Origin of the sequence: Streptomyces sp. NPDC046197 (assembly GCF_040646295.1) — a bacterium.
Classification (GTDB): domain Bacteria; phylum Actinomycetota; class Actinomycetes; order Streptomycetales; family Streptomycetaceae; genus Streptomyces.
Genome location: NZ_JBEYZY010000001.1, coordinates 348,763 through 406,217, shown reverse-complemented (window position 1 = coordinate 406,217; position 57,455 = coordinate 348,763). Strand labels below are relative to the sequence as shown.

The following is a 57,455-nucleotide window of genomic DNA, read 5'->3' as shown; positions in this document are numbered from 1 at the left end:
GCCGGATCGTGGGGTCACCGTACGGGTGTCCGCCCGGGCCTTCCGGTCGCGTCGCGTGAAATTCGTGCGACGTTCAACAGGCCAGCGGATGACGGGAGTTCGTCACTGCCTGGTGTAAATCAGCTGCTCCCCGCTGCTGGTGTTCACCCGCCGGAGGCTGCCGTCCGGCAACAGGGTGACCTCCGTGGCGGCGCCCGGGGTGCACGCCGAACTCGGCGCGCCGGAGGTGACCGTGGACGGACCGATCTCCAGTGCACCGCTGCCGCCGGGCTGTTGGGTGAGCTGCGCGGAGAACACACAGTGGTAACTGCCGCCGCCGGCCGGCCCGTCGGCCACCAGGGTGAGGACGCTGTCGCCCACCTGCCCCTGGGTGATGGTGAGTCGACGGGTGTTCGCGCCGAAGGCGTTGTTGATCGTCGACGTCCAGGTGCCGAGGTACGCGGTGGGGACGACTCCGCCGGCGGGCGACGGGGACTCGGACTGCGTGGGCGGCGGGGACTGTTCGGGTGTGGCCGGCCCCGGGGTCGTGGGCGCGTTCGTGGTCCGCGAGGGGCCGGGCCCGCTGCCCTTGTCGTCGCTGCCGCCGCCCCGCATCAGGGCGTACACCGAACCGCCCGCGCCCAGGGCGACGATCAGCGCCACCGCGACCAGCGCCGCCGTGGAGCGGCCGCTTCGGCGCGGGGTTTCGGGCACCGGGAGGGTGGCCGGCCCGTAGGGCGGGGTCGAGCCGGCCGGCGGCGGGCCGTAGGGCGGGGTGGAGCCGAGGCCGCCGTACGCGTGCGGCGGCGGCGAACCGGGCGGCACGGACCAGGCGCCGGGCTGCTGCGGGTGGCCGTGGGCGGCGGGCTGCGGGTGCTGCTGCGGATAGCCGTACGCCGGGTGGGCGGGAGCGGGTCCGGGCGGGGGTGTCTGGCCCGCGACCATGGTGGGGAGGTGGTTCAGCGGGGTGTGCGCGCTGCCGCCCGGCTGCCCGGGCGGCGGTACGGCCGGGGCGGAGGCGTCGGCGGTGGGTGCGTGCTCGGGCGAGGCGTACGGAGCGGCGGGCGTCCCGGCACCCGCGACGGGCGTGCCCGATGCGGCGGGCGTGCCCGATGCGGGGGCAGGGTGCTGCCCACCGGCGACGGGAGCGGCGCCGGGCCCCTCCACGGCGGGAGCGGCCACCGGGGGCTGCCCCGGCGCACCGGGAGCTGCGGGGGCGGACGGAGCGGCCGCGGGCACACCGGAGCCAGCCGCACCCTGGGCGCCGGGAGCACCGGCACCGTGAGCCCCGGGAGCACCCGCACCATGGACCCCATGGGCACCCGCACCCTGGGCCCCGGAGGCACCCGCACCGTACGCACCGGGGACACCGGCACCATGGACCCCGGGAGTACCCGCATCGTGGACCCCATGGGCACCCGCACCCTGGGCGCCGGGAGCACCGGCATCGTGAACCCCATGGGCCCCGGGAGCACCCGCACCATAGGAACCGGCTGCCCCAGGAGTCCCTCCAGCGACTCCGAAACCGGCCCCGGCCCCCCGCGAGGCGCCCGCTGCCGCGTCCGGCGCGTCCCCGGGCCGTCCGGCCGGGCCGCCGGCCTCCGGCGCCGCGCCCTCCCCCGGCTCCTCCGGGTTCTCCGCGTCCAGCAACTGCACGGCGTGACGGCCGAGTTGGGCGACCAGCGCACTCGGCAGCCAGGGGTCGCGCGACCGCCCGCCGGCGACCGTGTCCTCGGCGCCGCTGCGCCGCAGGATGTGGTCCAGGGTCGGGCGCTTCGCCGGGTCCTTCTTCAGACAGGCGCGGACGAGGTCGGCGATCCCCTCGGGCAGCGCCTCCAGGTCGGGCTCCTCCTCGGCGATGCGGAACATCAGCGCGTGCACCCCGCTGTCGGCGCCGCCGAAGGGCAGGGCGCCGGTCGCCGCGTAGGCCAGCACGGAGCCCAGGCAGAAGACGTCGCACGCCGGGGTGACCCGGTCGCCCCGCACCTGCTCGGGCGCCATGAACCCGGGCGACCCGACGAGCGCACCGGTGCGGGTGAGGCCGCCGTCCGTGACGGTCTCCAGCGCCCGCGCGATACCGAAGTCGATGACGCGCGGCCCGTCGATCGTCACCAGGACGTTGGAGGGCTTCAGGTCGCGGTGGATGAGTCCGGCGGCGTGGATGTCCTTCAGCGCGCCGGCCAGCCCGGCCGCGAGGATCCGCACCGAGCGCTCCGGCAGCGCGCCGTGGTCGTGTCCGACGACCTGCTGCAGGGTGGGCCCGGCGACATACCCGGTGGCGACCCACGGCACGGCGGCCTCGGTGTCCGCGTCCAGCACGGGCGCCGTCCAGTGGCCACCGACCCGCCGCGCGGCCTGCACCTCCTGCCGGAACCGCGCCCGGAACTCCTCCTGCTCGGCGAGCTCCCGCCGCACCAGCTTCACGGCGACCGTGCGGCCCCGGCCCGAGCGGGCCAGATACACCTGCCCCATGCCGCCGGCCCCGAGCCGCGCCAGCAGCCGGTAGGCCCCGATACGCTGCGGATCCCCAGGCCCCAGCTTCTCCATGGCCGCGCCGCCTCCCCCCGATATCCCCCGATACGCCCCTGTGCAACAGACCGAGGATAGTGCGGGGGATCCGGGAGACGTGCGGGCCTGTGTCTACGGTTCCGTAACGGCCGAAGCCACTCCCACCGCGCCGAGCGCCTCCCCTGGGCCCGGCCGGGGCACCCGGTCTGTCGACAACCTGTCGTGGAAACCCCCGTACCGCAGACAGGACGCCGATGTCGCGTCCGCATCCCGGACATTTACGCTCCGGGACATGACCCCTCAGCCGAATCCCGAAGCCGGCGCCGCCGTCAGGGCCGCCGACCGTGCGCACGTGTTCCACTCCTGGTCCGCGCAGGAGCTCATTGACCCGCTCGCCGTGGCCGGCGCCGAAGGGTCGTACTTCTGGGGCTACGACGGCAGGCGCTACCTGGACTTCACCAGCGGACTCGTCTTCACCAACATCGGCTACCAGCACCCCAAGGTCGTCGCCGCGATCCAGGAACAGGCCGCGACCCTGTCCACCTTCGCGCCCGCGTTCGCCGTCGAGGCGCGGTCGGAGGCGGCGCGGCTGATCGCCGAGCGCACGCCGGGCGACCTGGACAAGATCTTCTTCACCAACGGCGGGGCGGACGCCGTCGAGCACGCGGTGCGGATGGCCCGGCTGCACACCGGTCGCCCGAAGGTGCTGTCGGCGTACCGGTCGTACCACGGCGGGACCCAGCAGGCCGTCAACATCACCGGTGACCCGCGGCGCTGGCCGTCGGACAACGGGTCGGCCGGGGTCGTGCACTTCTGGGCCCCCTTCCTCTACCGGTCCCGCTTCTACGCCGAGACCGAGGAGCAGGAGTGCGCGCGGGCTCTGGAGCACCTGGAGACGACGATCGCCTTCGAAGGGCCCTCGACGATCGCCGCGATCATCCTGGAGACGATCCCCGGCACGGCGGGGATCATGGTGCCGCCGGCCGGCTATCTGGCCGGGGTGCGGGAGATCTGCGACAAGTACGGGATCGTCTTCGTCCTGGACGAGGTCATGGCCGGGTTCGGGCGGACCGGTGAGTGGTTCGCGGCGGATCTCTTCGGTGTCGTGCCGGACCTGATGACCTTCGCCAAGGGCGTGAACTCCGGGTACGTGCCCCTGGGCGGTGTGGCCATCTCCGGGAAGATCGCCGAGACCTTCGGCAAGCGGGCCTACCCCGGCGGGCTGACGTACTCCGGGCACCCGCTGGCGTGCGCGGCCGCCGTCGCGACGATCAACGTGATGGCCGAGGAGGGCATCGTCGAGAACGCCAGGCGGCTCGGCGCCGAGGTCGTGGAGCCGGGGCTGCGGGAACTGGCCGAGCGGCACCCCTCGGTCGGGGACGTGCGCGGTGTCGGCATGTTCTGGGCGGTCGAGCTGGTGAGGAACCGGGAGACCCGCGAGCCGCTGGTCCCGTACAACGCGGCGGGCGAAGCCAATGCCGCCATGGCGGCCTTCGGCGCCGCCGCCAAGGCCAACGGCCTGTGGCCCTTCATCAACATGAACCGCACACACGTCGTCCCGCCCTGCAACGCGACCGAGGCCGAGCTGAAGGAAGGGCTGGTCACCCTGGACAAGGCGCTGTCCGTGGCGGACGAGTACACCGAGTAGCGAGCGGCCGGATCGGCCGGTCACCTCGGGAACCCGAACGCGTAAGGTGGCGTGCTCGTAGACATATACGTACGAGCACGCCCCCCGCACGCGCAAGGAGACGCCCCGACCATGCCCGGCATCAGCGGCACCGGCGCCGTGACGCGCAGCACCCTGCGCCAGCAGATCGCGGACGCGCTGCGGGACGAGGTGCTGGCCGGGCGACTCCAGCCCGGGCAGGAGTTCACGGTCAAGGAGATCGCCGAGCAGTACGGGGTGTCCGCGACCCCCGTCCGGGAGGCGCTCGTCGATCTGTCCGCGCAGGGCCTGCTGGAGGCCGACCAGCACCGCGGCTTCCGCGTGCACGAGTACTCCCTGGACGACTTCCGCGAGATGGTCGAGGCCCGCAGCCTGGTCACCGACGGCATGTTCCAGGCCGTCGCCGAGGGCCGCGGAGCCTTCCACGACCCTGCGGAACCGCGCACCGCGGCCACCCTCGCCGGGGTCCGCCGGCGCGGCGAGGAGGCGCAGCGCGCGGCCGCGGCCGGCGACCTGACCGTCCTGATCGGCTACGACCTGCGCTTCTGGCGGGAGCTGAGCGCTCTGTTCGGCAACCCCTACCTCTCCGACTTCCTGCACCGGCTGCGGGTGCAGTCCTGGGCGTGCGCGGTGCAGCACCTGCGCCGCCTGGGCGACCTGCGCGGTGTGCTGTGGACCGGCCACACCGAGATCGTCGACGCCCTGACGAAGAACGACACGGCTGCCGCCCGGGCGACCGTGGCCGCCTACAACGCGCGCTCCCTCGCCGTCATCGAGCGGCTGGCCGCCGGATGAGCGCAACCGTCATCCGGTTCGTGGACCTGTCCGTCGTCATACCGGCCTACAACGAGGAACAGCGGCTCGGCCCCACGCTCGACGCCGTCACCGAGTACCTGACCGACAACGAGAGCCGCTTCGGCGAGTGGGAGATCGTCGTCGCCGACGACGGCTCCACCGACGGCACCCCGGACCTCGTCACGGCCCGCCGGGACCCCCGCGTCCAGCTCGTCACCGCCCCCCGCAACCGCGGCAAGGGCCATGCCCTGCGCCTGGGCGTCGCCGCCACGCGCGGGCAGCGGGTGCTGGTCACCGACGCCGACCTCGCCGCCCCGATCGAGGAGCTGGAGCGGCTGGACAAGGCGCTCAGCGAGGGCAACGCGGGCGCGATCGGCTCCCGCTCCGTGCCCGGCGCCACGATAGAGAGCCGCCAGCACCGGGTGCGCGAGCTGCTCGGCCGCGCCGGGAACCTGCTGATACGGCGGCTCGCGGTGCCCGGCATACGCGACACCCAGTGCGGCTTCAAACTCTTCGAGGGCGACCGGGCCCGTGCGGCGTTCGCCGCCTCCCGGCTCAACGGCTGGGGCATCGACGTGGAGGTGCTTCAGTACTTCCACCGCTCCGGCTGGCCGGTCGCCGAGGTCCCGGTGCGCTGGTCCCACCAGGCCGGCTCGAAGGTCGGCCCGCTCGACTACGGCCGGGTGCTCGCCGAACTCGGCCGCCTCAAGGCACGCTCCGTCCGGCCGGCCGACCTCCTCGCCACGGTCCTCTTCCTGCTGATGGCGGTGGCGCTGTACTCGGGCCGCTTCTTCGACCCCGGACACCGCTACCTGCCGGACTCCCTCCAGGACCAGAACCAGTGGGAGTGGTTCTTCGCCGTCACCGCCGACAGCGCAGCCCACCTGCACAACCTCTTCTTCACCGACCTCCAGGGCTTTCCCGACGGCGTCAACCTCATGGCCAACACGGTCATGCTGGGGCTGTCCGTCCCCTTCGCCCCGATCACGCTGGCGTTCGGCCCGGCCCTCTCGCTGAGCCTGTGCATGACCCTGGGCCTGGCCGGCACCGCGGCGGCCTGGTACTGGCTGATCGTGAAACGGGTCGTGAGGCGGCGCGCGGCGGCCTTCGTCGGCGCCTCGCTCGCCGCCTTCGCCCCACCGATGGTCAGCCACGCCAACGCGCACCCGAACTTCGTGATCCTGTTCATGATCCCGCTGATCATCGACCGCGCCCTGCGGTTGTGCACGGGTGTCCGGGTGGCGCGGGACGGGGCCGTGCTGGGGCTGATGGCGGCGTACCAGATCTTCCTCGGCGAGGAGCCGTTACTGCTCGCCTCGATCGGCATGACGCTGTTCTGCGCCGCGTACGGGCTCGTGCGGCGGGACGTGGCGAAGGCCGCCTGGCGGCCGCTGACCAAGGGGCTGCTCGTCGGCGGGGCGGTCTGCCTGCCGATCGTCGCCTACCCCCTCTACTGGCAGTTCACGGGCCCGCAGAGCTACCAGAGCGTCCTGCACGGCGACAACGCGGGCAACAGCCCGCTGGCCCTGATCGCCTTCGCCGGGCGCTCCCTGTTCTCGGGGTTCTCGGGCAGCGCGCAGAAGGCGAGTTCGCTCTCCCTCAACCCGACGGAGCAGAACGCCTTCTACGGCTGGCCGCTGGTCGCGCTCGCCTTCGCGATCGTCGTACGGCTGTGGGAGAAGGCACTGGTCAAGGCACTGGCGGTGACCGCGGTCGGCGCGGCCCTGCTCTCCCTCGGCCCGAAGTTCCGCATCCCGCTGACCGACACCGTCTACCCCGGGCCATGGGCCCTGCTCGCCCACAAGCCGCTGTTCGAGTCGGTCATCGAGGGCCGGCTGGCGATGATCTGCGCCCCCGCGCTCGGCATGCTGCTCGCCCTCGCCCTCGACGGACTGGCGGCCACCCGCAGGATCGGCACGCTCTACGGCGGCCTGCTGGCCGTGTCCCTCGCCCTGCTCCCGGTGATCCCGGCGCCGCTGAGGGCGGTGGACCGGGCGCCGGTGCCGGAGTTCATCGCGGACGGCATGTGGAAGTCGTACGTGCGCGACGGCGAGTCCCTGGTGCCGGTGCCGCTGCCCGACCCCGGCGCGGCGGAGGCCCTGCACTGGCAGACGGTGGCCCACCTGGGCTTCAAGCTGCCCGGCGGATACTTCAACGGCCCCTGGGGCCCGGACCGCATCGGCATCTACGGCGCCGCCCCGCGCTACACCTCCGACATGCTCAGGGACGTGCGCTACACCGGTGTCGTCCCCACCATCGGCAAGAACTGGCGGGCGCAGGCCCGCCAGGACTTCGCGTACTGGCACGCGGGTGTGCTGGTGCTGGCACCCCAGCCGAACGACGACCGGCTGCGCGAGGCCGTCTCCGAGCTGGTGGGCCGTCCCGGGAAGTGGACCGGCGGGGTATGGGTATGGGACCTGCACGAGGGAGGCTGACCAGGACCGCACCGACTACGCTGCTACTCCCCCACGACCGACGACACTGTCTGCTCTGCCCTATGCGAGGAGCCTTCTTTGGCCTGTGACCTGTGGCTGGTACCGCTTGTCGACGTGTTGTGCCACACCCCCGACAACCCGTTCGCCGAGGAACTCTCGCAGTACAACAAGGTGCTCGCCGAGAACGGGCTCCCAGCGGTGCCGGTGTACCAGTACATGCCGGGGCTGTCCGGCGAGGTCGCCCCGGTGGCCGGCTTCGACTACGACGCGCTGCACTTCCTGCGCCGCGCCTACCTCCTGCAGGTGTGCGGGCTGCCGCTGACCCCGGTGGACGAACTGGGCGGGGACTACGAGCAGTTGCTGGAGATGTTCGAGAGCACGGCCCAGCAGTCGCACCTGGTCTGGCACTACGACCACGCGGGCGCGTACGTCCCGCTGGACTTCGGGCAGCCGCTGTCCAACGACGAACTGCTCGCCGGTGGCGGTCCGCTGGGCTCCTCCCAGGCCCTGTTGCGGGAACTGGAGTACGTCGCCCCGGCCATCGGCATCGACCCGGCCAACCCGCCGGCGGCGCCCGAGCCCCCGGTCGCCCCCACGGAACTGGAGCAGCCGGCCGCGCCGGCGCCGTACGACCCGAGCCCCTTCGCCCGCGAACGGCACGTCTGGCTGGGCCTGCACGCGGCGGCGACCCGCAGCCTGGCCCAGGGATCGATGATCGTCTTCAGCTGATCGGCGCCGGACGCCCCATGAGGTGATCCCCGCGGCGCCGGGGACCGGCGCCGCGGGCCCGAGCGTCAGAACACCGGCGTGCCGTTCTGCGTCAGCTTCCAGTTGGTGACCGCGAAGTCGGCCGGGTTCAGGGTGCCCTTGGACGTCACGTAGTCGATCATCAGCTGGCGGATCTCGTTGGTGGAGCTGTAGGCGATGCCGGCGGAGGCGATGTGCGGATACCCGCTGCCGCCGTTGGCGCGGTAGTTGTTGACGGCGACCACGAAGACCTGGTCGTCGGCGACGGGCGCGCCCTTGTAGGTCAGGTTCTTGATCCTCGACCCCTCGGGCTGGGCGATGTCGATGTCGTAGTCGACCCCGGCCGCGGTGTCGTACATGTAGTCCCAGAAGTTGTTGGCGTTGGTGAGGGTCGCGGTGTCGACCTTCGTACCGGCCGGGACCTGGTGGTAGTACCTCGCCGCGTACTCCAGGTAGTCCTTGAGCTGGGCACCCGTCAGTTTCTTGCCGTACAGGGTGTTGTCGTAGATGTAGAGCCCGGCGATGTCCTTGATGGTCACGCTTCCGGCCGGGATGTCGGCGGTGCGGCTGAAGGGCGCGGCCACCGAGATGAGCGGGAGGGCGGCGTCGGCGGACGACAGCCCGGTGGCGACGGTCGCCATCTGGACCTGGTGGATGAAGTCCATGATGGGGACGTCCTTCCAGCAGGACTCGGCCGCCGAGAGGTCCTGCGTGCAGGTGCCCACGGCCGTGTTGACGTACTTCACGACGAGTTCGTGGTCGGCCTTGAGGAGCCGGGTGATCTCCGGGTCCTCCTCGACGTCCTTCGGGTTCAGCGTCTGGGCCTTCTTGCCGGTCACCTTCCACTGCCCGCAGTGGAGTTCGAGCTCGAAGTCGAACACGGTCAGGCGGTAGCCCCAGCAGTACGGCTCGGACAGCAGCACGTCCTTGCCGGTCTCCTTGTTCTTGACCGTGTACGACGGCACCTCGACGTGGGTGTGGCCGACGAGGATGGCGTCGATGCCGGGGACCTGCTCGGCGACGAGGTTGGAGGCGTTCTCGACGTAGGGCAGCGAGTCGCCGTACGAGGAGGACCCGTCCATTCCGGAGTGGTCGGTGAGGAAGACGACGTCGCAGCCGAGGGCACGCAGCCGGGGCACGTACTTCTTCGCCTGCTCGACCAGGCCCGGGAACACCATCTTCCCGGAGACGTTGTCCTTGTCCCACAGCGCGATGCCGGGGTTGGTGAGACCCAGGATGCCGACCTTGATGTCGGGCGCGCCCGGCACGCAGATCCGCTTCACGGTGTACGGCCGGAAGGCGGGCCGGAGGGTCTTGGCGTCCAGGGCGTTGGCGCCGAGCAGCGGGAAGCGGCACTGGCTCTCGAACTTGCGCAGCACGTCGATGCCGTAGTTGAACTCGTGGTTGCCGAGCGCGGCGGCGTCGTAGCGCATGGCGTTCATGGCCACCGCCATGGGGTGCTTGGGGCCCCTCCTGCCGTCCTTGCCGGTGATCGGGTCGACGCGGGCGTAGTAGTAGGCCAGCGAGGTGCCCTGGATGATGTCGCCCGCGTCGACGAGGAGGACCCGGTCCTCGCCCTTGGCCTCCCGCTGCTGCCTGATGAGGGTGGCGACCCGCGCGACACCGACGGAGTTGCCCGCCTTGTCGCTGTAGGCGGCGTCCTTGTAGTAATCCCAGTCGAAGACGTGGCTGTGCAGGTCGGTCGTGCCCAGGATGGAGAACGACCAGGTACGGCGCGTGTGTTCGGGCTTCTGGTCGGCCGCCTGGGCGGGAGCGGCGGCGACACTCCCCGCCGCGGCCACGGCCGCACCGGTGACGGCCGACTTCTGCATGAACTCCCGGCGTTTCATGGGGCTGACAGGCATTCGGGTCTCCTGGGACACACGCGAGTTGACGGATGACTGAGCCGTGCGGGGACTACACGCGTAGAGCGTGACGCCCCGACAGCCAACCGGAAACCACGAGCAAGCCATGTCCAGGTCAAGGAAGGGCATGCCCACGCCAACGCCCCCGGGAGGCACGAGCCTCGCCGGGGGCGTCGAGTACGACGTCCGCAAGGGACCGCGGTCCTGATCACAGTCCGGATCGCGGTCCTGATCACAGTCCTAGAGGAACGAGTTGATCTCGATCGTCTCGTCGCGGCCCGGGCCCACGCCGATCGCGGAGATCGGGGCGCCGGACATCTCCTCCAGCGCCTTGACGTAGTTCTGGGCGTTCTTCGGCAGGTCGGAGAAGGACTTCGCCTTGGTGATGTCCTCGGACCAGCCGGGCAGGGTCTCGTAGACCGGCTTCGCGTGGTGGAAGTCGGTCTGGGAGTACGGGAGCTCCTCGACACGCCTGCCGTCGATCTCGTACGCGACACAGACCGGGATCTGCTCCCAGCCCGTCAGCACGTCGAGCTTGGTGAGGAAGAAGTCCGTCAGGCCGTTGACCCGGGTGGCGTACCGGGCGATCACCGCGTCGAACCAGCCGCAGCGGCGGTCGCGGCCGGTCGTCACGCCCCGCTCGCCGCCGATCCGGCGCAGCGCCTCGCCGTCCTCGTCGAACAGCTCGGTCGGGAACGGACCCGAGCCGACGCGGGTGGTGTAGGCCTTGAGGATGCCGATGACCCGGCTGATCTTCGTGGGGCCGACGCCGGCACCGGTGCAGGCACCGCCCGCGGTCGGGTTCGAGGAGGTCACGAAGGGGTACGTGCCGTGGTCGATGTCGAGCAGCGTGCCCTGACCGCCCTCGAACAGCACGACCTTGTCCTCGTCCAGCGCCTGGTTGAGGATCAGGACCGTGTCGGCGACGTACGGCTCGATCTGCTCCGCGTAGCCGAGCAGTTCCTCGACCACCTGGTTCACCGCGATCGCGCGCCGGTTGTACAGCTTGGTCAGGATCTGGTTCTTGGCGTCGAGCGCCGCCTCCACCTTCTGGGTGAGGATCGACTCGTCGTAGAGGTCCTGGACCCGGATGCCGACGCGGTTGATCTTGTCCGCGTAGGTCGGACCGATGCCGCGGCCGGTGGTACCGATCTTGCGCTTTCCGAGGAAGCGCTCCGTCACCTTGTCGATGGTCACGTTGTACGGCGTGATGACATGCGCGTTGCCGCTGATCAGCAGCTTGGACGTGTCCACGCCTCGCTCGTTCAGACCGCTCAGCTCGGAGAGCAGGACCGACGGGTCGACGACGACACCGTTGCCGATGACCGGCGTACAACCGGGCGACAGGATTCCGGAAGGGAGGAGGTGCAGTGCATACTTCTGGTCGCCGACGACGACCGTGTGGCCGGCGTTGTTGCCACCCTGGTAACGCACCACATAGTCCACCGAGCCACCGAGCAGGTCGGTGGCCTTTCCCTTGCCTTCGTCACCCCACTGAGCACCGAGCAGCACAAGTGCGGGCACGCGCGTACACCCCTTCCGGGCGGGGCATGTCCAAGGTCAGGGGCGTACACGGAGGGTTCACCGCCGTGTGCACCGCGACCGTCGTTGGCCGCACAACCGTCGGACCGGATGCCCCGGAATAGACGAGGCCCCTGGCGCAATAGCGCAAGGGGCTCTTGCACAAAGATGCTACCCGAGGAAGCGAGGCAGGACCGAGGTGGCGACTTCCGCGAGGTCCGATCAGCTGCTGGTGGTCATCGACCCGGTTGCCCGGCGGACCGACGGGGAGTCCGTGCGGATCGCGAAAGACGTGCTCAGCGCGGGTGCCACCACGAAGGTGTGCCTGCCGGAGGGGCCCGAGGAGTTCGCCCGCGCGCTGGCTCGGCGCGGCTCGCGGCGGCCCGTGGTGGTCGGCGACGACCGGGCGCTGATGCGGGCGGTGTCCCTGCTGCACCGGCAGCGCGAGCTGGCCGACTGCGCGCTGTCGGTGGTGCCGGTCGGGGCCATGGCCCTCGCCCGTTCGCTGGGCGTGCCGACGGGTGCGGTGGCGGCGGCACGGGCGGTGCTGGACGGTGCCGAACGGCGCCTCGACCTGCTCGTCGACGACAGCGACGGGGTGGTGCTGGGGGCACTGCGCATTCCGCCGGTCTCCGGCCGTGAGGCCCCTCGGGGCGCTACGGCGGTCTCCACGGGCGCCGGTCACCCGTGGCTGCGGACCTGCCAGTCCCTCGTGCGGACGCTGGTGGCCCGTCCGCCCCGGACGACGACCGTCACCGGCCACGGACCCTCGCGACTACGGGTGGAGGTCGACGGGGAGACGGTCGTGGACCTGGACCAGCCGGTGGATGCGGTGTCGGTCATGCCCGGGGGCTCGGGTGTCGCCGAGGTACGGGTCCGTCCACTGTCGGTGGGCGCGGAGGCCTCGCCGGTACTGGCCGAGGGCCGCACGGTGACCGTCTCGGGAGCGGACTTCCGCTACCGCGCGGACGCGGTGGTGTCGGGACCGGTACGGAGACGCACGTGGGTGGTGCGGGAGGGGGCGTGGGGGCTCACTCTGCCGGGGACGGGGTGAGTCAGGCCTGGTCGTCGCCCTGCGGTGCCTGAAAGCCGTCTGTGTCGAGCGTGCAGCCGAGGGGCTCGGGGATGGGGAGCTTCTCGCCGAACGGCTTGGAGAAACGAACTTCGTACCCCTTGGGTGACGGGGATCCGTAGACGATGGCCTGCTGTTCCTGCATGTCGAGGATCAGGTAGACGGGAATGCCGGCCTTGCCGTACGTCTCGACCTTCTCCGTCAGGTCCCCGTCCCTGGTGGCGGTCGAGGTCACCTCGGCGACGAAGGAGAGGCCTTCCCCGTCCAGGTGGTTGCTCTGTGTTTCATACGTCTGCTCGTGCGCGGCGTGGATGTCCGGCCCGTACGCGCGTTCAACCCCCGGGAAGACGAACAGCTGAGGGGTTCGCTCGATGATGTGGCCTTCGGGAAGGTACGACTCCAGTTGGTTGCAGACCAACCTCATGACGCGGGTGTAGTACCCCTTCGACCACGGCGACACGACGACGCTCCCCCTGATGATCTCGGCCTTGTAGCCGTCTGGCACGCTCAGCTCGTCGAGGAGGTCGAGAAGCTCCTCGAAAGTGCTGCGGGGTTCGGCCTCGTTTATCACCGGTCGCTCTGCCATCAACGTCATGATGCGCCCTCCCTCTGATGCAGACCAACCCACACCGAGCGTAGCGGATCAAGTACGCATTCGTACTCAGATCCTTCCACGCGAGCGCCCCAATGGTCTGGTGACAAATATTTAACGACCCCGACCCCTTGAGGCACCCCCGCGCCGTCCACCATCCTGCTCCATCAGAACCCACACGGCGGACACGGAAGGGGCCACCCGATGGCAGTGGACGAGGGCGTCGCCCCGGCGGCGAAGGCGGATGAGGAAGGAACGCTTCACCGGCTGAAACCCAACGCTGTTGGGCTACTGGGCGTGGTCTTCATGGCGATCGCGACCGCTGCCCCGATCACCGCGATGACCGGCAACGTGCCCTTCATGGTGTCGTCCGGCAACGGCGTCGGCGCCCCGGCGAGCTACCTCGTCGCAATGGTCGTCCTGGCAATCTTTTCGGTCGGCTTCACCTCGATGGCGAAGCACATCACCTCCACCGGCGCCTTCTACGGCTTCATCTCCTACGGTCTCGGCCGCACCGTCGGCCTCGCCGCCGGGCTGCTCGCCACCTTCGCGTACGTCGTCTTCGAGCCGGCCCTGATCGGCATCTTCTCGACCTTCGCCACCACCACGCTCGGGGACCAGACCGGAGTACACGTGCCGTGGTGGGTCTTCGCGCTGGTGATGCTGGCGATCAACGCGACGGGAACCTGGTTCGGGGTGTCCGTCGCCGAGAAGCTGCTCGTGGCGCTGCTCGCCACGGAGGTGACGGTGCTGGCGGCCATGGCGGTGTCCGTGGCCCTGCACGGTGGCGGCCCGCACGGTTTCACCCTCGCCCCGGTCAACCCCGTCAACGCCTTCAGGGGCACGTCGGCCGGGCTCGGCCTCTTCTTCGCCTTCTGGTCCTGGGTGGGCTTCGAGTCCACCGCGATGTACGGCGAGGAGTCCCGCGACCCGAAGAGGATCATCCCCAGGGCCACGATGATCAGCGTCCTCGGCGTAGGTGTCTTCTACGTCTTCGTCTCCTGGATGGCCATCACCGGCAACGGCGAGGCGGAGGCCGTGAAGGCGGCGTCGTCGGCGAACCCGCTCGCCCTCTTCTTCGACCCCACCGAGCACTACGTCGGCCACTGGGCGGTGGTCGTGATGCAGTGGCTGATGATCACCGGCTCACTCGCCTGCGGCATGGCCTTCCACAACTGCGCCGCCCGCTATATGTACGCCCTCGGCCGCGAAGGCGTACTGCCCGCCCTGAAGAACACCGTCGGCCGCACCCACGCCCGGCACCGCTCCCCGCACATCGCGGGCCTGGTGCAGACGGTGGTGAGCGGGGTGCTGATCGCCGCGTTCTGGATCGCGGGCAAGGACCCGTACACCGGGACCTACGTCCTGCTCGCCATCCTCGGCACGATGGCGATCCTGCTGGTGCAGGCGGTGTGTTCCTTCGCGGTGCTCGTGTACTTCCGCTCGCACCACCCCGAGAGCCGTCACTGGTTCCGGACCACCGCCGCACCGCTCGCCGGAGGCGTGGCGATGCTGGCCGTGGTCGTGCTGCTGGCGTCCAACATGGGCGTCGCGGCCGGTCCCGAGTCCGGCTCCCTGGTGCTGAAGGCGACACCGTGGCTGGTCGCGCTGGTCGCCGCGGTGGGCGTCGGCTATGCGCAGTACCTCAAGCGGACGTCACCCGAGCGGTACGCGCTCCTCGGGCGGACGGTGCTGGAGGAGACGAAGGAGCGGTAGCCCCCTGCGGGGGGTTCCGGAGGGCTCAGCCCCCGGCGAGGGCGCAGCACCTCGCCCGAGGGCGCAGCACCTCGTCCGAGGGCTCAGCACCTCGTCCCAGGGCTCAGCCCTCGCCGAAGAGCTCCGCGCGGTGCACGCGCCAGCGCTCCATCATGGCCGCGATCTCGCCGTCGACGAACTCGAAGAAGGCGAGCGTCTCGGCCATGCGGCGTCCCGCCGGCGTGTCGGCGCCGAGACTGGTGACCCCCTCCCGCAGGGCCCCTTCCCACCTCTTGATCACCGCTTCGCGGTTGGTGAGCGCCTCGTACCACTGGTTGCTGTGCACCCGGTAACGCTCCCGCCGCGAACCGGGTTCGCGCTCCCGCGCGACCATGTGCTGCTGGGCGAGATAGCGCACGGCGCCGGACACCGCGGCCGGGCTGACCCGGAGCTGCTCACCCAGCTCCGCCGAGGTCAGTGAACCCGAGTCGGAGGAGAGCAGCGCGGCGAAGATCCGAGCCGGCATCCGCTGCATACCGGCCTCGACGAGCTGCGCCGCGAAGCTCTCCACGAACGTCGAGACCGCCTCCGGGTCCCGTGCCGCCTCATTCGTCATCTCACCACCCTATCCGTGATTCACAGCCTTCCTTAACTTCACAAATTTCTGAAAATAGCGTACGTTCCGAACCATGACGAAGGCAATCACGGCCTCCGGCCTCCACAAGTCCTTCGGGCGGACACAGGCCCTGGACGGCCTCGACCTGGAGGTCGAGACCGGCGAGGTCCACGGCTTCCTCGGCCCGAACGGCGCCGGCAAGTCCACCACCATCCGCGTGCTGCTCGGCCTGCTGCGCGCCGACTCCGGGGCCACGCAGGTGCTGGGACGCGACCCGTGGACCGAGGCGGTCGAGGTGCACCGCCGGATCGCCTACGTCCCCGGCGACGTCACGCTGTGGCGCAACCTCTCCGGCGGCGAGGTCATCGACCTCTACGGCCGACTGCGCGGAGGGCTCGACAAGCGGCGCCGGGCGGAGCTGATCGAGCGGTTCGAGCTGGACCCGACGAAGAAGGGCCGGACGTACTCCAAGGGCAACCGGCAGAAGGTCGCCCTGGTCGCCGCCCTCGCCTCGGACGTCGACCTGCTGATCCTCGACGAGCCGACCTCGGGCCTCGATCCGCTGATGGAGGAGGTGTTCCAGCGGTGCGTGGAGGAGGAACAGGACCGCGGGCGGACCGTTCTGCTCTCCTCCCACATCCTCAGTGAGGTCGAGGAACTCTGCGACCGGGTGAGCATCATCCGCAAGGGGCGGACCGTGGAGAGCGGTTCGCTGGCCGACCTGCGCCACCTCACCCGTACCAGCGTCACGGCCGAACTCGCCGGTCCGCCCAACGGCCTGTCCGCCCTGCCCGGCGTGCACGACCTGGACGTACAGGGCCGCCGGGTCCGCCTCCAGGTGGAGACCGACAAGCTGAACGAAGTGCTCCGGTCGCTCAGCGAGTCGGGCGTACGGTCCTTGACCTCGACCCCGCCGACGCTGGAGGAGCTGTTTCTGCGGCACTACCAGGACAAGTCGGGCCAGGACGAATCGGGCGAGGACAAGTCGGGCCAGGGCGAGTCGGGCCAGGGCAACGAGGCGGTGGCCCGATGACCGCCGCGGCCGCCCCGGCCGTCACCGTACGGGCCCGGGGCTCCCGTCAACTCGCCGGCACCGCGACCCTGTTGCGGTTCGCCCTGCGCCGCGACCGCGTGATGATGCCGGTCTGGGTCGCGGTGAACGCGCTGATGGTCCTCTCCATGCCCAAGACCCTGCGGAGCCTGTACGGCACCGCGGCCCAACGCGCCGACCTGATGCACCAGATGGCCACCAACAGCTCCCTGCGCGCCGTGGTCGGCCCGGTCTTCGACGACTCGCTGGGTGCGCTGACGGCCTGGCGGGTTGGCGTGTACGCGGGCGCGCTCGCGGCCGTGACCAGCCTGCTCGTCGTCGTACGGCACACCCGGGACGAGGAGGAGAGCGGGCGCCAGGAGCTGGTGTCGTCCGGAGCGGTGGGCCGCCGGGCGCCACTGACGGCCGCACTGCTGGCGGCGGCGGTCGCCAACGCGGCGACCGCCCTGGTGGTCACCGTCGGCCTGGCCGGCCAGGGCATTTCCGGCGCGGTGGCCTTCGGACCGGGTATCGCGGGCGCGGGCATGGTCTTCGCCACCATGGCGGCGATCCTCGCGCAGCTGACGGAGAGCGCGCGGCTGGCCCGGGGACTGACGGCGGCCGTACTGGGAGCGGCCTTCGTGCTGCGCGCGGCGGGCGACTCGGCGCGTACCGACGGCTCCTCGGTACTGACCTGGCTGTCACCGCTGGGCTGGCTGGAGAACCTGCGGCCCTTCGCGGCCGAACGCTGGTGGCTGCTGCTCCTGTTCGCCGCGGCGACGGCCGTCCAGGCCGCAGTCGCCTACCGGTTGGCGGGGCGCCGGGACGTGGGCACGAGCTTCCTGCCCACCCTCCCCCGAGTTCTCGGCTTCGCTCGGGCAGGGGGGACTCCCATCGGCCCGGCGGAGGGCGGGCTCGCGAGCGCGGGCGCGCTGGCCTGGCGACTGCAGCGGGGCAGCATCGCCGGCTGGAGCATCGGCTTCTTCCTCGCGGGAGTCGTCTACGGAGGCATGACGGACGGCGCGGCCAAGCTGGTCGGCAACAACGACAAGGCGCGGGAGATCTTCCGGAGGATGGGCGGCCAGTCGGGTCTGACAGACGCGTTTCTCGCCTCCATGGTCGGGATGCTCGGCCTGATCGCCGCGCTGTACGTGGTCTCCTCCGTGCTGCGGCTGCACGGGGAGGAGACCTCCGGTCGCGCGGAACCGGTGCTGGCAGGCGCGGTGGGCAGGCTGCGCTGGGCCGCCGGTCACCTGGTGATCGCCTTCGGCGGTTCGGTCCTCATCATGCTGCTGGCGGGGCTGGGCCTCGCCGTCGGCCACGGCAGGGAGGTGGGCCCGGTGCTGGGCGCATGCCTGGTGCAGGCGGCGGCGGTGTGGGTGATCGGTGGGATCGCGGTCCTGCTCCACGGCCTCCTGCCGCGGGGTGCGATGGCCGCGTGGGGGGTGGCCGGGGCGGTCCTGCTGCTCGGCTGGGTCGGGCCGGCGCTGGACGTTCCGCAGGCGGTGCTGGACCTGTCGCCGTTCGGGCACCTGCCCAAGCTGCCGGGGGGCCGGATGCAGTGGGGGCCGGTGGGCGTGCTCGTGGGGCTCGCACTCGCGCTGGTGGCCGGAGGGCTCGCCGGGCTGCGACGGCGGGACCTGACCACCTGACACCGCCCCTCGGCACACCCCGCACCCTTCAGGTGAGCTCCACGCTCAGTCCCTTCAGGCCCCGGATCACGAAGTTCGGCTTCCGCTCCGGCTCCGCCGCCAGGCCGAGCGTCGGGGCCCGCTCCAGCAGGGCCGTCATCGAGGCGGCCAGCTCGATACGGGCCAGGGGAGCGCCGATGCAGTAGTGGATGCCCGCGCTGAAGGAGATGTGGGGGTTGTCCCCGCGGGCGAGGTTCAGGCGCTCGGGGTCGGAGAAGACCGCCGGGTCGTGGTTGGCCGAGCCGAACAGCATCGCGATCTCCGCTCCCCTCGGGATCGTCGTGCCGTCGATCTCCACCTCGTCCAGCACCCAGCGCTCGAAGAGCTGGAGGGGTGTGTCGTAACGCATCAGCTCTTCGACGGCGGACGGGATCAGCGAGTGGTCCGCACGCAGGGCCGCCAGCTGACCGGGGTTGCGGAACAGTGCCCACCAGCCGTTGACGGTGGCGTTCACCGTGGCCTCGTGCCCGGCGTTCAGCAGGAGCACCGCCGTGGAGACCATCTCCTGCTCCGTCAGGCGGTCGCCCTCGTCGTGCGCGGCGATCAGCCCCGAGATCAGGTCGTCGCCCGGTTCCTTACGGCGATCCGCGATCAGCTCCCCGAGGTAGTCCGAGAACTCCACCGACGCCCGCACCGCCCTGGCCGCCGTCTCCTGCGACGGGTTCAGCTCGTACATGCCGCAGATGTCCGCCGACCAGGGCCGCAACTGGGCGCGGTCCGACTCGGGGATGCCGAGCATCTCGGCGATCACGGCGACCGGCAGCGGTTCGGCGACGTCCGCGAGCAGGTCGCCGCCGCCCGCCTCCACCAGGGCGGAGACCAGCTCGTTCGCCAGGCCGTGGACGTACGGCTTGAGCCGCTCCACCGTCCGCGGCGTGAACGCCTTCGACACCAGGCGCCGGATGCGGGTGTGGTCCGGCGGCTCCAGGTCGAGCATCCCGTGGTCGTTGAGCACGTGGAACGGTTCGTGCTCGGGCGGGGGCGGTGTACGGCCGAAGTCCTCGTGCGAGAAGCGGTGCTGGTACGTCCGGCCGAGCCGTCGGTCCCGCAGCAGCGCCGAGACGTCCGCGTGGTGCGGGACCAGCCACTGGTCGGTGGGCTCGTAGTACAGAACGCGCCCCCGGGCCCGCAGCTCGGCGTAGGCGGAGTAGGGGTCGGCCACGAACGCCGGGTCCCAGGGGTCGAAAGCGAGGTCCGAAACAGCTGCCATGGACGGACGCTAGCCCGGCCTCCCCCGGTCTGACCAGGGGTCTCCCGGCTGCGGGCGTTACTGCCGGGGCCCTGCGCTTCACCCCGGTGTGACCAGGCGCGCCTCGTAGGCGAACACGGCGGCCTGGGTCCGGTCCCGCAGGCCCAGCTTCACCAGGATCCGGCTCACATGGGTCTTGATCGTCGACTCTGCGACCACCAGCCGTCCGGCGATCTCCGCGTTCGACAGCCCCTGTGCGATCAGAACCAGCACCTCCGTCTCCCGATCGGTCAGGTCTCCGTACGCCGCCTGTGCGGTGGGCACCAGGCGTGGGGTCTCGGACAGCTTCGAGAACTCCGTGATCAGCCGCTTGGTGACGGAGGGCGCCAGCAGTGCCTCGCCGGCCGCCACCACCCGGACCCCGTCGGCCAGTTGGCGCGCCGAGGCATCCTTCAGCAGAAAACCGGAGGCTCCCGCCCGCAGCGCCTGATAGACGTACTCGTCGAGGTCGAACGTGGTCAGCACCAGCACCTTGGCGGCGCTGTCCGCGGCGACGATCTCCCGGGTCGCCTCGATGCCGTTCATCTCCGGCATGCGGATGTCCATCAGCACCACGTCGGGGGCGAGTTCCCGCACCCGCTCCACGGCCTGCCGCCCGTTGACGGCCTCGCCGACGACCTCCATGTCCGGCATCGCGTTCAGCAGGACCGAGAAGCCCTCTCGCACCATCATCTGGTCGTCCGCGATCAGTACGCGGATGGTGCCCGTCGTCATGCACCGGCCTCGTCGTCGTCCGCGCGCTCGATCACCGTGGCGACCGGCAGGAACACGGCCACCTCGTAGCCCCCGTCGTTCGCCGGGCCCGCCGTCATCTCGCCGCTCAGCATCGAGACGCGCTCGCGCATGCCGGTGATGCCGTGCCCGGCTCCGGGCGAGGGTCTGAGCAGGGAGGGCTCGGGCGGCGGGCCGTTGACTATGCGCAGGCCGAGCCCGCCGAGCACATAGCCGATCTCGACCCGTGCGCTCGCGCCGGGCGCGTGCCGCAGGGTGTTGCTCAGCGCCTCCTGCACGATCCGGTACGCCGACAGCTCAACTCCCTGCGGGAGTTCACGCACCGCGCCCGTCACCACCTTCTCCACGCTCAGCCCGGCCTCCCGCACGTTGGCCAGCAGAGCGTCGAGGTCGGCGAGTGTGGGCTGCGGGGCCTCCGGGGCCTCGTAGTCCTCGGCGCGAACCACGCCGAGGACACGGCGCAGCTCGGTGAGCGCCGCCACCGCGTTCTCCCGGATCGTGGCGAAGGCCTTCTCCAGCTCCGGCGGTGGGTTCTCCACCCGGTAGGGGGCGGCCTCGGCCTGGATGGCGACCACGGACATGTGGTGGGCCACGACGTCGTGCAGCTCGCGGGCGATGGTGGTGCGCTCCTCCAGCAGGGTGCGGCGGGACCGCTCGTGCGCGGTCACCGTCTGCTGGGCGGTCACCTCCTGCTCGGCGTGGCGGCGTATGTGCCAGATGGTGACGGCCAGCAGCGCAAGGGCGGAAAGGACCAGCATCGGCCCCGAGTTGTTGCTCAGTCGGTAGCCGAAGACGGCCTCGACGGCGACGGCGTAGGCCGCGGTGAGCAGCCACATCCACGCTGCCGCGCGCGGCCGGGTGCGTATGGCCACCACCGTGAGCACCGTCAGGTGCGAGACGAAGCTGCCCGGCTGCCAGGGCCAGTCGCCGAAGGTGCCGGCGACCACCGACGAGGCCGTGGTCGCCAGCAGGGACAGCCAGAAGGCTCCGACCGGGCGGACCAGGGTGAGCAGCACCGGGACCAGGGCCAGCAGGGCGGACACCGGGGCCGCCGGGCTGTCGTCGGCGGCCGCCCAGGCGACGGCCATCGCCAGCAGTCCGGCTCCGACCACCAGGGCGTGCCGCGTCCAGGCCGTGTACCCCCGCAAGCGGCCGGACAGCCGCATGCTCAGCGGGCCGGGGGCGCTCCTGCGGGGCAGTGGGCGGTAGGCGAACGCCTCGTGGAACAGGTCCTGCCGCAGCCCACGCAGGGCGTCCATCGCAGCCCGTGCCTCCGGGCTGCGCGGCGTGTGCGGGCTGAACGCACCGTCCGGCGTCGTCTGCGTCTGCGTCGTCTCGGTCACGGTGAAAACGGTAGGCGCAGGCGGGGGTCGCGGTCGTCACCAGTGAGAGGGGTACTTGGGAATCCGTCTCAGGTACTACGGGTACGCCGTGCGTCCGCCGCCGCCCGCCGCCGCCCGCCGGTAGCCGCCGGCGCCCGCCGGCATCCCTCGCGCGCGTCATTACCCGTCGTGCCGTCGGCACCCACCCGCAACCGTCGCATCCGTCGGCACCCACCTGCACCCGTCGTGTCGTCGGCACCCACCCGCGCCCGTCGCGCCCGTCGGCGCCGCACCTCGGCGAGGGGCCTCGTATCGTGGTCGCGCAACAGGAGCAGCCACGCGTCGAACGCGCCCGGGACGGCGACGGTGAACGGCCCCGGCGGCCGGCGAGGTGCGGGCCCGCAACCGTCGCGGCCGTCGGCGCCACCCGCACCCGTCGTGCCGTCGGCGCCGCCCGCGCCCGAAGCGCCGTTGCGCCCGTCGCGTCCGCGCTCAGTACCCGGAAGGCCGCACCAGCCCGCACTCGTAGGCGAACACCGCCGCCTGTGTGCGGTCTCGCAGGCCCAGCTTGACCAGGATCCGGCCGACGTGGGTCTTCACGGTCTGCTCGGCCACCACGAGGTACTCGGCGATCTCCGCGTTCGACAGGCCCTGGGCGATCAGGGTGAGCACCTCCGTCTCCCGTTCGGTCAGGTCGCCGACCCGCTCCTTCAACGGGGCGCGGGGCGTGCCGTTCAGCCGGGAGAACTCGGCGATCAGCCGGCGCGTGACCCCCGGGGCCAGCAGCGCGTCGCCCGCCGCCACCACCCGGACCGCCTCGGCGAGCTTGTCCGCGGAGGCGTCCTTCAGCAGAAAGCCGGACGCGCCCGCGCGCAGCGCGTCGTACACGTACTCGTCGAGGTCGAAGGTGGTGAGCACCAGCACCTTTATGGCCGGGGTCTTCTCGGTGATGCGGCGGGTGGCCTCGATGCCACCGAGCTCGGGCATGCGGATGTCCATGAGGACGACGTCCGGGAGGAGCTCCGCGACCTTGGCGACCGCGTCCAGACCGTCCACCGCCTGGCCGACCACCTCGATGTCCGGCTGGGTGTTGAGCAGCACGGTGAAGCCCTGACGGACCATCTGCTGGTCGTCGGCGATGAGTACGCGGATGCTGCCGCTGGTCATGGAGTCTCTTCTCCTGTCCGGGGTGAGGTGCTGGTGGCGGGCCCGGCCGGCGGGCCGGGCCGCTCGACGTATACAACGGGCAGACCGGCCGGGTGGTCGTAGACCACGGGCACCTCCGGAGGATCGAGCTCGTCGGCGGGTGTGCTGCCGTCCCGGGGCAGGAAGGCCGAGACGGCGAACCCGCCGTGCAGCGTCCTCGTCGCCGTCACGTGGCCGCCCAGCATCGCCGCCCGCTCGCGCATGCCCAGCAGACCGTGCCCGGCGCCCGGGGAGGGCGGAACGTGTTGCAGGGGGCGGGAGTTGACGACGCCCAGGTACAGGCCTTTGGGAAAGTGGGTGACTTCGACCCGTACCGTCGAGCCCGGCGCGTGCCGCAACGCGTTGCTGAGGGCCTCCTGGATGATCCGGTACGCCGACAGTTCCACGCCGGGTGGGTAGGGCTGCTCCTCGCGCCGCATGTCCCTGATGTCCGCGGCGACCGTCAGCCCGGCGGCGCGGGTGTTGTCGATGAGGGCGTCGAGACGGCGCAGAGTGGGCTGGGGGGCGTCCGGGGCGGCTCCGGTGGCCGGTCCGCCGAGGCCGTAGGGGTCCTCGGGGTTCTCCGAGCGCAGCACGCCGAGCACCCTGCGCAGTTCGGCGAGTGCCTCCAGGGCGTTCTGCCGGATGCCGGCGAGGTTCTCCCTCAGCTCCTCCGAGGGGTTCTCGACCAGGTGGGGGGCGACCTGGGCCTGGATGGAGATCACCGACATGTGGTGGGCGACGACGTCGTGCAGTTCGCGGGCGATGCGGCTGCGTTCTTCGAGCAGCGTGCGGCGGGCCCGTTCCTCGGCGGTGATCGTCGTCTGCTTCACCAGCTGGGAGCGGGCCTCGCGGCGGCCGCGCAGAGCGCTGCCGACGAGGACGGCCACGGCGAAGAGGGCGACCGCCACGGTGCCGGTCGGCGTGTAATTCTGGGCGCTCACGACTCCTTGCAGGACGTACGTCGTCAGCCCCGAGGCGGCCAGGGCCGCGATCGCCCGGCGGGTGGGCAGGCGCAGCGCGAGGAGGAGGAACACGGCGGTGTGGGCCAGTACCTCCGGCGTGGTCCAGGGCCAGTTGGGCGCCGACCCCGGCCCCGGCCCCGGCCCCGGTACGGGCGACGGGGTCGGCATGAGAGATGCCCGCGCCGCCAGGGCGGTGACCACCGTGGCGGTCAGTGACAACGTCCAGGCGTAGGCGGGCCGCCAGAGTGCCAGGACCACGGACGTGCCCTGGGCGAAGCCGGCCAGCAGGCCCACACCGAGGCCGAGTTGGTAGTCGTCTCTGATCTCGTTGCCGCCGGCCAGGGCCACGCCGAGGCCGATCCAGCAAGCCACGAGGTAGGTCAGACCGCGCAGCCAGCGGTACTTCGACAGGGGTGGGGAGAGCGGGGAGGGGGACTCGCCGAGGGTCGTGCGCAGGCGGTGAAGCACACCGCCAACCCTAGGCACGGTGGGTCGTCCCCGTGGTCGTCGGCCGCTTGCCGCTGTGGGCGCGGATCACTCGGGACGGGCGGTTCCCGGGTCGGCGGGGGCCCTGTTCGTAGGTGCGGAACGCCGTCCAGCACACCGCCAGGGTCAGGGCGAAGACCGGGAGCCAGGCCAGGCGGACCGCCACCCAGCCCAGACCGTCGGGGGCGGTGTGCAGACCTGGCAGGTGGCCGGCGAGGAGGCCGGCGGCGGTGGTCGCCATCAGTGCCGTCTGGTGCCAGAGGAAGATCGTCATCGCGGAGAGGTTCACCAGGGCCACGGCCGCCCAGGCCAGGGGACGGCGCATCGCGCGCCGCAGCCGGTCGCGCAGCAGCAGCGCCAGACCGCACTGGGCCAGCCCGAAGGTGACGGCGGCCAGGGTCGGCGGGTTGAGGTTGGAGATCGACGCGCCCGGAACGCCGACCATCGACGCCGGGTAACCCGCCCACGCGACCAGGACCGTGGTCGCCGCCGCGCCGCCGGTCAGCAGGATCCAGCCCGCGCGTCGGCCCTCCAGCTCGCCGCGGGTCCAGGCCGCGCCGAGGGTGTACGGCACCAGCCAGCCGGCCGCGAGGTTCAGCCAGCCGAGCCAGGAGGGGGCGCCGAGGCCGAAGCGCAGGAGGTCCACGTGGAGAACGACGGCCAGGGGCCACAGCGGGTTGAGCCGGGCCAGGAGCGGGGTGGCGGCGGTCAGGGCGGCGAAGACCAGGAGGAACCACAAGGGGGACAGGGCCAGTTTGACCAGAGCGCGAACCGTGTCGGGGTCGGCGCCGGTGAGGAGGAGGGCGACGGCGGTGATCGTCCAGAGGGTCAGCACGGCGGCGACCGGCTTGAACAGACGGGACAGACGGGTGCGCAGCCACTGGGGATAGCGGATGCCGCGGGCTTGCGCCGAGGCGTGGCTGCGGGTGGCGACATGCCCGCCGACCAGGAAGAACACGGCGAGGGTCTGGAAGGCCCAGGAGATGGGGGCGAGCCAGGGCATGTAGTGCAGGGGGCTCACGGTGTGGAGGGTGGGGCGGGCCCGGGTGTCCGTGTCCGCCATGAGGGCGGTGACCAGCCAGTGACCCAGGACGACGCCGAGGATGGCCACGGCCCGGAGGGCGTCCACCGCCCGGTCCCGGTGGGTGGGGGTGGCTTCCTCGATGCGGAGAGCCGCGGTGCGGAGGTCAGCCACGGCGCACCCCCTTCGTGTCACCCAGGACGATGTGGGCCAGGTTGGTGAGGGACGGTGAGCCGGGGAGGAAGTAGGCGCTGTGGCCTCCGCGGCCGGCCGTGAAGACGCGGGCGCCGAAGGAGGGCGACACGGGGTCGGCGCCCAGGCCGACGGTCGTGCCGAAGACGTCGGCGCTGACATGCGGGACGTTCGCCACCCAGTCGTCGGCACCCCTGGCCGCCCACACCCGGGCGCTTGTGTGCAGCGCGGAGACGGAGTCGGCGCCCGTGCCGGGGCTGCCGAGCAGGGCGATGTCGTTCACGTCCAGACCGGCGGCGGCACGGCCGCACACCACGGAGCCGTACGAGTGGCACACCAGGGTGATGTGCGCTCCGCGGCCCGTCACGGCACGCAGGTCGCGTATCAACCGCCGCAGGTGCGGGGCGGCTTGTCCGGCGCGGCCCGGGGTGATGACCGTGGAGCTGACGGTGCCCGGTGTCTCGTAGCCGAGCCAGGCCACGACCGCGGCGCGGCTTCCCGTACGGGCTCCGGCCTCCTCCAGGGTGAGCTCCTGGTCCAGGGCGGTGGCGTCGGCGCGGAACCGGCCGTAGGTGTCGAGCGAGGTGTCGGAGCCGGGGACCAGGACCGCGATGCGGTCGGCGCGCGCCAGGTCGCCGACGACCTCCGTCACCCGGCCGGAGCCGCGGCCGTCGAAGGAGAGCAGCCGACGGGACGGTGCCGCCAGGGCCCGGTCGACGGCCGCGCGATGCGTGTCGCCGTGCGCGGCGGCCATGCGGGATGCCTGCGCGGCGTTGGCGCGGTTCGCGTCGTAGGCCGCCGTGAGGGTGGTCCGGGTCGGGGGAGCGAGGGTCGCCGGAGCGGGGGCGGGGATGCGGGGCCGGGTCGCGGCGGACAGGGGGACCACGACGGCCGCGGTGATCAGGACGGCGAGGAGGGCTCGGCGCCATCTCCGTGCGTGCCGGGGCGGTTCGGGTCGCGTGTGTGCCGGGTCGTCCGGCGTCGGGTGCTTCGCCGGGCTGCCGCCCCGGCTCCTCGGCTCGTCGAGCGCCATGGCTCCCCCCTCCGGTCCGCCCGGCCATCGGGCTTGCCTGGAAGGGAAATTACGGATCCGGGTCTGTCGCTCGCGTCCCGCCGGGGAGGTGTTCCGGGCCGTAGCTCTCAGGTATTACGGGTATGACGGGGGTCCTGACCGGACCGGCGGTCCCCAGCGAATCGGCCGCGCCCCGAGCCCCCGGAGCCCGGCCGACCTCTCCCCCAAGTCCCGTTCTCACCAAGCCAGTTGGGCGATCTCCTCCACCACCACCGCGCACGCGTCCGCCGCCGGGTCGATCAGGGGGAAGTGGCCGACGTCCTCCAGGAGGGTCAGGCCCACCACCTCGCCCGCCTTCGCGGCCGCCTCCGTGTACGACTCCGCGACCGCCTGCGGTACGACCACGTCCGTACGTCCCTGAACCACGGTCGTCGCGATGCCCGTCGGCAGCAGCAGCGCGGGATCGGTGTACGGCCGACGCTCCGCGAACGCGTCCTTGCCGCCGAGGAGTTGGCGAGCCGCGCCCGCGCACACGTCCAGCTTCTCGGCGACGGAGAAGTCCGCGATCGGGGCGAGGGCGACCACGCCCCGCAGGGGCGCGGGGCGGTCGGTGCGCCAGACCGCGTCCGTGGGCAGGACGTGCCGGGCCGCCGCCCACAGGGCCAGGTGCCCGCCTGCCGAATGGCCGGTGATCACCGTGCGGCGCGGGTCGGCCTGCGGGAGCGCCTCCCGTACCAGCGCGGGCAGGGCGTCGAACGCGGCCGCGACGTCGTCGAACGTGTCGGGCCAGCGGCCCGCGACGTGCGCCCCGCCGGGCTGGGCCGGGGTGGCGCTGCCGCGCCGGTACTCGACGTTGGCCACGGCGAAGCCGTGCCGGGCGAGGAAGTCCGCGAACGGGGTGATGTGCCGGCGATCATAGGGAGAGCGCCAGGCGCCGCCGTGCAGGACCACGACGAGCGGGGCCCCGGAGGAGGGCACCGGGGCGCCGGTGGTGCGCGGCGCGTAGAAGTCGACGACCTGGTCGGGGTGGTCGCCGTACGCGGCCGTGGTGTCGGGGTCCACGGGGGCGTGCGAGAAGGCCGACTCCTCCTCCGCGGCGGCGCGCGCCGCCGCGTCACGGCCGGCGCTCCCCCGACCCGGCCCAGGCGTCCGTCCCTGCCCGCCCGGTTCTGCGGCATCGCGGGGTGCGGCGGCGTCCGGCATGTTCCAACCTCTCAGCGACGTGACGGAATTGCGGACCAGGAGTGAATTCGGCCGATGGCGGGGACGGTATCAGGCCAGTGACGCGCGCGGACATGGGGTTGTCACGCACGGTGAGGGTTGAACGGGGGCTCCCCGTTCGGCTCTTGGAGCAGCAGCCCAGGCACGACCGTCCGCACCCGACGGTCCGCGTACGACCATCCGTACCTGGGCACCCTGCGGCTACACCGCCAGCGTCTCCGCCAGCACCCGCGCCGCCCGTTCGGTGTCACCGAATCCGACGTAGAGCGGTGTGAAGCCGAAGCGCAGCACGTCCGGGTGGCGGAAGTCGCCGACCACCCCCCGTTCGATCAGCCGCTTCATCACGTCCCCGGCGTCGGCGCAGCGCAGGGCCACCTGACTTCCCCGCTCCGCGTGGGCCCGCGGGGTCAGCGACTCCACGCGCCCGGCGGGGACGTACTCGGCGACGCACTCCAGGAAGAAGTCCGTCAGCGCCAGGGACTTGGCCCGTACGGCCTCGATCGTCACGCCGTCCCACACCTCCAGCGCCGCCTCCAGGGCGAGCATGGACAGGATGTCGGGGGTGCCGACCCGGCCGCGCAGGGCGCCCGGCGCCGGCTCGTACTCCGGGTGCATCCCGAAGGGTTCGGCGTGCGAGTTCCAGCCGGGCAGCGGAGAGTCGAAACGGTCCTGGAGCTCCTTGCGGACGTACAGGTAAGCCGGTGAACCGGGGCCGCCGTTGAGGTACTTGTACGTGCAGCCGACCGCCAGGTCGACCCCGTGCTCGTCCAGCCCGACCGGCAGCGCGCCCGCGCTGTGGCACAGGTCCCAGACGGCGTGGGCGCCCGCCTCGTGCACCGCGGCCGTCAGCGACGGCAGGTCGTGCAGGCGGCCGGTGCGGTAGTCGACGTGGTTGATCAGCACCGCGGCGGTGCGGTCGGTCAGCGCGCCGGGAACCTCCTCGGGCGTCACCGGCCGCAGCGCGCAGCCCGTCATACGGGCCGCCGACCGCGCGATGTACCCGTCCGTGGGGAACGTCGTCGCGTCCACCAGGATCTCGTCCCGGCGGCCACCGTGGCCGGGCTCCCGGGCCAGCCGCACCGCGGCCACAAGTGCCTTGAAGACGTTGACGCTTGTCGAGTCGCCCACCACGATCTGGCCCGGCGCCGCCCCGACCAGCGGGGCGATCCGGTCGCCGATCCGCTCGGGCGCGGTCCACCAGCCGCTCTCCCCCCAGGAGCGGATGCGCAGCTCGCCCCACTGGCGGCGTACGACGTCGGCGACCCGGTCGGGGACGGAAGCGGGCAGGGCACCCAGCGAGTTCCCGTCCAGATACACGCCCGCGGCGTCGGCCACCCGATCGGACCCCGGGTCGAGGACGAACCGGTCCCGCAGTGCGGCCAGTTCGTCCGCCGCGTCCAGCTTCTGAGCCTTCACGGCGAGTTCAGACATGGGACCTCGCCGTCCACAGCTCGGGGAACACGTTCTTCTGCGCGCGCTTCTCCAGCCAGGCCACCCCGGCGGAGCCGCCCGTACCGGCCTTGGCGCCCATTGCGCGGCGGGTGGCGACCAGGTGATCGTTGCGCCAGCGCCACACCAGCTCGGCGACATCGCTCAACGCCTCGCCCAGACGGGCGACTTCGTCGGACTCGTCCCCGGAGTAGATCGCCGCCCAGACGGCCTCGACGTCCTCCGAGGGCTCGTAGCGCCGCGAGACGTCACGGCTCAGCACCGCGTCCGGGACGGCGTGCCCGCGTCGGGCGAGCACTCGCAGCACCTCGTCGTAGAGGCTCGGCTCGTACAGCGCCTTCTCCAGTTCGGCGTGCACGCGCGGCGCGCCCCGGTGCGGGACCAGCATCGACGCCGACTTCTCGCCGAGCAGGAACTCCATGCGGCGGTACATCGCCGACTGGAAGCCGGAGCCCTCACCGAGGGCGCCGCGGTAGGAGTTGAACTGGGCCGGCGTGAGCTGGCCGAGCGGCTTCCAGGAGGCGTTGAGCGCCTCCAGTTCCCGGACCGACCTCTTCAGCGCGGCGATCGCCGTCGCGACGTCGTCCGAGCGCAGGGCGCGCGCCGCGGTCTCCCACTCGTGGACGATGACGGTGAACCACAGCTCCATCACCTGGGTCGTGACCAGGAAGACCATCTCTCCGGGGTCGTCGGAGAGGGTGTGCTGGAGGTGGGTGAGCACGTCCGCCTTGACGTAGTCCTCGTAGGGCGTCGTGCCTTCGAAGTCGAGATGCGGGGCCTCGGGCTCCTGAGTCTCCGAGGACTGATGAGCCTGTTGGGACATCGCTGTCTCCTGCATGTACTCCGGGTAGCGGTCCGCCCCTGCCGATGCCGGCACGGGGGCCCCGGTCCCCACCCGCATCCTGCGCATCACGCGCAAGGATCGCAAGGCCCGCCTGGTCACACAGGCGGGCCCGGAACACGAACGGCCTCGGCCCGGCATCCGGGCGGAGGCGCGAACGGCCTCGGCCCAGCATCCGGGCGGAGGCGCGAACGCCCTCAGCCCAGCGTCTGGGCGGCCGTCGGCGAGGAATCCTTCAGGAACTGCGAGCAGCGCTCGTACTCCTCCTGCTCGCCGATCGCCTCGGCGGCGCGGGCCAGGGCGTGCAGGGCACGCAGGAAGCCGCGGTTCGGCTCGTGCTCCCAGGGCACCGGGCCGTGGCCCTTCCAGCCGCTGCGGCGCAGGGCGTCCAGTCCACGGTGGTAGCCCGTACGGGCGTACGCGTACGACTCCACGGCCGCGCCCCGCTCGAAGGCGTCGTCGGCCAACTGAGCCCACGCGAGCGAGGACGCCGGGTGCTTGGCGGCGACCTCGGCGGGGGCGGTGCCCTTGGCGAGGAGCTCGCGGGGCTCCGGGTCGTCGGGGAGGTGGGTGGGGGGCGGGCCGCCCAGGAGGTTCTCGTGAATGGTCATGGGTTCAGTCTGCGGCATCGTTCCGGGGGGCGGTCGACGTCATCGGTCCGGGGGGCGGTCGACGGTGTCCTCGCGAGGGGGGCGGAAGTGCTCCGTCCCGGGGCCGCGGGAGTGCTCCGTCCCGGGGCCGCGGAAGTGCTCCGTCCCGGGGCCGCGGAAGTGCTCCGTCCCGGGGCCGCGGGAGTGCTCCGTCCCGGGGGCGTCGGCCGGATCCGCCCGGGGGCCGTCCGCCGGGGCCGGCCGGGGGCCGTCCGGGGCGTCGGCCGCCGCACGGCGGCCCGGCTCCAGCGGCGGGGCCGTCACACAGCCGTGGGTGCGGCACTCCGGGCGGCGGCAGTCCCGGGGCGGGCGGCGCACCGTCGTGAACGCCAGCACCGCTCCCACCACCAGCACCCCGGCGCAGATCGGCATGGCCCGCCGGAACGATGCGTCGAAGGCGTCCGCCGAGCGGTAGGCCTCCGGGCCCATCCCCGCCAGCAGCGGCAGCGCGGCTACCGCGATCAGACCGGCCGCCCTGGCCGCCGCGTTGTTGATGCCGCTGGCCAGGCCCGCGCGCGCGGTGTCCACGGAGGCGAGGACGGTGGCCGTCAGCGGGGCGACCAGCGTGACCATGCCGGCACCCATGACCAGCAGGGCCGGGAGGACGTCGGTGAGGTAGTCGGCGTTCTTGCCGACCCGCAGCATCAGCAGCATCGCCGCGGCGCAGAGCAGTGGCCCGACGGTGAGCGGGATCCGGGGCCCGATGCGGTCGGCGAGGGCGCCCGAGCGGGCCGAGAACAGCAGCATCAGGACGGTCGTCGGCAGCAGGGCGGTGCCCGCCTGCAGCGCGGAGTAGCCGGCCACGACCTGGAGCTGGAGCGCGGTGAGGAAGAAGAAGCCGCCGAAGGCCGCGTAGACGCACAGCGTGACCAGGTTGACCGCGGTGAACTGGCGGGAGGCGAAGACGTCGAGCGGCACCATCGGGTCGGAGCGGTGCTTCTCGACGTGGACGAAGGCAACGCCCGCGACCACCCCGGCGACCGCGGTCAGCGGCACCGCCACGGAGCCGCCGGGGGCCTCGATGAGGGCGTACGTCACCAGAGCGAGGGAGAGGGCGCCGAGGCCCGCGCCGAGCACGTCGAAACGGCCGTGGCTGCGGCCGTCGGCGGACTCGGGGACATGCCGGATCGCGATGGGGACGCAGAGCAGGGCCACTGGCACGTTGAGCAGGAAGACCCAGCGCCAGCCGGGGCCGTCGACCAGCCAGCCGCCCAGGAACGGGCCGACGGCCGCGCCGACGCCGCCGAAGCCCGACCACAGACCGACCGCTCTGCCCCGGTCGTCGGGATGGAAGGAGGCCTGGATGAGGGCGAGCGAGCCCGGGGTGAGGAGGGCGCCGCCGACGCCCTGGAGGGCGCGGGCGGCCACGAGGATGCCCGCGGTCGGGGCCAGGCCGCACAGCAGCGAGGCGGCGGCGAACCAGACCACGCCCAGCACGAAGATCTTCCGGCGGCCGTAGCGGTCGCCCAGGGAGCCGCCGAGGAGGATCAGCCCGGCCAGGGTGACCAGGTAGGCGTTGACCGTCCACTGGAGGGTGGCCAGGCTCGCGTTCAGGGCCTGGCCGATGTGGGGCAGTGCCACGTTGACGACGGTCGAGTCCAGCAGGGCCATGCTGGAACCGAGCACGGTGGTCAGCAGGATCCAGCGACCGGTGGGGGTGGAGACCCGCGCGGCGGGGGCGTGCTGTGCGATGACAGCCATGAGGGGATCATCCCGCGCCGGCCGTCTTTGGGCCAGATGGACGACGGACCCGGCGCCTGGCGCACCGGGTCCGTCACCGCATCGGTTACTTGATCCTCGTACCCGCGGAACGCAGGTTGCCGCAGGCCTCGACGACGCGCTTGGCCATGCCCGCCTCGGCGGCCTTGCCCCAGGTGCGCGGGTCGTAGGTCTTCTTGGAGCCGACCTCGCCGTCGACCTTCAGGACGCCGTCGTAGTTCTTGAACATGTGGTCGGCGACCGGACGCGTGAAGGCGTACTGGGTGTCCGTGTCGATGTTCATCTTCACGACGCCGTTTTCCAGGGCGGTGGCGATCTCCTCCGCGGTGGAGCCGGAGCCGCCGTGGAAGACGAAGTCGAAGGGCTTGCTGCCGGCCGGGAGGCCGAACTTGGCGGCGACGCCCTCGTTCAGCTCCTTCAGCAGGTCGGGGCGGAGCTGCACGTTGCCCGGCTTGTACACACCGTGCACGTTGCCGAAGGAGGCGGCCAGCAGGTAGCGGCCCTTGTCGCCAAGGCCCAGGGCCTCGGCGGTGCGGATCGCGTCGTCGGCGGTGGTGTACAGCTTGTCGTTGATCTCGTGCGAGACGCCGTCCTCCTCGCCGCCGGTCGGGGTGATCTCGACCTCGAGGACGATCTTGGCCTTGCGGGCCTGCTCCAGCAGCTCCTGGGCGATGGCGAGGTTGTCGGCGAGGGTCTCCGCCGAGCCGTCCCACATGTGCGACTGGAACAGCGGGTTCAGGCCGGCCTCGACACGCTTCGCGGAGAGCGCGAGCAGCGGGCGTACGTACCCGTCGAGCTTGTCCTTCGGGCAGTGGTCCGTGTGCAGCGCCACGTTGACCGGGTACTTCTCGGCGACGATGTGCGCGAACTCGGCCAGCGCCACGGCGCCGGTGACCATGTCCTTGCTGTACTGGCCGCCCAGGAACTCGGCACCACCGGTCGAGATCTGGACGATGCCGTCGCTCTCCGCCTCCGCGAAACCGCGCAGGGCCGCGTGCAGGGTCTGCGAGGAGGTCACGTTGATGGCCGGGTAGGCGAACTTGCCTGCCTTCGCCCGGTCGAGCATCTCGTTGTAGACCTCGGGGGTTGCGATGGGCATCTGTCCGCTCCTTGTATGTGCGGGTTGCGTGCTGCGTGTTTAAGGCCCTGACCTAGGGGGTGACGTCATCGTCGGCCCCATCTTCGCAGACGGAGCCGGATGCTTCGGTCACCCTGTCCAGCCTGTGGATGACCGGGTGTCTCAGTCCAGACCCAGGTCGTCCTTGGAGTACGCGAACACGTACGGCACGCCCGCCTTCTCGGCGATCGCCTCGGCCGCGCCCGTGGCCCGGTCCACGATCGTGGCGACCGCGACGACCTCGGCACCGGCCTCCCGCAGCGCCTCGACGGCGGTCAGCACCGAGCCACCGGTGGTGGAGGTGTCCTCGACGGCCAGCACCCGGCGGCCCGCGACCTCGGTGCCCTCGATACGGCGCTGCAGGCCGTGCGCCTTGCCGGCCTTGCGCACGACGAACGCGTCGAGCGTCTTCCCGCGCGCGGCCGAGGCGTGCAGCATCGCGGTGGCCACCGGGTCGGCGCCCAGGGTGAGGCCGCCGACGGCCTCGTAGTCCAGGTCGGCGGTCAGGTCGAGCATGACCTGACCGACCAGCGGGGCGGCCACGCCGTCGAGGGTGATGCGGCGCAGGTCGACGTAGTAGTCGGCTTCCTTGCCCGACGACAGGGTCACCTTGCCGTGCACCACGGCCTTGTCCTTGATCTGCTGCAGCAGCTCGCCGCGGGTGCCCGACGGCATTGCGTTGACGTCACTCATGGCAGCCAGCTTAAGGGCGGCGCCAGCTCCAGGTCGTTGCCGCCTCCAGCGGTTCCAGGGGCGTGACCAGGCGCGGAAGGGTGTTCAGGCCGTTGGGCGGGCCGGTCTGCGGCTCCACGCACACGGCGGCCTCCTGCTCGTCGTAGACGACGACCCACTCCTCGCGACTGGTCACCTTCAACTCCAGCTGGCCGGGCCAGGTCAGGGAGACGTCGACGCCCGAGGGCATGCCGAAGCAGTCGTCCCAGGGGCCGGGCCCGGGGTCGATGCGGCGGCCGGTGGGCAGGTGGTCGTCGCCGCGCTCCTCCTGCCAGGCCGGATGGAAGTCGAGACGGGCGTCCTCCGCGCCGAGGTTGCGGTTGAACCACGGGTGCCAGCCGATCTGGGCCGGGAAGGACGATTCGTACGTCTCCACGGACATCGTCAGCGTCAGGGCGCCCTCGGTCAGGGTGACCGCCTGGGTGACGCGGCCGGAGTAGGGCCAGGGGTCGACGAGGTCGTAGGTGATGACGGCCTCGTTCCGGCTGGTGCGGGCGGTGCGCCAGACGCCGTCGCGGGCGGTGCCGTGGATGGCGTGCGGCGGGGAGTTGAGCGGCATCTGGTGGACGGCCGCGCCGTCGCGGAAGCGGCCGTCGCGGATGCGGCCGCACCAGGGGACCATCGGGAAGCAGCCGAATCGCTCGCCCTGGCGGAGCAGTTCGAGGCCGCCGACACGGAGCCCTCCGATGCGGCCCCCGTTGCCCGGCTGCACGATCGCTTCCGCGTCGCCCGCGGTCAGCGTGATGTCTTCGTTACTCACGCGACGAGGCTACTGGGCCGATCAAGAGGACGTGCCGCGCCGCGGGGCGCGGGACCGGTTCGGTCAGCGGCGGCGTCGCAGGACGCGGCCCACGACGATCGCCGATGCCACGACCAGCGCCGCCGCCGGGGCGGCCCAGCGGAGGGTGGGGTTGGTGGAGACGGTGAGCGGGGCGGGGACGGGGGCGTAGCGGCCGCGCGGTGGGGCGTGGTCCACTTCTTCCGCGCTGCGCCCGATCATCGTCCGCCGCGCGTGCGCCGCCTCGGCGGGCGGCTCGGCGGCCTCCGCGAAGTCCTCGGAGACGGGACGCGGTCCTGCGCCGGCACCGGCTTCCGGCTCGGCACCGGCTTCCGGCTCGGCACCGGCTTCCGGCTCGGCACCGGCTTCTGCCTGGGCACCGGCTTCCGGCTCGGCACCGGCTTCCGGCTCGGCACCGGCTTCGGTGTCGTCCTCGGTGGCCTCGGTGGTCTCAGCTGCCTCGGCGTCTTCGGCGCCCTGGGCGTCCTCGTCAGCCTCGGCGTCGAACGAGTTGAGCGAGGCCGGGGGGACCGGGGCGTCGTCGGCGTCGGGCGTGGCTTCGAAGTCCCCGGTCGACAGCGGGGCGAAGTCCTCGGTGGCCAGGGACTCGGTGGTCTCGGGCCCCGCACCGGGCCCGGACTCGGCTTCGGCCTCATCCGCCCCGGACGCCAGATTTTCCGCGAAACGGTTCAGCAGGCGGGTCGTGGCGGAGTGCACCGCGTCCTGCGGCAGCTCCGCGACCCGGCCGTCGGCGGTGGCGGTGCCGTCGAAGGTGAGGACGCAGCCGTCGGCGGCGTCGCGGACGCGCAGCGTGAGCGCGAGTTTGACCGAGCCGGTGCCGCGTGACTCGGTCGCGTCGCCCTCGACGGCGTACGAACCGTCGTCGCGGGTGGAGACGCGGAGGGCGCCGCGGTAGGTGATCGAGTGGCTGCCGATCCGCACCTTCAGGCGTCCGGCGACGGCTTCGGTGCCCGCGTCCCGCTGGAGCCCGGGAACCGCCCGGGCGATCCGTGCGGGGTCGGCGAGCGCCGCCCGCACCCGCGGGGCCGGAACCGGAACGAACACCTCGTGCTCCATGTCAGCCGAGGGTACCCAGTTTGGGAGCCGGGGATACGCTCCCGTCGCTTTCTGCTCGCCCGGTGTTGGTGCCGCCCTCGCCGGGGGCCGCGACCGGAACGGTTTTTCAGTCCGCGTACCCGGGGTCGATCAGTGTGGACGGCGGCAGGCCGCGGATGCGGGTCCGGTCCGCCGCGCGGACGTCCGCCGTCAGCGAGGCCGGGGTGAGCGTGCGCGGCCGGGGAGCGTACGGGTCGAGGCGCGGAGCCGGATCAGTGCGAGCGGCCAGTACGAAGCCCCAGTCGTGAGGGGCGGGCGAGGCTCCGGTCGTACGGTCGGGTCCGGCGGCGAAGGCGGAGTCGCGGCCGCTCACCCGGTACGGGACGGTGCGCAGCCCGGCCGCGCGGATCGTCGCCTCCACGGTCCAGAACACGCGCGGGCGGGAGGAGACCGGCCCCGCGTGCACCACCAGACGGCCGCCGGGTGTGAGAGCCCGGCGGGCCAGGCCGTAGAACTCCTGCGCGTACAGCTTGGTGCTCGCCGTGATGCCCGGGTCGGGCAGATCCTCGATGACGACGTCGTACGCCGCCGGTGGCGCGCCGCGCAGCCAGCAGAAGGCGTCGGCCGTGGTGACGTGCACGCGCGGGTCGGCGTAGACGTGCTCGTTCAGCCGGGCGAGCGCGGGGTCGCTGCGCGCCAACCGGACGACGGCCGGGTCGAGTTCGACGATGTCAACCCGGTCCACACCCGGGTGCCGGAGCACCTCGCGGGCGGCGAGCCCGTCGCCGCCACCGAGGATCAGCACGCGCGCGTGCGGACCGGTCATCGCGGGGTGGACCAGCGCCTCGTGGTAGCGGCGCTCGTCGCGGCCGCTGACCCGGAGCCGGCCGTCGAGGTACAGGTCCAGGGGGCGGCCGTGGACCCCGCCGGTGAGGACCACTTCCTGGACGCCGGTCTGCAGCGCCACGCGGACGTCCTTGCCGTACACCGCGTGCCGGGCGGCCCGTTCGAAGTCGCCGACCAGGGCGGCGGCCGAGGCGAGCAGGCCGAGCACCGTGAGGTTGGCGACCAGCAGCAGCCGGCGGCCGCGCGGGGTCAGGTCGCGCCGGAACAGACCGAGGACGAGGGCTCCCCCGGCGACGACGTTGACCGCGCCGGTGAACAGGGCGCCCGTCAACTGACCCAGCACCGGCAGCAGCAGGAAGGGGAAGGCGAGGCCGCCGACCAGTGCGCCGACGTAGTCCGCCGCGAACAGGTCGGCGACCGCGCCGCCCGCGTCCTGGTGGCGGATGCGCTGGATCAGCTCCATCAGCAGCGGCACCTCGGCGCCGATCAGCAGCCCTATGGCGAGGGAGAAGCCGACCAGCAGACAGCGCGGGCCGCTGGCCCACACGCCGCCCCAGTCGCCGGTCCAGGCGAAGACCGCGTACAGCGCCATGGCGCTCGAGCCGCCGATGAGGGCGAGCGCTCCCTCGATGACACCGAACCCGATGGCGGCGTGCCTGCGCAGTCGCTTGGCGGCGAGCGAGCCGATGCCCATCGCGAACACCATGACGGACAGCACGACGGAGGCCTGGGTGACCGAGTCGCCCATCAAGTAGGAGGCCAGGGCGACCAGTTCGAGTTCGTACACGAGTCCGCAGGCCGCGCAGACGAAGACGCCCGCGAGGACGAGGAACCGGCCGGTGCCCGGCCGGACGGGCAGCCTGGCGGGGCGGTCCCGGGGCGGCGCCGTACCGGGCGGGGCCGGGGCGTGCGGTTCGATCACGACTGCGACGTTACGTCACGGGTGCGGCACACCATGTCACCCACACGTGTGGAAACAGGGACTGTCGGGGCATGAAGCGTTTGCGAGCGCTCAGGCGATGCGGGCCAGCGCCGACCGGCGCGCCCCCACTCTCGTCCGGGTCGCGACCAGTTGGCCGTCCTGCGGGTAGGCATGCCAGGTACGCCAGTGGACCTGGCCCTCGTGCCGCTGCGCCAGCATCGCGGTGAACGCGTGCGGGCTGCCGGGGAAGACACCGGCCAGCCCGTTGGGGTGGTCGGAGACCAGGGCGAGCAACTCCTGGGCGCGGCCCGCGAAGGACCCCGGCGACAGCACCTCGACGCGGGCCGCGAACTCGTACTCCCAGTCGTCGACCCGTTTGGCGACGCCGAGCGGCAGGGGCGTGCTGGAGCCGGCGATGCACGCCACCGTCTCCGAGCAGATACCTCGTTCTTCCTCCAGGAGTACCTGGTGGGACGCGCCGAGAAGCCGCAACTGCAGCTTTGTGCCCGCCAGTTCGAGATCCAGCATGGCCAGTGCGGGCAGCGGCTCACGCCCCAGGGCCCAGGCGAGGTCCGCCGCGCGCGTATCGGTGTAGGAGGTGTTCAGGGTCGTGAGCATGGATCGGCTCCGCTAGCACGCAAAGAAAGAAAGAGATAAGGAAGGAAGGCATGGGCCGGCCCACCCCGGTGGGACACAGGGAGACCGGTCCGGTCAGCCCAGTTCGGGAGAGGTGTGTGCGGGACGTCCGAGGGGCTGCGTCGGTGAGGTAGAGGGAATCATGAACGGTGGTTCGGCCACTAGCGTTTTTACCCAACTTCGCGGGCTTTCCATCCCTCAGAGGGCTTAACCACTCAACTGTTCAACCACTGCGTGCGCCGGGGCGCATGAGCGGGTGCCACAACGCCCGCCGGGAACAGTTTCCCGACGGGCGCGTGTACGGATACGGCTCCCCCTCCGGAGCTCGGCTGCCCCGTGTCAGCTGCCTCCGCCGCATCCGCTGCCGCACGACGAGCCACCGCACGAGGAGTGACCGCCGCAGGAGTGCCCACCACCGCAGGAGTGGTGACCACCGGAATGATGCCCGCCCGAGTGGTGCCCGCCGGACGACGAACCGCTGTCCCCCGCCGCGGCCCACCAGCTGACGCCCCCGTCGCTGCCACTGCCGTTGCCGCGGCTGCCCAGCGACCGCGACGACCGGCACCCGGACCGCTTGGCGTACGGCTTCTGCCCGGCGTTCCTGCGTGCGGCGGAGACCAGGGACGCCACGAACAGCGCCCCGATCACCGTCAGGATGATGCCGATGACCATGGCGTCACCCTCCTTCCGACTCCCCGGGGTCGCCCCCGGAAGTTCCCCCGAAGCAGCCCCCGGTGGGCGCCTCGCTCGTTGCGTGATCCGGACATGCCCACCGCGTCCGGAGGCCAAAGCACACTTGAGGAACTCCAGAGCTTCGGCGCAGGATGGCCGCCATGACCTCCAGCGCACGCCCGTTCCTCAACCGCCGGCTCGCCGAGTTCGGAACGACGATCTTCGCCGAGATGTCCGCCCTGGCCGTGCGGACCGGGTCCATCAACCTGGGCCAGGGATTCCCCGACACCGACGGCCCCGAGGAGATCCGGGAGGCGGCCGTACGGGCGCTGCGCGACGGGCGGGGCAACCAGTACCCGCCAGGACCGGGCATCCCCGAGCTGCGTACCGCGGTGGCCGCGCACCAGCAGCGGCGCTACGGGCTGTCGTACGACCCGGACACGGAGGTGCTGGTCACGGCGGGCGCCACCGAGGCCATCGCCGCCGCCCTGCTCGCCCTGCTGGAGCCCGGTGACGAGGTCGTCGCCTTCGAGCCGTACTACGACTCCTACGCGGCCTGCATCGCCATGGCGGGCGGCAGGCGGGTACCGGTCACGCTGCGCCCCCACGAGGGCGCGTTCCGCCTGGACCTCGACGAGCTGCGCGCCGCGGTCACCGACCGGACCCGGCTGCTGCTGGTCAACACCCCGCACAACCCGACCGGCACGGTGCTCACACGCGAGGAGCTGACGGCGATCGCGGAGCTGGCCGTCGAGCGGGACCTGCTGGTGGTCACGGACGAGGTGTACGAACACCTGGTCTTCGACGACGCCGAGCACCTGCCCCTCGCCACGTTCCCCGGCATGCGGGAGCGCACGGTGACGATCGGCTCGGCCGGCAAGACCTTCTCCTTCACCGGCTGGAAGGTCGGCTGGGCGACGGCACCACCGGAACTGGTGACGGCGGTGCGCTCGGCCAAGCAGTTCCTGACGTACGTGGCATCGGGCCCGTTCCAGTACGCGGTCGCGGAGGCGCTCTGCCTGCCGGACTCGTACTTCGACAGCTTCCGCACCGATCTCCGCCGCAAGCGCGACCTGCTCGGCAACGGCCTGCGCGCAGCCGGGTTCGAGGTCTACCAGCCCCAGGGCACGTATTTCATCACCACCGACATCGCCCCGCTGGGCGAGAAGGACGCCTACACCTTCTGCCGAGCGCTCCCCGAACGCTGCGGCGTCGTCGCCATCCCCAACTCCGTCTTCTACGACGACCCCGAGGCCGGCCGCAGCCAGGTCCGCTTCGCCTTCTGCAAGCGCGACGACGTCCTTCAGGAGGCCGCCGGCCGACTGCGGAGCCTGGCGTCCTGACCTCGCGTGCCCACGTTTCTCACCCGGGGAATCTCAGACCCCGGCAGACCCCACAGACACAACGGGCATCGTCACCGCGACGCGCACAGCACCAGTGGTGGACGGGGCTACCTGGGCCACGCTGTCGTCCTTGACGTTACGGGCGATGATCGCCGGAACGCCGGATTCTGTCGGAGCATGACGCACCGTCCAGCCCGCGCTCTGGAAGTAGGCCTGCACACGCGCCATCGCCTGCACCGTCTCCTCTTCCGTGAGCGGCTGGGTCGACCAGGTGTGGTGGACATGGGTGCCCTCGGAGTCCCTGTAGGCGTTGATTCCCTTCCCCTCGTGTGCCTGGGCGTGCGGTGCTCGAAGCGCGTCATAGATCCGGCTGGAGTGGTGAAGAGCCTGATGCTCGGCGTGCTCGTCGACCTGTGTGCGCAGAAGGGCTGCGGACTCGGCCGTGGACTGTCCACTGGCGCTGCGCCGGAAGCAAGGTGAGGTCACGCCGATGGAGGCCAGCCCTTCGCCCGTGGCCCGGTCCACCACGCCGGTGATTGCGTCCATCCAGAAGTCGTCGGGTTCGGTACGCATGTCCACGTGGGGGAATGGTTTGGACCAGTCCGCGTCCGACGACTGGAACTTGTAACCCAGTTTCACCCAGGCGTCCCTTGCCTGCCGCACCAGCGACTTGGCCTTGCTGCCCGGCACTCCAGTCAGCTTGTAGGCGAGACTCACCTGCAACCGATCATCAGGACCGCCGTCGTCCCGGGCAATACAGGCTCCCACCGGGGTGGGACCGATACGCTCGAGTTTCGGCCTCGGCGTCATGCCGTCCACCGCCTGGTGGATGATTTCCTCCGCACGCTTGGTTGCCTGCTGTTCGTTCATAGCGACCTGCTTCGGCGTTGCGGCGCCGTCTCCTTTCCCACCTCCGTGTGCCCCGCATGCCGTAGCCGCAACCAGTGCGGCCAGCAGTGCACCAATCGACATCAGATTGCGCAGCTTCACGGGGTTCCTCCGGTTACGATCTCCGCCAAATGGTCCAGGGATTTCCCCTCCCAGTACTGGGAGTGAGCGGGCATGAGTTTCAAATGCCAACCCGGAAGGTGCCCGTCGGCGACCTTGAAAGTACGCCCGCCGAATTCGTCGGATGTCGGGTCAGTCCCATACATAGCTGAATGGTCGTCAAAGAGATGCTCGTATGCCTTTGGGTTCAGGGGGGCCAGCCGCCCTGCCTGCGGCGGCGCCATATTGACCATGTCGTTCTTCGCAGTGGCTGCCCAGACGTGATCCGCGGGGATGTTCAGATCCTTGGCATGGTTGACCCCCATGCCCGGACTTCCCACCAAGATGGCGTTGTCCACTGGCAGGTTCGGATGGTCACGCATCGTCTCGCCGGCCACAAGGGTGCCGTAGCTGTGGCCCAGGAGCGTTGAATTCGCGTGCCCTCCATGATGAGTTGCATCAAGGCCGGCCAGAAAGTTACTCAGCGGCTCACGGGCGTTGTCGGCCCACTTCGTGTCAAAAGTCGCATCACCCAACAGGTCCTGTGGAGCATCGTAGCCAAGCCAAAGGATCGACGCGGTCGAATGTGTAAAGTCAGTTCGTTCCGCTTTGGCCTGGAGTAATTCGGCCCGCCGTATGTCGCCATCAATGCTACCCAGGTTCGATCCAGTTCCCGGAACATATGTCACCACATTGTCGGCGGTTTCCGGATTCCCAATGGATACGATGGCATGCCCGAGATTCTTGTTGTCGAATCCGAGCAGATAAGGTCGAGTCCCTTCATCCCCAGCGAAGTTGTCGTAGCGGCTCTGGATCGCATCCATACCGTCGATGCGATCCTGCATCTCCTTCCGCTTCGCTTCCCATTCCTTCCACTCGCCTTCAGGAAGTCTTTCTCGTACGTCCACCTCCTCGCCCGTGTTCGGGTTGACCCTGTGAACGATCTGAAAGCGGTCAGGCTCCTTCGCCATCCAGGCGTCCAGTTCGACCTGTGCGACACCACGGGACTCGGCAAGTACGGTTCGGTTCGCCTCATCACGCACGGTGGCGGGAAGCCCGTCCATCCACCCGATCGAATCAGGGTGGAGGGCTACGTAGTCAGCCCGCTGCTCGTCGCTGAGACTCTTCCACCACTCCGCGTTTTCCCTGGGAGTGCCGTGCTTGGGCGGCTCCTTGATTGAGAGCAGGTAGTCCTCAGCTCCCGTGAGAACACCGGCGGTGTCCTTCTTCACGTCGGCCCAGTCCCGGCCGGATACGGTCAGGTCGTCGTCGGCCTTCAGCACCCGCAGCTTCGGTGCCCACTTCTCGTCGGCCGCCGTGGCCTCCTTGACGGCGTCCGCGATGCGATCGGCGTATTCCTGCGCGTACCGGGCGTTGGGGTTGGGGTTGATGTTGGCCGCGTAGCGGCCGAGCGCATCTGCGGCCGTGGCCTGCGTCAGGCCGGTCATGGTGCCCCCTTCGGGGAGCTTGCCGTCGGTCTCCTCACCGGCCGGTGGGTAGCTGACCGACCCGTCGGAGTTCACGGTGAACTTCTTGGCGTGCGCTTCCTCGACCGCGGCGACCAGCTTCTTCTTGGCCGCCTCCAGGTCGTACACGAACCCGTCGAGCGCCGTGCTGACCAGACCACATTCGACCTGCGCGTAGTGGAAGTTCTTCGCCAACTCCTGCAACTGGCCGTCGGCCGCAGTCGCGGCCTCACCCTTGTTGGCCTTCTGCATGGCCGGGATGATCCGCATATCGATGCGATCCTTGGCCGCGCCGGCCATGTCGCTCACCGCGCGGAACCCATCGGCCGCATCCGAGTACTCGGACAGCTTCAAGGTCATCAGCGTCTTGTAATCCATGGCCCCTGGTCACCGGCCCTTGGGCTGACCGCCGACCGCGGGCGCGTCCTCGTACCCGGCAGTCAGCTCCGGCTTCGCCAGCGCCTTGCTGATGTTGTGCCGGAGATCGCCGACGGCGTCACCCGCCTTGGTCCTCGCGACCTTGTCGGACCTGATATTGCCGGACACTCCGGCACCCGAGCCGGTACCTCGATGGTCGACCGGCAACATGTTGAGCTGCATGTGCGCCGACTGCCGCCTGAGCGCCGCGACCGCGAGCTGCTCCCCCTCCCACGCCATGCGTGGCCCCTTCCCCGTGTCCCCTCGTGCGCCGCCGAGATGCTGTGAACATGCGATCGCAACGCTGCGGTGGTCGAGAAGCACAGTAGCGACACCGCATCACATGCCCCATCCGTCTCAGCCACCAGCCCGTCTGAGTACCTGTACTCAGACGGCACCCGGTCCTCGATCGGACACCTGACGCGGGGTCGGCACGGGGTGGGCCACGTACGAAGCGTGTGTGTGCGCTCGACCTTCCCTCCTCAGATGCGAGCGTGCGGCCGTTCTGAATGGCCGATACCAGACAGCGGGTGGCGCAGAGGTGACCTTGACCCGATCCGTTACGGCTGGTCCGCTTACTAGCGATGTGGCGCCGAGATCGACGAGATCGGGGAGTATGTACGTGTTCCGGGTGCACCTGCATGTGCTGTGCCAGCCAGCTCGCCGCCCGCTCGACATCGTGTCACGACGAGTGCCCGAGTCAGAATCCCTGCGGGATCGGGACGCCCCACCACCGAGACACTCTTCGCGCAACAGCACAGCGGAGTCGTGGGCGTGAGGGTGCGGCGCGGTGCGGCACTCGCCGCGGTCGCCGGCGGCGGCGCGGTCACCACGATGTTCGTGGGACTGGTGACGAACGCGGTGTCGGCGCAGTCTCATTGGCCGTCCTGGTTGGGTTGGTTACAGAAGCATCCCTGGCTGTCGTTCGTCATGCTGGGGGTGGTCACGGCTGCGCTGACGGCGGTCCTTGCTGTCCTGGACGATCGCCGGCCCCCGGGGCAGAACCCGGAGCCCGTGTCTCGTCCGGACGACGGATCGGGCCCGCCCGGCGCCGCCCTGGTGCTGCGGTCGCTGCCTCGCGACACCTCTGCCTTCACCAACCGGTCCACCGAGCTGGAGTCACTGGTCCAGTCAGTCCGTGCCGCGCAGGACACCGGCGAAGCTCTCCCCGTCCATGTGATCGACGGGATGCCGGGCGTCGGGAAGACCGCCTTCGCAGTGCACGCGGGACACGTGCTCTCCGAACGGTTCCCGGACGGGCAGCTCTTCGTGAACCTCAACGGACACACACCCGGCCGTAGCCCGGTGCAGTCGACCGAGGCTCTGGCCTCGCTGCTCGCAGCCGCCGGCGTGCCGACGCAGCAGATCCCCGTCGGCGACGACGTCGGCGCGGTCACAGAGGCCCGTGCCGCCATGTGGCGCAGTCGGCTCGCAGGGAAGAAAGCGCTGCTCATCCTCGACAACGCGGCCAGCTACCGGCAGCTGGAACCGCTGCTCCCCGGCGGGAGCGAATGCCTCGTGCTGGTGACGTCCCGCAAGAGGCTGGCCGCACAGGAGGAAGTGGTGCTGCCGGTGCAAGCGCTACCGCCGGATCACGCGGTTGATCTGTTCGTTCGGCTCAGCGGACGACCGGCAGACTCACTCGACCGGAACACACTCGAGGAACTCGTGCGCCTGTGCGGCTACCTGCCCCTTGGCGTGTCGCTGCTCGCCGCGCGCCTGCGGCATCACCCCACCTGGAGCTCCGAGGACCTGCACGGACGGCTGGTCGCAGCCCGAGACCGGCTGGGCGAACTTCGGGCCGGGGAGCGTGCGGTCGCCGCGACCTTCGACCTGTCCTACCAAGACCTCCCACTGGAGCTGCAGCGCTTCTTCCGGGCCCTCGGTCACTACCCCGGTACGGATCTCGACGCGAACGTCGGGGCCGCGCTCGGCGCGGTCACGGTGACGGTGGCCCGCGACCAGCTCGACGCGCTCTACGACGCCCATCTGATCGACGAGCATCCGGGGAGCCGCTACCGACTTCACGATCTCTTGCGCGATTACGCCCGCGGTCTCGCTGCCGAAGGAGACAGCATGGACCACGTACAGGCCGTTCAGCGTGTGGGCACCTACTATCTGGCGGCTCTCGCCGCCGCGAACGAGCACATCGTCCGCAGCGGCGCCGTCGCGCCACCTCCGCCGGACGACACGGGACAGGCGGAGACTCCACCCCTGGAGTCGCGTACGGCCGCGCTGAGCTGGCTGGAGGACGAGCGGCCCAACATCCTCGCCTGCATCCGGCGGGCCAACAGCCTCGCGCTGTACGACTTGGTGATCCACCTGGCGGCCGCCATGGCACCGTTCCTCCGGCAGGCCGGCCCCTGGGACCAGGCCGTTGGGCTGCACCGGACCGCCGCCGAGGCCGCGCGGCACACCGGCGACCAGCAGGCACTGGCGGGCGCACTGACCGAACTCGGCGTCGTGCGGCGCTTCATGGCCGCCTACCCCGAGGCGACCGCAGCCCTGAACGAGGCCGTGACGCAGTACAACGTAGTCGGCGACCGGCACGGGAAGGCGGACGCCCTGAACCAGGCCGGCATCGTCTGGTACCTGACCGCGGACAACGACGCCTCTGCCCGCGCCCAGACCGAAGCTCTTGCTCTCTACCGCGAGGTCGGCCACCCGCTCGGACAGGCCAACGCACTCGCCGACCTCGGCATGGTGCGCCGCCAGACCAGCGACTTCGACGCGGCCGTAGAAGCGCAGTCCGAAGCCCTGTCGATCTACCGTGAACTCGGCGACAGGTACGGGGAAGCCAACTCCCTGCGGGATCTGGGCGTCGTGCATTGCCTCATGGGCGAGTACGAGCGGGCCGCGCAGCGGCACCGTGAAGCATTCGCCCTCTACGAAGAACTCGACGACCGGGTCCACCAGGCATACGCCCTCGTGGAGTTGGGCGTCGTGCGCAGGCTCACCGGCGACCTCGTCGGCGCTCGCGAGGCTCACACCCAGGCCCTGGAGTACTTCACCGAACTCGGCGAGCGGTTCGGGCATGCGAACTGCGTCCGCCATTTTGGGGTGCTGGACCGACTGAGCGGGGACGCGACGACGGCGATCCGCGCGTTGGAAGAAGCCCTGGAGGCATACCGGGAACTCGGCAGCCGCGGTGGCGAGGCCGCTTCGCTCGGCGAGCTGGGCGCCGCTCGCACAGCAATCGGTGACCGAATTGGTGCTGTCGACGCGTTCGAGCAGAGCCTCGACATCTTCCGCGAACTCGGCGATCGCTGTGGTGAGGCGGAGGTCCTGACCCACTGGGGAACACTGCTGCGTACGTCAGGCGACCCGGGCGCGGCACGCCGCAACTTCGAACAGGCGCTTGGGACGGCCCAGGCCATCCGCTGTCCGTTGGAGCAGGCACGGGCACTGGAGGGAGTAGGTCGCTGCGACTGGGTGATCGACGGCCCCGAACGCGCCGAGCGGTCGCTACGCGAAGCTCTCTCCATCTACAGGCACTTGGGGGTGAGCGCGTCGGCCGACGACATCGAACGGCTCCTGGTGTCGCAGGCGGGATGAACCACTGCGTGGCCAGTTTCCGTGTGTTGCGGTGAGTGGCCGGGCTGCTACGTTGCGAGCCGGTCTGCCGCCTTCAACCACCGCCGTCGCACTGTGCTGGTCTCCGGGCACGTCCCTCACGAGGAGCGTTGAATGCCGTCACGTACGTCCCTTTCCGCGTCGCACGCCACGGCCTCCACCGGTCGGCAGCCCGCGCAAGGCAACATGGTCCTGGACCGCGTCGCCGCCCGAGTACAGCAGCGGCGAGCGGCCGAACAGGCCGCGACGAACCGCGTCGGCGACGGTACTCACGCCGCCTCGCTCATCTGGCCCTGGCCGTTCTGAGCGCCTGCACTCGATGGCGAGGCTCGAAGTCACCGTTCCTTTCCGGACGTTCATCCTCAAGGTCGCCAATCGCTGCAACATCGACTGTGACTACTGCTTCGTCTTCAACTCCAAGGACCAGGCGGCGCGGCACCTGCCCGCCCGGATGGGCCTGGACGCAGCCCGAGCCGCGGCCCGTCGGGTCGGAGAGCATGTCATGGCCCATGGGCTCCGAGCGGTCCATGTCGTGCTGCACGGCGGAGAGCCGCTGCTGGCCGGTGTCCGGCACATGGCCGGCCTCCTGGGTGCGGTTCGGGAGGGGATTCCCGCGAGCACCGAGGTGCACTTCGAGCTCCAGACCAACGGGACGCTTCTCTCCGATGCGTGGCTAGACCTCTTCGAGCGGTACGGGGTGGTCGTGGGCGTCAGCCTGGACGGGCCGCCGGCCGCGAACGACCGGCACCGGCTCACCCACCACGGGCGCTCCAGCGCCGCAGCCACCATACGCGGCATCGAACTCCTGCGATCCCGCCCGCACCTGTTCGCCGGACTGCTCGCAGTCGTCGACCTGGCCAACGACCCGGTCGAGGTTCACGACTACCTGGCCTCCTTCGAGCCTCCGGTCATCGACTTCGGATTCCCTCACGGAACCCACGACGACCCGCCGCACCGCAACGACCCGAGCGTGCCCGAATACGGGCTCTGGATGAGCCAGGTACATGACGCCTGGCTCGACCGCCCCGACCACCAGCACAGCGTCCGGATGCTGGAGGACATCGTGGCGCTGAGCTCCGGCGTGCGCAGCTCGGTGGAAACGCTGGGGCTGGCCCCGCCCACCAGCGTCGTGATCGAGTCCGACGGCAGCATCGAGGGCGTGGACACCCTCCGCTCCGTCGGGGAGGGCGCCTCCCTGCTGGGGTTCGACGTCTTCAACCACTCCTTGGACACGGCCCTCCACCACCCCAAGCTCCTGCACCGGCAGCAGGAGGGGACGGCCGCACTCGCCCAGCAGTGCCGGAGCTGTCCCCTGGTGGCCGTGTGCGGCGGTGGCTATCTGCCGCACCGCTTCAGCACGGACCGTGGGTATCGGAACCCGTCCGTCTACTGCGCGGACCTGGCGTATCTCATTCAGCACGTCCAGGGTTCTCTGCAACGGCACGGCTGGGCGCTGGGGACTACCGCGTCCGCCGCCCCATAGGCGCACCGCCGCTGGCCCTGGGCTCACCACGAATGAGAGGAGCTGTACGCCGATGACCGTGACGATCCGGCCGGCCGAGAAGAACGACGTTCGGCAGCTGGCCGCACTGATCGAGGAGATCGAGCGCTTCTACGGCACTGCGGATGCCGACATCCAGCCGTTCGACGAGCGTCAGGCACAGGTCGAGGAGGCGCTCTTCGGGTCGCCGCCGCTGGCTTCCGCCCTTGTGGTCGAGGACGAGACGGGCGACATCGTGGGCCTCGCCGCGTACTCGTTCCTCTGGCCGAGCGCCGGTTCCACCCACTCCCTCTTCCTCAAGGAGCTGTACGTCCGTGAAGCCCTGCGTCGGCAGGGCATCGGTGCCCAGCTGATGGGCGAACTCCGCGGCATGGCCTCGGCACGCCCCGGCTGCACCCGTCTGGAATGGATGACGGACCGCGTGAACCCGGATGCGCGCGCCTTCTACCAGTCACTCGGGTTCCAGGAGGACGACGGGAAGATCGTCTACCGGTTCAGTACGGCTACGGCGTGAGGCATTGAGGCCGGGGCACCGTGCTCCCGATTGCCGTCACGGCCGGAGGGAGGGTCGGCGACGGGCTGACCCGACTCGGTGCAGGGCACGGGCTGACAATCGCGGACTACGCCGGATTCACCCCAAGGCGCTCGGCTCGCCCGGCGCCTTGCCGTGCGGTGCATGGCGGGGTGAGGGCACCCCCCGGTGTCGGACGCCTCGTGCACGGCCGCCCGCCGCTCCGCCCTCGCCGGACCCCGACGGAGAGTCGGGCCGCGGCCTGCTCCTGGTGGACGCCATGGCCGCGCGCTGGGGCTCGGCACCTCGTCACCCCGTGGGCAAGACGGTGTGGGCAGAGGTGTCCACCTGGCCTCGTTCCGAGGGAGGGTCGGCGACGGGCTGACCCGACTCGGTGCAGGGCACGGGCTGACAATCGCGGACTACGCCGGATTCATCCCGCAAGATTCCAATGTGACCGATGTCAGCACCCCCGTACCTTCGCCCGCGTTCACCGAGCCGGATGCCGGTGGGAGGGTCCGGCTACGGCTCCCGCTGGCGGCCGTGGCCGTCGGCCTGTTCGTGGCCGCCCGGATCGCCGGGGTGGCCGTCCTCGCCGTCAGTGCCTGGGCCGTGGGCAAACATCCGCTCGCCCTGCTCGGCCGGTCCTGGGACTCGATCTGGTACCTGGCGATCGCCGCCCACGGCTATGGCCGCACACTGCACCCCCGGCCCGGGATCGTCTGGAGCGACCTGGCGTTCTTCCCGATCTACCCGGCGATAATCCGCGCCGTCCACACCGTGACCCCGCTGAGCGGGGGCGCATCGGCACTGGTCGTGTCGTGGCTCGCCGCCGCGGTGGCCGCCTGCGGGATCTACGCGGTCGGCGCCCGGCTGCACGGGCGGGCCGTCGCCACCGCCCTGGTCCTGCTGTGGGGGCTGCTGCCGCACTCGGTCGTGCTGTCGATGGCGTACACCGAGCCGGTCCTCACCGCCTTCGCCGCCTGGTCGCTGTACGCGGTGCTCGACGGGCGCTGGCTGTGGGCGGGCGCGCTGTCCGCGCTGGCCGGGCTGTCCCGGCCCAACGGGTTCGCGGTGGCGATGGCGGTGCTCGCGGGGGCGGCCCCGGTGGTGTGGCGGGCCCGCGGCCGGGTTTCCCCCAGGCTGTGGGCGGGCGCCGCGCTCGCGCCGCTGGGCTGGGTGGCCTATGTGCTCTGGGTGGGGCGGCGCAAGGGGGACCTGCTCGGCGGCTACTTCACGGTGCAGCGGCTGTGGGGATCCCGCTTCGACTTCGGCTCACTGCACTTCGTCAAACAGCTGCTGATGCACCGGGACCTGTTCGTGTACCCGATGGCGCTGGTGGTCGTGTCGGCGGCGGTCCTGCTGTACGCACTGCTCATGCTGGACCGCGCGCCCCTGCCCCTGGTGGTCTACAGCGGTGTGCTCATCGTCGTGGCGCTCGGCGGCTCGGGCTTCTTCCAGTGCAAGCCCCGCTTCCTGCTGCCCGCCTTCCCGCTGCTGCTGCCGCTCGCGGCGGCCATGGTGCGCGCAGGGAGAGCCCGGCCCTGGCACGCGGCCGTGGTGGCCTGCGCCCTGGCCGGGCTCTCGTTCGCCTACGGGGCGTATCTGCTCGTGGTCGCCCGCACGCCGCTGTAGGTGTGCGGGCGCGGGGACTGCACCCGGGACGGACTACTCCTCGTCGTCCTCGGGCTTGTCGGCGTCGTTGACCTCCTGCTCAAGACCGAGCTGTTCGACGAGCCACCGGTCGAACTCGATGGCGGCCCGCACCCAGCTGACCGTCGAGGAGACGAAGTGCTCAAGGCTCACGCCCATGCCGATCAGCATCTGCGCCTCGCCGATGAGGCGGACGGTGCCGTCGTCGTGGGTGTGGGTGTAGACCTTGGGCCAAAGGGTCCTACGGTTCCAGTCGTCGATGGACTCGAGGAGCTGCGGCTTCTCGTCGATCTTGTGGGACCGGTCGTAGAAGGTCCGCACCGAGAAGACCTGCTGGTCGGCCTCGCCGCGGAACATGAAGTACGTGCGGAACTGCTCCCACGGCGCGACGAGGTCACCCTCCTCGTCCACGAGGTGCTTGAGCTCCATCTGGTCGAGGAGCTGCTTCACGAGGTCCTGATCCGGGACGACGGGGCCCGCCGGTCCTTGCTGCGGCTCGGGCTGGCCCCCGAAGTTCGGAATCGAGGACGGGTCGATGCTCACCGTGTTTTTCCCTTCGTACGGATTCCGCCATCCTCCCCCATGCGGGGAGGGTGGTGGCAAGCCCCGCCGCCCCTGTCAGCCCACGGCTGACAGGATCCGGTCACCGGGACGGCCGTCGCCCGGGTACCCGTACGGGCCCCTCCGCGACACGCCCGGGGCGATGCGACCGGGACGCCCTCCGGGTGCGACCTGGATGCGCCAGGACACGTCCTCGAGGCAACCGGGACGGCACCCTCATGCCGAACCGCCCCGGCCCCCTCGCGGTGATCGGCGAGGGGGCCGGGGCGCCGTGGGACGGCCTCCGCTACAGCGTCTTGCCGGTCGCCGCACCGACGAGCAGACCGGCGCCGAAGCGGTCCACACGGACCGTGTCGCCGTCCTTGATCTCGCCGGCCAGGATCTCCTTGGCGAGGCGGTCGCCGATGGCGGTCTGGACCAGGCGTCGCAGCGGGCGGGCGCCGTAGGCCGGGTCCATGCCCTCGTCGGCGAGCCAGGCCAGGGCCTCGGGCGTGATCTCCAGGGTCAGGCGCCGCTCGGACAGGCGCTTGGCCAGGCGGTCGATCTGCAGCTGTGCGATCCGCTCCAGCTCGGCCTTGTCCAGCGCCGAGAAGACCACCAGGTCGTCCAGCCGGTTGAGGAACTCCGGCTTGAAGGAGGCCCGCACCACCTCCAGCACCTGCTCCTTCTTCTCCTCCTCGCCGGCGATGGGGTCGACCAGGAACTGGCTGCCCAGGTTGGAGGTGAGGATCAGGATGGTGTTGCGGAAGTCGACCGTACGCCCCTGGCCGTCCGTCAGGCGGCCGTCGTCCAGCACCTGCAGAAGGATGTCGAAGACCTCGGAGTGGGCCTTCTCCACCTCGTCGAGCAGCACCACGCTGTACGGGCGGCGGCGGACCGCCTCCGTGAGCTGGCCACCCTCCTCGTAGCCGACGTAGCCGGGCGGGGCGCCGACCAGGCGGGCGACGCTGTGCTTCTCGCTGTACTCCGACATGTCGATGCGGACCATCGCCCGCTCGTCGTCGAACAGGAAGTCGGCCAGGGCCTTGGCGAGTTCGGTCTTGCCGACACCGGTCGGGCCGAGGAAGAGGAACGAACCGGTCGGGCGGTCGGGGTCCGAGATGCCCGCCCGGCTGCGGCGTACGGCGTCCGAGACGGCCCGTACCGCCTCCGTCTGCCCGATCAGCCGCCTGCCGATCTCCTCCTCCATGCGCAGCAGCTTCTGCGTCTCGCCCTCCAGCAGGCGGCCGGCCGGGATGCCGGTCCAGGAGGCGACCACGTCGGCGATGTCGTCCGGGCCGACCTCCTCCTTCACCATGGTGTCCCTGGCGGCCTCCTCCTCGGCCTGCGAGGCGGCCTCCAACTCCTTCTCGACGCCCGGGATCTCGCCGTACAGCAGCTTGGACGCGGTGTCGAAGTCGCCGTCGCGCTGGGCGCGTTCGGCCTGGCCGCGCAGGTCGTCGAGCTTCTCCTTCAGCTCACCGACGCGGTTGAGGGACTGCTTCTCCTTCTCCCAGCGGGCGGTCAGGCCGCGCAGCTCCTCCTCCTTGTCGGCGAGGTCGCGGCGCAGCTTCTCCAGCCGCTCGCGCGAGGCGGCGTCCGTCTCCTTGTCGAGCGCCAGCTCCTCCATCTTCAACCGGTCGACGGTGCGCTGGAGTTCGTCGATCTCGACCGGGGAGGAGTCGATCTCCATCCGCAGCCGGGAGGCGGCCTCGTCGACGAGGTCGATGGCCTTGTCCGGCAGGAAGCGGGAGGTGATGTAGCGGTCGGACAGGGTCGCGGCGGCCACCAGCGCGGAGTCGTTGATCTGCACCTTGTGGTGGGCCTCGTAGCGGCCCTTGAGTCCGCGCAGGATCGCGACGGAGTCCTCCACGCTCGGCTCGGCCACCAGCACCTGCTGGAAGCGCCGCTCCAGCGCCGGGTCCTTCTCGATCCGCTCGCGGTACTCGTCGAGGGTCGTGGCGCCGACCATGCGCAGTTCGCCGCGGGCCAGCATCGGCTTGAGCATGTTGCCCGCGTCCATCGCGGAGTCGCCGCCGGCGCCCGCGCCCACGACCGTGTGCAGCTCGTCGATGAAGGTGATGATCCGGCCCTCGGAGTCCTTGATCTCGGCGAGGACGGTCTTCAGGCGCTCCTCGAACTCGCCGCGGTACTTCGCGCCCGCGACCATGGCGCCCAGGTCGAGCGCGACCAGCCGCTTGTTCTTGAGGGACTCGGGCACGTCGCCCTTCACGATCCGCTGGGCGAGCCCCTCGACGACGGCGGTCTTGCCGACGCCGGGCTCACCGATGAGGACCGGGTTGTTCTTCGTACGGCGGGACAGCACCTGCACGACACGGCGGATCTCCTGGTCCCGGCCGATGACCGGGTCGAGCCTGCCCTCGCGGGCGGCCGCGGTGAAGTCGGTCCCGAACTTCTCCAGGGCCTTGTACTGGCCCTCCGGGTCGGCTGTGGTCACCCGGCGTCCTCCCCTGGCCTTCTGGAAGGCCTCCTGCAGCTTCCTGGCACCGGCACCCTGCCCGGAGAGCACCTCGCCGGCCGCGCCGCCCTTGGCCGCGACACCGATGAGCAGGTGCTCGGTCGACAGGTACTCGTCCCCGAGCTCCTTCGCCCGGGTCTGGGCGTCCGCGATCACGGCGAGCAGCTCGCGGTTGGGCTGCGGGGGCGCGACGGTGGACCCGGTCACGCTGGGCAGCGACGCGAGTACGCGCTCGGTGCCGGAACGGACGGCGGCCTGGTCGGCGTCGACGGCCGCCAGCAGGTCGGTGATGTTCTCGTTGTCCTGCCCCTCGAGCAGCGCGAGGAGCAGATGGGCGGGCGTGAGGTCCGGGTGCCCCTCGGTCACGGCCCGGTTTCCGGCCGCATTGATCGCGTCCCGGCTCCTGTTGGTCAGCTCGGCGTCCACGGTCCCGTTCTCCTCCTTGGCGTCAGCGCTCTGCGACGTCTCCCTGTGCTGACTTAACCAACGTAACAAAGTTGAGTCTATTCCACTCAAGGTGGAGCCGGGGGCTTTGCGCGGAACGAGTTCCGAACGAAGGGGGCGCGAGCGCGAACGGGCGGGCGGCGGGCGGCGGGCGGCGGGCGGCGGGCGGCGGGCGGCGGGCGGCGGGCGGCGGATCGTGCGGGCGACGCCAGAGGGGGCGCGGGAACGGACGCGGGAGGGGACGCGGAAACGGACGCGGGAGGCAGCGCAAGAGGGTGCGCCCGGGCATGGCCGAGCCGGCGCGGCTGTTTTCAGCCAGTACGCAACGCTGCCGAACCCGGCGATTCCGGGAAAAACTGCAGCGGCGTCACCGTGTTCAGGTCACGGTGACGCCGCTGCGGGGGGAAGCACCTGAGCGATCTTTTACGACGGGGGAATCGCTTCAGGCACTGCGGGGGGTGGCTGAGATGGTCCTGAGGTTCGACGGTTCCGGCGCCACCTGCCGGTGATCCCGCTGGTCGAGGTTGACAAAGATCATTCCGTATCGGACGGCACACCGCACAGGCTGCGGCGCCCCCCGAGGCCGCCGCAGACACCGGTACGCCCGCACGTCCTCGTCGTCGTCCCGCGTGACGACGACCGGCTCGCCGAAGACGGTCACCATCAGCGAGTCACCACTGTGGGGGATGGCGGTGACCAGGTCGATGAAGTGCCAGCCGGAGCGGTAGGCGGTGGCCATTTCCCGCCGGAAGGAACGGTCGTCGGGAGGTGTCGTCACTTCAACTCACCGCCAGTGCCGACCTGCGCGGCACCGCCGCCGGCCGAGGCGCTGGCCACGGCCACCGCCGGCCAGGCACTGTCCGCCCGAGTATCACCCTTCGCACCAGCGAGGCCACTCAGCGCACCGAAGGCCACAACGGTGGAGAAGGCTGCTACAAGCACCGAGCGAAGCATTCTCTTACGCATAGTCGGCTTCGTCCTCACTTGAAGGTCCCCTCTTCCCCCGTCAGATACGACGATGGCTCATTCGGGCACGTCATGGCCACACAATCGGTGCATCATGTTCCTGCATGTTCAGGACCCTGGGGGGTGGAGATTTGACAACAAATCGGACAAAGGAAACACATCCCCATGCGGTGACCGAGATGTGCGAGGAGGGTGGCCGTCTTTATGCGCATGCGCTGCGCCTCGGACGCGTCGCCCGCACCGATGTGGAATCCGCCCCCTGCCTGATCGAATTCGCCCTGCTGCACCCCGACCCCGACGACGCGGGCTGGCTGCGCCCGGTGTCTCCGGCGGTGGCCCTGGCCCAGCGGCTCAACCCCATCGAGCAGGAGATCACCGAGCGGCGGCGGCTGTCGATCGAACTGTCGGACGCATTCGAGCCATTCATGGCCCTCAGCGCGCAGGCGACGGCGAGCACGGACTCCATCACGGTGCTGGAGGGCGGCGAACGGATCAACGCGGCACTGAACCTGGCCGCGGCCCAGTGCCACTCGGAGATGCTCACCATCCAGCCCAGCGGCAACCGCCCCGAACGCAGCCTGGTCCAGGGTCTGGAGCGCGACCGGCCGCTGACCGAACGCGGGGTGCGCATCCGCACGCTCTACCAGCACACCGCCCGCTACAGCCCCGAAAAGCTGGCCTACGTCGCCCAGTTGTCCGTCGGCAAGGCCGAGTACCGCACCATAGACGAACTCGTCGAGCGCCTGATCATCTGCGACGAGACCGTCGCGTTCATCCCCGCCCGGGACGACCAGCAGGTGGCCCTGGAGCTGAGGCACCCCGGTCTCGTCCGCTACCTCATCAAGCTCTTCGAGATGCTGTGGGACCGCGCGGTACCGCTGAGCACCTCGGCCCCCTACGAGACCGCCTCCGGCGGCATCACGGAGATCCAGCACTCCATCGCCAAGCTGCTGGTCGAGGGGCACGTCGACGAGGCCATCGCACGCCGCCTCGGCATGAACGTCCGCACCTGCCGCGCCCACATCGCGAAGCTGGCCACCGCCCTCGGCAGCGGCAGCCGGGCCCAACTGGGCTATCTCATCGCCCAGTCCGGAATCCTGGAGCAGGAGCGCTGAGTCCGGCGCGGTCCGGGACGTTCCGGGGCCTGAGGATGCGCGGCGGGCCGGCTCAGCGGACGGTCTGGGAGCCCTGATCACGAACCGTGAGCGACGCGACCTCGGCGGCGCGCGGCGGACCGTCCAGCCCGGCCTGGGCGATGCGGACACCCAGCTGGGTGCGGCTGGCCGCGCCCAGTGTCTCCGACAGACGCGCGATGTGGGCGCGGCAGGTGCGGACGCTGATGCCCAGCCGTTCGGCGATGACGGCGTCCTGGTGGCCCTCGGCGAGCAGCGCGGCGATGGACTGCTCCCGCAGCGAGATGCCCTCGATGCCGGTGTCCGGCAGGGGGGCGGTCAGCGGGATCGCCAGGCGCCACAGGCGTTCGAAGACCGTGACCAGGTACTCGACCAGCGCGGGGTGGCGCAGCTCCAGTGCCATCGTGCGGTCGCTGTTGGCCGGGATGAAGGCGACCGTGCGGTCGAAGAGGATGAGGCGGTCGATGACCTCGTCGAGGGTACGGGCCTCGACCGCGTCACCCATCAGCTCCAGGTAGTTGAGCAGTCCCTGGCCGTGCCGGGCGACATGGGTGTACAGGTCGCGCATCCGCACTCCGCGGCCGCGCAGCGCCAGGGCGCGGTGCAGGCCCTCCGACAGCTCGTGCTCGCGGCGGATGCCGCCGGGCTGCACGGTCAGCACCTCGCGGGTGCACGCCTCCGTCGCCTCGTCCATGGCCGCCTGGATGCGGGACAGGCCGTCCAGCACGCGGATCGCCGTGCCCTCGAGCGGCGCGGAGGGCGGCTGCACCTGGCGGCCGAGGCCGGCGTACCGCTCGAAGGCGGCCACCACCGAGCCCACCCTGCGGTGGCTCTCGCTGACCTCGTCGTACATGCCGCGCAGCAGCCGGGTCATGACCTCCTGCGGCGCGGTCGGCACCAGGAAGTCCATGTCGTCGGGGTCCGGGTGCAGCAGCGCCAGTTCGAGCAGACAGGGCACCGGCTCCGCGTCCCGGCGCGGCACGCGGCCCCGCCGTACGGCCCGGGAATACACGCGATTCCCGGCCTCGCACAGTCGGTCAGCACCGTGTGGATGCTCGTCCGTCCCGTGCCCGGCCATGGCCCATCCCACCCCCGGTTTCCGCCTCTTCCGCAGCGCAACTATGCGCGGACCTGACCGCCTGTGCAACACGGCTCCCGGCGGCGTGGCCGCCGGAAACCACCGGTATCAGCCGTTGTGTACCGGCGTCCGTACGTCACACTGCAGCCATATGCCGACGGTGGTCCGCTCCCCGGCGGAAGGCGTCCTGCGCGGCGGGACGGCAGGCGTCCCCCCTCCCCGCGGACACCTCGTCCGTCCGGGCGGCGCTCCCTGCGCCGACCACGCCGAGGACCGCGCCGGGGACCGTCGCATCCGCGAACGTCCCTCCTCGACGGCACCCTGAGCGCACCCTGAGCGCCCCTCCTCG

General features: G+C 71.1%; 47 protein-coding genes and 1 pseudogene. 16 read left to right on the top strand and 32 right to left on the bottom strand.

Going from position 1 to position 57,455, the window contains the following annotated elements:
- Positions 1-102 precede the first annotated feature (102 nt).
- Positions 103-2,526: a protein kinase gene (locus AB0A61_RS01865; RefSeq protein WP_361284484.1), complete on the bottom strand. Its 2,424-nt coding sequence runs from the start codon at positions 2,524-2,526 to the stop codon at positions 103-105.
- Between the two features lie 253 nt (positions 2,527-2,779).
- Here AB0A61_RS01865 and AB0A61_RS01860 point away from each other — a divergent pair, with 253 nt between their 5' ends.
- The 4 genes from AB0A61_RS01860 to AB0A61_RS01845 all read left to right on the top strand — a co-directional run bounded on the left by AB0A61_RS01860 (position 2,780) and on the right by AB0A61_RS01845 (position 8,112).
- The gene (locus AB0A61_RS01860; protein ID WP_361284481.1) at positions 2,780-4,135 is read left to right on the top strand and encodes an aspartate aminotransferase family protein; all 1,356 of its coding nucleotides are present in this window, start codon (positions 2,780-2,782) and stop codon (positions 4,133-4,135) included.
- 111 nt (positions 4,136-4,246) lie between these two features.
- Entirely contained in the window at positions 4,247-4,948 is a 702-nt protein-coding gene (locus AB0A61_RS01855) for a GntR family transcriptional regulator (protein ID WP_361284478.1), read from the top strand.
- Positions 4,945-7,383 carry a dolichyl-phosphate beta-glucosyltransferase gene (locus tag AB0A61_RS01850; protein WP_361284475.1) on the top strand — a complete coding sequence of 813 codons (2,439 nt, stop codon included), beginning with the start codon at positions 4,945-4,947 and terminating at the stop codon, positions 7,381-7,383. The genes AB0A61_RS01855 and AB0A61_RS01850 overlap by 4 nt, the downstream gene beginning before the upstream one ends.
- A 78-nt stretch (positions 7,384-7,461) precedes the next feature.
- The gene (locus AB0A61_RS01845) at positions 7,462-8,112 is read left to right on the top strand and encodes a hypothetical protein (protein ID WP_361284472.1); all 651 of its coding nucleotides are present in this window, start codon (positions 7,462-7,464) and stop codon (positions 8,110-8,112) included.
- Positions 8,113-8,177: 65 nt separating this feature from the next.
- On the opposite strand, the gene AB0A61_RS01840 is transcribed toward AB0A61_RS01845, so the two are convergent.
- Positions 8,178-9,995, bottom strand: coding sequence for a 5'-nucleotidase C-terminal domain-containing protein (locus tag AB0A61_RS01840; RefSeq protein ID WP_361284469.1), 1,818 nt, complete (start codon positions 9,993-9,995; stop codon positions 8,178-8,180).
- A 240-nt stretch (positions 9,996-10,235) separates the two neighbouring features.
- Entirely contained in the window at positions 10,236-11,519 is a 1,284-nt protein-coding gene (locus tag AB0A61_RS01835) for an adenylosuccinate synthase (protein WP_361284466.1), read from the bottom strand.
- Between the two features lie 196 nt (positions 11,520-11,715).
- Between AB0A61_RS01835 and AB0A61_RS01830 the strand changes: the two genes are divergently transcribed.
- Positions 11,716-12,570 (top strand): diacylglycerol kinase family protein, encoded by an 855-nt coding sequence (locus AB0A61_RS01830; RefSeq protein WP_361284463.1) that lies wholly within the window; start codon positions 11,716-11,718, stop codon positions 12,568-12,570.
- A 1-nt stretch (position 12,571) separates the two neighbouring features.
- Here AB0A61_RS01830 and AB0A61_RS01825 read toward each other — a convergent pair whose 3' ends face one another.
- Positions 12,572-13,183 carry a Uma2 family endonuclease gene (locus AB0A61_RS01825; protein ID WP_361284460.1) on the bottom strand — a complete coding sequence of 204 codons (612 nt, stop codon included), beginning with the start codon at positions 13,181-13,183 and terminating at the stop codon, positions 12,572-12,574.
- A gap of 201 nt (positions 13,184-13,384) precedes the next feature.
- On the opposite strand from AB0A61_RS01825, the gene AB0A61_RS01820 reads away from it, so the two are divergent.
- Positions 13,385-14,896 (top strand): APC family permease, encoded by a 1,512-nt coding sequence (locus AB0A61_RS01820; RefSeq protein ID WP_361284457.1) that lies wholly within the window; start codon positions 13,385-13,387, stop codon positions 14,894-14,896.
- 103 nt (positions 14,897-14,999) lie between these two features.
- Here AB0A61_RS01820 and AB0A61_RS01815 read toward each other — a convergent pair whose 3' ends face one another.
- Positions 15,000-15,491, bottom strand: coding sequence for a MarR family transcriptional regulator (locus AB0A61_RS01815; RefSeq protein WP_361284454.1), 492 nt, complete (start codon positions 15,489-15,491; stop codon positions 15,000-15,002).
- A 73-nt stretch (positions 15,492-15,564) separates the two neighbouring features.
- Between AB0A61_RS01815 and AB0A61_RS01810 the strand changes: the two genes are divergently transcribed.
- Entirely contained in the window at positions 15,565-16,524 is a 960-nt protein-coding gene (locus AB0A61_RS01810) for an ABC transporter ATP-binding protein (protein WP_361284451.1), read from the top strand.
- Entirely contained in the window at positions 16,521-18,173 is a 1,653-nt protein-coding gene (locus AB0A61_RS01805; RefSeq protein WP_361284448.1) for an ABC transporter permease, read from the top strand. The genes AB0A61_RS01810 and AB0A61_RS01805 overlap by 4 nt, the downstream gene beginning before the upstream one ends.
- 28 nt (positions 18,174-18,201) lie before the next feature.
- Here the strand turns inward: AB0A61_RS01805 and AB0A61_RS01800 are convergent, their stop codons facing one another.
- From AB0A61_RS01800 to AB0A61_RS01710, 19 genes are all read right to left on the bottom strand, one after another.
- Positions 18,202-19,422 carry a cytochrome P450 gene (locus AB0A61_RS01800; RefSeq protein WP_361284445.1) on the bottom strand — a complete coding sequence of 407 codons (1,221 nt, stop codon included), beginning with the start codon at positions 19,420-19,422 and terminating at the stop codon, positions 18,202-18,204.
- Between the two features lie 78 nt (positions 19,423-19,500).
- Positions 19,501-20,175, bottom strand: coding sequence for a response regulator transcription factor (locus AB0A61_RS01795; RefSeq protein WP_361284442.1), 675 nt, complete (start codon positions 20,173-20,175; stop codon positions 19,501-19,503).
- Entirely contained in the window at positions 20,172-21,536 is a 1,365-nt protein-coding gene (locus AB0A61_RS01790; RefSeq protein WP_361284439.1) for a histidine kinase, read from the bottom strand. The genes AB0A61_RS01795 and AB0A61_RS01790 overlap by 4 nt, the downstream gene beginning before the upstream one ends.
- 471 nt (positions 21,537-22,007) lie before the next feature.
- The gene (locus tag AB0A61_RS01785) at positions 22,008-22,682 is read right to left on the bottom strand and encodes a response regulator transcription factor (protein ID WP_361284436.1); all 675 of its coding nucleotides are present in this window, start codon (positions 22,680-22,682) and stop codon (positions 22,008-22,010) included.
- Positions 22,679-24,121, bottom strand: a complete 1,443-nt coding sequence (locus AB0A61_RS01780; RefSeq protein WP_361284995.1) for a sensor histidine kinase — start codon at positions 24,119-24,121, stop codon at positions 22,679-22,681. The genes AB0A61_RS01785 and AB0A61_RS01780 overlap by 4 nt, the downstream gene beginning before the upstream one ends.
- A 22-nt stretch (positions 24,122-24,143) precedes the next feature.
- A complete protein-coding gene (locus tag AB0A61_RS01775; RefSeq protein ID WP_361284433.1) occupies positions 24,144-25,346 on the bottom strand; it encodes an acyltransferase in 1,203 nt (400 codons plus the stop codon).
- Entirely contained in the window at positions 25,339-26,397 is a 1,059-nt protein-coding gene (locus tag AB0A61_RS01770) for an alpha/beta hydrolase (RefSeq protein WP_361284430.1), read from the bottom strand. The genes AB0A61_RS01775 and AB0A61_RS01770 overlap by 8 nt, the downstream gene beginning before the upstream one ends.
- Before the next feature lie 216 nt (positions 26,398-26,613).
- The gene (locus AB0A61_RS01765; RefSeq protein ID WP_361284427.1) at positions 26,614-27,579 is read right to left on the bottom strand and encodes an alpha/beta hydrolase; all 966 of its coding nucleotides are present in this window, start codon (positions 27,577-27,579) and stop codon (positions 26,614-26,616) included.
- A 219-nt stretch (positions 27,580-27,798) separates the two neighbouring features.
- Positions 27,799-29,028 (bottom strand): kynureninase, encoded by a 1,230-nt coding sequence (gene kynU, locus AB0A61_RS01760; protein WP_361284424.1) that lies wholly within the window; start codon positions 29,026-29,028, stop codon positions 27,799-27,801.
- The gene (locus AB0A61_RS01755; protein ID WP_361284421.1) at positions 29,021-29,869 is read right to left on the bottom strand and encodes a tryptophan 2,3-dioxygenase family protein; all 849 of its coding nucleotides are present in this window, start codon (positions 29,867-29,869) and stop codon (positions 29,021-29,023) included. The genes kynU and AB0A61_RS01755 overlap by 8 nt, the downstream gene beginning before the upstream one ends.
- A gap of 215 nt (positions 29,870-30,084) precedes the next feature.
- Positions 30,085-30,498: a DUF3151 domain-containing protein gene (locus AB0A61_RS01750; RefSeq protein WP_361284418.1), complete on the bottom strand. Its 414-nt coding sequence runs from the start codon at positions 30,496-30,498 to the stop codon at positions 30,085-30,087.
- Positions 30,499-30,537: 39 nt separating this feature from the next.
- On the bottom strand, positions 30,538-32,238 hold the full coding sequence (locus AB0A61_RS01745; protein WP_361284415.1) for an MFS transporter: 1,701 nt from the start codon (positions 32,236-32,238) through the stop codon (positions 30,538-30,540).
- A gap of 85 nt (positions 32,239-32,323) precedes the next feature.
- Entirely contained in the window at positions 32,324-33,355 is a 1,032-nt protein-coding gene (gene fbaA / locus AB0A61_RS01740) for a class II fructose-bisphosphate aldolase (RefSeq protein ID WP_361284412.1), read from the bottom strand.
- Positions 33,356-33,496: 141 nt separating this feature from the next.
- Positions 33,497-34,048 (bottom strand): orotate phosphoribosyltransferase, encoded by a 552-nt coding sequence (pyrE, locus tag AB0A61_RS01735; RefSeq protein WP_361284992.1) that lies wholly within the window; start codon positions 34,046-34,048, stop codon positions 33,497-33,499.
- Positions 34,049-34,076: 28 nt separating this feature from the next.
- On the bottom strand, positions 34,077-34,865 hold the full coding sequence (locus AB0A61_RS01730) for an aldose 1-epimerase (RefSeq protein WP_361284409.1): 789 nt from the start codon (positions 34,863-34,865) through the stop codon (positions 34,077-34,079).
- A gap of 63 nt (positions 34,866-34,928) precedes the next feature.
- Positions 34,929-35,960 (bottom strand): SRPBCC domain-containing protein, encoded by a 1,032-nt coding sequence (locus tag AB0A61_RS01725; RefSeq protein ID WP_361284406.1) that lies wholly within the window; start codon positions 35,958-35,960, stop codon positions 34,929-34,931.
- Between the two features lie 106 nt (positions 35,961-36,066).
- Positions 36,067-37,707 (bottom strand): polyamine aminopropyltransferase, encoded by a 1,641-nt coding sequence (locus tag AB0A61_RS01720; RefSeq protein WP_361284404.1) that lies wholly within the window; start codon positions 37,705-37,707, stop codon positions 36,067-36,069.
- Between the two features lie 90 nt (positions 37,708-37,797).
- A complete protein-coding gene (locus tag AB0A61_RS01715; protein WP_361284401.1) occupies positions 37,798-38,325 on the bottom strand; it encodes a DUF2617 family protein in 528 nt (175 codons plus the stop codon).
- A gap of 357 nt (positions 38,326-38,682) precedes the next feature.
- The gene (locus AB0A61_RS01710; protein WP_361284398.1) at positions 38,683-39,015 is read right to left on the bottom strand and encodes a hypothetical protein; all 333 of its coding nucleotides are present in this window, start codon (positions 39,013-39,015) and stop codon (positions 38,683-38,685) included.
- Positions 39,016-39,167: 152 nt separating this feature from the next.
- On the opposite strand from AB0A61_RS01710, the gene AB0A61_RS01705 reads away from it, so the two are divergent.
- Complete coding sequence (locus AB0A61_RS01705; protein ID WP_361284395.1) at positions 39,168-40,358, top strand: pyridoxal phosphate-dependent aminotransferase; 1,191 nt, start codon at positions 39,168-39,170, stop codon at positions 40,356-40,358.
- A 33-nt stretch (positions 40,359-40,391) separates the two neighbouring features.
- Here the strand turns inward: AB0A61_RS01705 and AB0A61_RS01700 are convergent, their stop codons facing one another.
- Genes AB0A61_RS01700 through AB0A61_RS01690 form a run of 3 tightly spaced genes read right to left on the bottom strand, consistent with a single transcriptional unit; the run spans position 40,392 to position 43,468 of the window.
- On the bottom strand, positions 40,392-41,348 hold the full coding sequence (locus tag AB0A61_RS01700) for a hypothetical protein (RefSeq protein WP_361284392.1): 957 nt from the start codon (positions 41,346-41,348) through the stop codon (positions 40,392-40,394).
- Complete coding sequence (locus AB0A61_RS01695; RefSeq protein WP_361284389.1) at positions 41,345-43,189, bottom strand: alpha/beta hydrolase; 1,845 nt, start codon at positions 43,187-43,189, stop codon at positions 41,345-41,347. The genes AB0A61_RS01700 and AB0A61_RS01695 overlap by 4 nt, the downstream gene beginning before the upstream one ends.
- A 9-nt stretch (positions 43,190-43,198) precedes the next feature.
- Positions 43,199-43,468 (bottom strand): hypothetical protein, encoded by a 270-nt coding sequence (locus AB0A61_RS01690; RefSeq protein ID WP_361284386.1) that lies wholly within the window; start codon positions 43,466-43,468, stop codon positions 43,199-43,201.
- A 534-nt stretch (positions 43,469-44,002) separates the two neighbouring features.
- Here AB0A61_RS01690 and haaT point away from each other — a divergent pair.
- From haaT to AB0A61_RS01660, 6 genes and pseudogenes are all read left to right on the top strand, one after another.
- Positions 44,003-46,783 (top strand): cyclophane-containing RiPP biosynthesis TPR protein HaaT, encoded by a 2,781-nt coding sequence (gene haaT, locus AB0A61_RS01685; protein WP_361284383.1) that lies wholly within the window; start codon positions 44,003-44,005, stop codon positions 46,781-46,783.
- A gap of 132 nt (positions 46,784-46,915) precedes the next feature.
- A complete protein-coding gene (haaA, locus tag AB0A61_RS01680; protein ID WP_361284380.1) occupies positions 46,916-47,107 on the top strand; it encodes a HaaA family cyclophane-containing RiPP peptide in 192 nt (63 codons plus the stop codon).
- Between the two features lie 13 nt (positions 47,108-47,120).
- Positions 47,121-48,284, top strand: a complete 1,164-nt coding sequence (locus tag AB0A61_RS01675) for an FxsB family cyclophane-forming radical SAM/SPASM peptide maturase (protein ID WP_361284377.1) — start codon at positions 47,121-47,123, stop codon at positions 48,282-48,284.
- A gap of 52 nt (positions 48,285-48,336) precedes the next feature.
- Positions 48,337-48,816 (top strand): cyclophane-containing RiPP N-acetyltransferase HaaN, encoded by a 480-nt coding sequence (gene haaN, locus AB0A61_RS01670; RefSeq protein ID WP_361284374.1) that lies wholly within the window; start codon positions 48,337-48,339, stop codon positions 48,814-48,816.
- Positions 48,817-48,933: 117 nt separating this feature from the next.
- Positions 48,934-49,198: pseudogene (locus AB0A61_RS01665) on the top strand (ATP-binding protein); the annotation flags it as partial.
- Between the two features lie 68 nt (positions 49,199-49,266).
- Positions 49,267-50,448 carry a hypothetical protein gene (locus AB0A61_RS01660; protein WP_361284371.1) on the top strand — a complete coding sequence of 394 codons (1,182 nt, stop codon included), beginning with the start codon at positions 49,267-49,269 and terminating at the stop codon, positions 50,446-50,448.
- Between the two features lie 33 nt (positions 50,449-50,481).
- On the opposite strand, the gene AB0A61_RS01655 is transcribed toward AB0A61_RS01660, so the two are convergent.
- The 4 genes from AB0A61_RS01655 to AB0A61_RS01640 all read right to left on the bottom strand — a co-directional run bounded on the left by AB0A61_RS01655 (position 50,482) and on the right by AB0A61_RS01640 (position 54,883).
- Positions 50,482-51,009, bottom strand: coding sequence for a YbjN domain-containing protein (locus tag AB0A61_RS01655; RefSeq protein ID WP_361284368.1), 528 nt, complete (start codon positions 51,007-51,009; stop codon positions 50,482-50,484).
- Positions 51,010-51,313: 304 nt separating this feature from the next.
- Entirely contained in the window at positions 51,314-53,911 is a 2,598-nt protein-coding gene (gene clpB / locus AB0A61_RS01650) for an ATP-dependent chaperone ClpB (protein WP_361284365.1), read from the bottom strand.
- A gap of 460 nt (positions 53,912-54,371) precedes the next feature.
- Positions 54,372-54,707, bottom strand: coding sequence for a hypothetical protein (locus AB0A61_RS01645; protein ID WP_361284362.1), 336 nt, complete (start codon positions 54,705-54,707; stop codon positions 54,372-54,374).
- Positions 54,704-54,883, bottom strand: a complete 180-nt coding sequence (locus AB0A61_RS01640) for a hypothetical protein (RefSeq protein WP_361284359.1) — start codon at positions 54,881-54,883, stop codon at positions 54,704-54,706. The genes AB0A61_RS01645 and AB0A61_RS01640 overlap by 4 nt, the downstream gene beginning before the upstream one ends.
- Before the next feature lie 116 nt (positions 54,884-54,999).
- Between AB0A61_RS01640 and AB0A61_RS01635 the strand changes: the two genes are divergently transcribed.
- Positions 55,000-56,010, top strand: a complete 1,011-nt coding sequence (locus AB0A61_RS01635) for a helix-turn-helix transcriptional regulator (RefSeq protein ID WP_361284356.1) — start codon at positions 55,000-55,002, stop codon at positions 56,008-56,010.
- Between the two features lie 52 nt (positions 56,011-56,062).
- Here the strand turns inward: AB0A61_RS01635 and AB0A61_RS01630 are convergent, their stop codons facing one another.
- Positions 56,063-57,106, bottom strand: a complete 1,044-nt coding sequence (locus AB0A61_RS01630) for a helix-turn-helix transcriptional regulator (protein ID WP_361284353.1) — start codon at positions 57,104-57,106, stop codon at positions 56,063-56,065.
- Between the last annotated feature and the right edge of the window lie 349 nt (positions 57,107-57,455).

Excerpts from the sequence above, each read along its gene's own strand:
- AB0A61_RS01690 (WP_361284386.1), bottom strand. The coding sequence starts at position 43,468 with ATGGCGTGGGAGGGGGAGCAGCTCGCGGTCGCGGCGCTCAGGCGGCAG.
- AB0A61_RS01810 (WP_361284451.1), top strand. The coding sequence starts at position 15,565 with ATGACGAAGGCAATCACGGCCTCCGGCCTCCACAAGTCCTTCGGGCGG.
- AB0A61_RS01855 (WP_361284478.1), top strand. The coding sequence starts at position 4,247 with ATGCCCGGCATCAGCGGCACCGGCGCCGTGACGCGCAGCACCCTGCGC.
- AB0A61_RS01755 (WP_361284421.1), bottom strand. The coding sequence starts at position 29,869 with ATGTCCCAACAGGCTCATCAGTCCTCGGAGACTCAGGAGCCCGAGGCC.
- AB0A61_RS01725 (WP_361284406.1), bottom strand. The coding sequence starts at position 35,960 with ATGGAGCACGAGGTGTTCGTTCCGGTTCCGGCCCCGCGGGTGCGGGCG.
- kynU (WP_361284424.1), bottom strand. The coding sequence starts at position 29,028 with ATGTCTGAACTCGCCGTGAAGGCTCAGAAGCTGGACGCGGCGGACGAA.
- AB0A61_RS01850 (WP_361284475.1), top strand. The coding sequence starts at position 4,945 with ATGAGCGCAACCGTCATCCGGTTCGTGGACCTGTCCGTCGTCATACCG.
- fbaA (WP_361284412.1), bottom strand. The coding sequence starts at position 33,355 with ATGCCCATCGCAACCCCCGAGGTCTACAACGAGATGCTCGACCGGGCG.
- AB0A61_RS01635 (WP_361284356.1), top strand. The coding sequence starts at position 55,000 with ATGTTCAGGACCCTGGGGGGTGGAGATTTGACAACAAATCGGACAAAG.
- AB0A61_RS01675 (WP_361284377.1), top strand. The coding sequence starts at position 47,121 with ATGGCGAGGCTCGAAGTCACCGTTCCTTTCCGGACGTTCATCCTCAAG.
- AB0A61_RS01825 (WP_361284460.1), bottom strand. The coding sequence starts at position 13,183 with ATGACGTTGATGGCAGAGCGACCGGTGATAAACGAGGCCGAACCCCGC.
- AB0A61_RS01640 (WP_361284359.1), bottom strand. The coding sequence starts at position 54,883 with ATGCTTCGCTCGGTGCTTGTAGCAGCCTTCTCCACCGTTGTGGCCTTC.
- haaA (WP_361284380.1), top strand. The coding sequence starts at position 46,916 with ATGCCGTCACGTACGTCCCTTTCCGCGTCGCACGCCACGGCCTCCACC.
- AB0A61_RS01750 (WP_361284418.1), bottom strand. The coding sequence starts at position 30,498 with ATGACCATTCACGAGAACCTCCTGGGCGGCCCGCCCCCCACCCACCTC.
- AB0A61_RS01630 (WP_361284353.1), bottom strand. The coding sequence starts at position 57,106 with ATGGCCGGGCACGGGACGGACGAGCATCCACACGGTGCTGACCGACTG.
- AB0A61_RS01765 (WP_361284427.1), bottom strand. The coding sequence starts at position 27,579 with ATGCCGGACGCCGCCGCACCCCGCGATGCCGCAGAACCGGGCGGGCAG.
- pyrE (WP_361284992.1), bottom strand. The coding sequence starts at position 34,048 with ATGCCGTCGGGCACCCGCGGCGAGCTGCTGCAGCAGATCAAGGACAAG.
- AB0A61_RS01805 (WP_361284448.1), top strand. The coding sequence starts at position 16,521 with ATGACCGCCGCGGCCGCCCCGGCCGTCACCGTACGGGCCCGGGGCTCC.
- AB0A61_RS01865 (WP_361284484.1), bottom strand. The coding sequence starts at position 2,526 with ATGGAGAAGCTGGGGCCTGGGGATCCGCAGCGTATCGGGGCCTACCGG.
- AB0A61_RS01815 (WP_361284454.1), bottom strand. The coding sequence starts at position 15,491 with ATGACGAATGAGGCGGCACGGGACCCGGAGGCGGTCTCGACGTTCGTG.
- AB0A61_RS01710 (WP_361284398.1), bottom strand. The coding sequence starts at position 39,015 with ATGGTCATCGGCATCATCCTGACGGTGATCGGGGCGCTGTTCGTGGCG.
- AB0A61_RS01800 (WP_361284445.1), bottom strand. The coding sequence starts at position 19,422 with ATGGCAGCTGTTTCGGACCTCGCTTTCGACCCCTGGGACCCGGCGTTC.
- AB0A61_RS01770 (WP_361284430.1), bottom strand. The coding sequence starts at position 26,397 with ATGGCGCTCGACGAGCCGAGGAGCCGGGGCGGCAGCCCGGCGAAGCAC.
- AB0A61_RS01785 (WP_361284436.1), bottom strand. The coding sequence starts at position 22,682 with ATGACCAGCGGCAGCATCCGCGTACTCATCGCCGACGACCAGCAGATG.
- AB0A61_RS01695 (WP_361284389.1), bottom strand. The coding sequence starts at position 43,189 with ATGGATTACAAGACGCTGATGACCTTGAAGCTGTCCGAGTACTCGGAT.
- haaN (WP_361284374.1), top strand. The coding sequence starts at position 48,337 with ATGACCGTGACGATCCGGCCGGCCGAGAAGAACGACGTTCGGCAGCTG.
- AB0A61_RS01745 (WP_361284415.1), bottom strand. The coding sequence starts at position 32,238 with ATGGCTGTCATCGCACAGCACGCCCCCGCCGCGCGGGTCTCCACCCCC.
- AB0A61_RS01705 (WP_361284395.1), top strand. The coding sequence starts at position 39,168 with ATGGCCGCCATGACCTCCAGCGCACGCCCGTTCCTCAACCGCCGGCTC.
- AB0A61_RS01795 (WP_361284442.1), bottom strand. The coding sequence starts at position 20,175 with ATGACGACGGGCACCATCCGCGTACTGATCGCGGACGACCAGATGATG.
- AB0A61_RS01820 (WP_361284457.1), top strand. The coding sequence starts at position 13,385 with ATGGCAGTGGACGAGGGCGTCGCCCCGGCGGCGAAGGCGGATGAGGAA.
- AB0A61_RS01860 (WP_361284481.1), top strand. The coding sequence starts at position 2,780 with ATGACCCCTCAGCCGAATCCCGAAGCCGGCGCCGCCGTCAGGGCCGCC.
- AB0A61_RS01840 (WP_361284469.1), bottom strand. The coding sequence starts at position 9,995 with ATGCCTGTCAGCCCCATGAAACGCCGGGAGTTCATGCAGAAGTCGGCC.
- AB0A61_RS01715 (WP_361284401.1), bottom strand. The coding sequence starts at position 38,325 with ATGCTCACGACCCTGAACACCTCCTACACCGATACGCGCGCGGCGGAC.